Genomic DNA, 52,195 nt, shown 5'->3' with positions numbered 1-52,195 from the left:
GTTCCCATGGTTTAGTCCCCCGTCTCCTAATTATACGGGTGGACCACTTCAAGGGGGGTGGACCAGAAATCTCGGAGGTTAATATCCGCTCCACCATTCGGAGGTTAATATCCGCTCCACCATAGAGGCCCTGTCCGGCTTTATCAACCGCTACTACACCACCTCAACAGGTGTCGATGGGGCTGAGTGGATCAGGGATAAATGGCAGGCGTTGACCAGTGCGCGCAGTGATATCTCGGTGCAGCTCTATAGCCACAGCTGGGCGCAGCCTTCCGTGATTCTTACCATTCACGGTCAGGTTGACCCCGAAGGGATTGTGGTGCTTGGGGCGCACCTGGATTCCACGGTTGGCTTTGGTACTGGGGAGGGGACCCGGGCTCCCGGTGCCGATGACGACGCCTCGGGTATTGCAGCACTGACAGAAGTCATTCACGTCAAAGCGACTACGGGCTACAAACCGGATAAAACTCTGGCGTTTATGGGATATGCAGCAGAGGAAGTCGGTTTGCGCGGATCCGGAGATATTGCCAGTGATTACCAAAGCCAAAACAAGGATGTGGTCGGTGTTTTGCAGCTGGATATGACCAATTATTTTGGCTCCTACAGCGATATCTATATTGTCGACGATTATACCAACAGCGCCCAGAATACGTTCCTCAGGGATCTTGCCCAAACCTACCAGAGCGAACTGAGTGTTGGCAGCACTTCTTGTGGTTACGCTTGTTCAGATCATGCATCCTGGCACAATCGGGGCTATGTGGCGTCCTTCCCGTTTGAAGCCGGTTTTGGTGGCTACAACCCCTATATTCATACCTTGAACGACACGCTTGCCAATAGTGGTGGAAATGCAAACCATGCCGTGAAGTTTGGCAAGCTGGCTGCAGCTTATGTCGCGGAACTGGCCAAGGGTACGATCGGCGATGGTCCGGGTCCCGACCCCGACCCGGAGGAGCAGACCGAGAATTTCTCCGGTAGCGTGGTGCGGGGAGCGAGGAGCATTTCGGGCCATTCAGTGCGGTGCCAGGTACGGGCTTTATCGCGGACATGACAGGAACCAATGACGCCGATCTCTATGTGCGTTTCGGAGCGGCGCCCACTGCGCGCGACTATGACTGCCGACCGTACCAGGATGGGTCCTCCGAAAACTGTACGTTATCGGTGCCCGGTGAAAAGCGTACAGTTTATGTGCTGGTGCGGGGTTACAGCCCCAGGAATTCCATTTTTGAGCTGCAAGTCACCTATACGCCAGAATGATGATGAGTAATGAAACGGGTTCAACTTGAGAAAATGGTGAAGCTTTTATTTTCTGATGTTGATGCGTAAGGATTGGCACACTTGTCATTTCAAGTCTATCGACAAGTGTACCAAATTTTGACATAAATCAATCGCTAGGCCATGATTTGCGATCTGAGGGCCTTGCTGTTCACTCCGGTGGGGGATAACCTCACCAAATACAGCGCTCTTGGCGCCGAACAGAATTTTTAGCAATTGGGATTGGCTGGTCGTATCCCACAGGAAATTAAGGTGCTTTTTTTAAAGAATTTCTGAGGTGTTTGCGCGCAAAATTACCTGTTGCGCACCGCGCCCCTGTGGTATCCAGTGGTGTGCTGTTCGAATTAATAATGAAAAAGAGGATGGACAACATGCAAGCCCATTTATTGAAACCTTTGTCGCTGGCGGTCGCTGTCGCGCTTTCCACGTCATTTGGCAGTGCTGTTGCGCAGGAGCGGGAAGCGCAGCCTCCCGAAACTGATAACCGCACCCTGGAGGAGGTCATCACGACCGGTACCCGCAAGGAGGGCGTTTTACCAACAGAAACCCTCTCTCCGGTGGATGTGGTGGGTGGAGCGGATCTGGCCGATCAGGCCAGTTTTGACCTCACGGAATCTCTGGCAAAAATTGCCCCGTCCTTTAACACCCAGCGCTTTCCGATTGCCGATGGCACGGCGTTTATTCGCCCCGTAACCCTGCGTAATCTGTCGCCAGACCAGACGCTGGTTCTGGTCAACGGGACTCGTCGGCACCGCTCTGCCCTGGTCAATTTACAGCTGGCTCCACTGGGTACTGTGAATCAAGGAGCCCAAGCAGTGGATTTTGCTGCGCTGCCTGCCATGGCGATTGAACGAGTGGAAGTATTGCGCGATGGTGCCTCGGCCCAATATGGTTCCGATGCCATCGCAGGTGTTGTCAATGTGATTTTGAAAGAGGATGCGGAGGGTTTCAGCCTCTCCGCCCAAACCGGTGAGTACTTTGAGGGGGACGGCACCCGAACCAGTCTGGCGGCCAACACGGGACTGAATCTGTGGGATCAGGGCTTTGTGAATGCCTCCGTGGAGATATCCTCTGCGGATAAGACCTGGCGCGGTGCCGCCCATCCCGATGCCGTCTTTGTAGGAAGCATTGTTGGCGAAGACCAGGTGCCACTGGATGGCCTTGGCCAGCGCTGGGGTGATCCGGAGGTTGAAGCACTCAAATTCTTTGTCAACAGTGGGTTGGATATCAGTGACAGCATTGAGCTGTTCGGACAATTTGGCTATTCGGGCAATGATACTATTTCCGATTTTTTCTACCGCGGCCCGGTGCTAGACTCGGAGCATAAGTTCACCGCCCGTGGTACCCTGCAGGTAGATACCCCCAACGACCCCGACGATCCCGACAGTGTCGACTATCTTCCGGACCCGGCGCCCCAGTCGTTGATTGATTATATTGAGGGACAGGGGTTGAATCCGGCCGACTATCTGGTGGCCGACGCCTCCAGCCTCAGCGGCTATGTGTTGCGCAACCCCATCTACACCCAGTTCCCCGGTGGCTACAACCCGCAATTCGGTGCGGAGATTCGCGATATCTCCGCGGTTGCCGGCGCTCGCGGTGTACTGGATAACGGTCTGTCCTGGGATGTGCGCGCGCGGGTTGCGGAAAACGAGGTGGCCTATGTGCTGAAAGACTCCATCAATCCCAGTCTCGGCCGGCTGTCGCCCACCAGCTTCAAACCAGGTACACTGACCCAGGAGGAGTCCAGCCTGAACGCGGATTTCGTACAATCCATGGAGATCACGGGACTCTTTTCGCCACTGAACCTGGCTTTTGGTGCCGAGTGGCGTGAGGAGACCTACTCCATTGAGGCAGGGGATGCCGCCTCCATCGCGGTGGGACCTACCGCGGCGCAATTTGGCGTTGGCTCAGATGGTTTCCAGGGCTTCCCCGTGGAGGCGGCGGGTAGTTTCAGTAGCGAGAGTATCGCGGCCTATGTTGATCTGGAAGCGGAGGTTACCGAAGCGCTGACACTGGGTGCCGCTCTGCGCTTTGAGGAGTTCGATGTGTTTGGCTCCACTTCGGACTGGAAGCTCTCCGCCCGCTACGATGTCAATGAGCGCTTCGCCCTGCGTGGAACCGTTAATACCGGGTTCCGCGCACCCACCCCCGGCCAGGTCAATACCCTGAACGTCACCACCACGGCGGATTCCAGTGGCAACCTGATTCCCAATGGTACCTATCCGGTCAGTCACCCGGTGGCGGTGGCCCTTGGTGCGGTTGAACTGAACCCCGAGGAGTCTAAAAGCTATACCCTGGGTGCGGTTTTTTCACCGTTTGACAGCACCAGTGTCACTGTCGATTACTACCATATCGAAATCGAGGATCGCCTCGCCCTGCGCAATAATGCTATCGGAGATGCGGAGGTGGCGTTGCTGGAAGCGGCCGGGGTGGAAAATGCGGTGTTGCTAAACGGCAGTAATGCCAATTATTTTGCCAATGCTTATGATTCAAAGGTATCCGGGATCGATCTGGCTATCACCAGTGACTTTGAAGTAGCTGGCAATCTGTTAGTCGTGGATCTGCGTCACAATCACAATCGCCAGAATGTGAGCAAAGTTGTGCAGAACACGATTGATGCATCGAGGGTGTTCGACCTGGAAAACCAGGTGCCCAGTGATCGCACGACCCTGACCTTCGATTTTGAAACCGGTGGAATGTTCAGCAGTTATTTGCGCCTCAACCGCTACAGTAGCTGGGAGTCCACTGGCGGTCTTTTTGGGCCTGGAGATGCCACGGATACTTACAGCTATGGCGGTGAGCTGTTGGTAGATGTTGAAGCGACCTTTACCCTTTATGAGAATTACAAACTCTCAGTCGGCGGTGAAAATATTTTTGATGTACAACCGGATAATGAACAGGATCCCACTTTGCAATTTTTGGGAGTGCGTCAGGCGCTCACATCGCCGTTTGGTTTTAATGGCGGTTTCTGGTACTTACGCGCCAGTGCGGATTTTTAACTGCATTAGTTGCGCAACATATGGGGCCTTGCTTACGGTGGCTGGATGGTGCCTCAAAAGCCAGCTGCCGTGACTTGCCCTGGAAAAATTAACCCGGCATATTTGCCGGGTTAATTTTTGCTGTAACCCGCGTATTTCTCCCGATTACCCTGTGGTCCCGCCTGCGGCTATGCGTGCATTGAAATCCAAAACCAGTTGTGGCTCGTCGGTAAATACGCCATCCACCCCCTGTGCGGCCAGTAACACCAGGTCATCGGGGGTATTGACGGTAAACACGTAGTGTTTAAGGCCACGCCGTTTGATATCGGCGATCAGGTCCGTATTGATAAAATCGACATTGCTATGCAGGGAATAGGCTCGCAGGGGAGCCGCGCAGGCGGCGAGGTCCAGCGGAATGCCACTGAGCAAAACACCACGGCGCACTTCCGGTAGCAGCCGCAGGCATTCGTACAGTTGGCGGTGATCAAAGGAGGAAACGATATAGGGATCAAAGTTGGTGCCTTTATCCTGAACGAAAGAGCGCATTTCCTCGACAAAGAGCGCGGCACAGTTGGGCCCCTTAAGCTCGATATTCAGTTGCACACTATCGCCCACCAGTTCCAGAACCTCCCGGAGAGAGGGAATAGTGCCGCCACAGGGCAGCGGTCTCTCGCGCAGTGTCTCCGGGCGCATATCCGTGATCAATTCACTGCCGGCAATCAATCGCCCAAGGCGCCGGTCGTGTTTTACCAACAGTTGGCCGCCGATATTCCAGACATCCACTTCGATGCCTCCTACAGCCATTTCCAGCGCATGGCCGATCGCCTGCAGGGTATTTTCGCTGGCCCGCTGCTGGTAACCGCGGTGGGCGAAGCAGAAGAGGGTGCCTGTTGACATGGATAGTAGAGTCCGCTCAGAGAGTTTGCACCAGCCTGCCATCGGCATATTGCGATGGAGTGACAGTTACTAGCCAAGTTTATTCATTCTGATAGTCAACCGGCATAAAAACAGGTATCAGAGGTATTTGGAAGGCACTACAATGCTTCGGGTTTGAAGTTCCCTATGGATGTGCCTGCAGACGGAATTCAGTCTCCAGCCAGGGCCCGGTAGCGGCCGCGGTGGAAGACCAATGGTTCGCCACCAAAAGCGGTAAACTCCAGCACGGTCCCCAGCAGGATCGTATGGTCACCACCCTCAATACACTGAGCCCGACCGCAGTGGAAGTAAGCTGCGCACTCCTCCAGGCGGGGAATGCCATTGGGCCCTTCATACCAGTGTATCTGACCGAACTTATTGCTTCCGCGCCCGGCAAACAGGTTGGAAACATGTTGTTGGTCGGCGCGCAGCACATGTACGGCAAAATGGTCGCGGGTGGTAAATGCCTCGTAGCCGAGTGACTGTTTATCGATGCTCCAGAGTACCAGGGCCGGGTCGAGAGAGACGGAGTTGAAGCTGTTTACGGTCATGCCTGCCGGCTGACCGTTGATATCTCGCGTGGTAATCACCGTGACGCCGGTTGCGAACTGACCCAGCGTATCGCGCAACCGGCGGCTTTGCTGGGCAGATGGGGTGGGAACTGGGTTTCTATCTGTCGTCATGTGGGGGGTTGCTTGTACCAAACCTGTGCGAGGACGCCATTTTAGGTCAAAAGTGTCTACATTGCGCGTTTTGCCTCGAATAGCAGCAAAAGAAGTCTGGTAGTCGGTTGTGCTAAGGTCCCCTCATTATGGGTTGACACTCTCTGCTGAGAGGTTCCCGTCGAGTGATTGCTGCTCCTGTCAGGGCAAATCCCAGCAGCTGTCCTGTGTCACTGCGGAATTCTGCACAGACCCCTGTAGCATCGCAATCAATCTGCCAATGACCCCTGGCGTCCGGATGGGGCGGGCATACGGTGGTGGGGCGCAGAGTGGTTTTGACCGCGACCGGTATCGAGGCGTAATGCACGGCGGTAGGCTGGTTGCTGAGTGTCTTTGCCAGTGCGCGTGCGCAGGCCATCAGTGGCGCGACAAAGAAAAGCAGATGGCCGTCCACTTCAGCGCAATCGCCGAGGGCGTAAATGTGTGGGTCGCTGGTTTGCAACTGCCGGTCAACGGTGATGCCGTGATGGACTGCCAGCCCCGCGGCTTTTGCCAGCGCGGTGTTTGCCTGCAGCCCCAGGGCGGCGAGCACGATGTCTGCCTCGATGGTCTGGCCATTGTCGAGCTGGGCCAGAAGGCCACGGTGGCGACACAGTAGTTTCCGTACCGAACGGTCGCAGTGGAAGCGCACTCCGTAGCTCTCCAGGGCGCTTTGCAAGTCGCGTCCAGCTGCCTCTGGCAGCAGGGAGGCCAGCGGCCAAGTCAGAGTGTCTACCAGATCTACAGAAAAGCCAGCTTGCACCAGATCGTTGGCAAATTCACAACCGATCAGGCCCGCCCCAATGACAAGTACCCGTTTGCGCCCCACCAGTGCTGTGCGAAAACGGTGATAGTCTCTCAGGCTGTTGATACGGAACAGGTTGGCGTGGGCGTCACCCTCAATACGAGGCAAGGGACGGCAGTGGGCCCCGATTGCCAGTACCAATCGGTCGTAATGGATTTCCGCACTGTGGTCTGCCGATTCCTGTTGCAGCGCTAATGCTCTGGTGCTCGGGTCGAACCCAGTCACGCGGGTATGCACCAGGATTTCGGCTGCCAGTTCACGGGCCATGTCCTCAGCACTGCTGGTGCCCAGCTGCTGCGCAGTTTGGCCATGGGAAAGGGAGGCGGACAGGAGTGGCTTCGAGTAGAAGGTACCGTCATCACTGGTGATTATCAGCAAGGGGGTATTTCTGTCGAGTTTGCGAAACTCCTTCGCCAGGCTGTAGCCGGCGAGGCCGGTACCGAGGATAACCAGTGGATCGCCACTTGGCTGTTTCTCTGTGGTGCCGGGTTTTGCCTGCGATGCTCTGGTTACCAGCACCATGTCAAACGCCTCTTTACTGGCGCCGCACTGGGGGCAGCGCCAATCCTCCGATATCTGTTCCCAGCGGGTACTGGCGGCTATAGCTTGGTCGGGGCAGCCTTTGGCTTCGTCGTAAACCCATCCGCATACCATGCATTCCCAGATGCGGGTTGCAGTAGCGGCTTTGGGTGGGCTGGCGGGAGGGGTTGGGGGTTGTGGGGTATTGTTGCGCTTCACCTCAAGCATGGTGAAGTCCCGCTTGCTGGCACCGCACTGAGGGCAGCACCAGTCCTCGGGAATATCTTCCCAGCGGGTCCCTGGTGCTATGCTGTCCTCGGGCCAACCCCTGGCCTCATCGTAGATCCAGCCACAGTTCTGGCATTCCCACACTCGGTACTCGACCATAGTCGCTCTCCTTTCAAGCCACAGAGCCGCTGCCGCCACAGGGTAGTCGGGGGCCGGGCCCATTGTATGGCCAAAGGCGAGTGGGGGTTAAGCGTGGATGTCGTTATTCTGTATTGCGCTGGGCAATGTTGGTCAGGGCATTCTGATAGGTATCGGAAATTTCACCGGGATGACTGACAGAGACTCCCAGATCGTGGACCAGACCATCCTTGAGACCATAGACCCAACCGTTCACAGAGAGCTGTTGCCCCGAGCGCCAGGCGTCGTGCACTATAGTGGTCTGGCAGACGTGAATCACCTGCTCAAGCACATTGAGTTCGCATAACAGATCGGTGCGTTGATGTTGCTGGAACAGATTGATAAGGGTGTAGTGCTTGTCACGGATATCCTGAATATGGCGTAGCCAGTTATCGATCAGTCCAAGCTGCTCATTGTGCAGGGCAGCCTGAACACCGCCGCAGCCGTAGTGGCCGCACACGATAATGTGCTTTATACGGAGGATTTCAACGGCATATTGCAGTACCGACAGGCAGTTCAGATCGGTGTGCACCACCAGATTGGCGACATTGCGGTGGACGAACAATTCTCCCGGCAGCAGATTTACGATTTGATTGGCGGGTACTCGGCTGTCCGCGCAGCCGATCCAAAGATATTCTGGAGTCTGTTGTTCCGACAGTTTAAGGAAGAAATCGGGATTTTCCTTCCGAGTTGCCAGAGACCATTGTCGGTTTTTTTTGAGTAGATGATCGAGTGGGTGCAATGGGGTTATATCCTGAGATGATCAATTGGTCTCAGGATAGCGGCTTTGTCCGTGCAGGCCAAGCGTGTCTGGGCCGGCAGGGCTATTAAACGAATGCCGCTTCACTGTCGTGTATTGAATCAATCCGGTAACCTGTTGGAGTGCCGGATCAAAAAGCAATCGCGAAGAAAAAAAGAAAACTGCTTTTATCATCGAAGAGACACAAGACGTACGGCAAAGTCCGAAGACTCCTAGAAGAACCAGAGATGTATCTATGGCATTAGCTACCCCGGAGGTTGTCTCCGCAATCACTATCGCCCTGGCGGCATACACAGACAGTCGCCATGCTGCAGATATGCTCGCGCTTATGGATGAATACTCCCGCCACCCCTTTGGCGGTGGGGTACCTCTGCCGGATCGATGCCGGGCCGAGTTGCCGGCAAAACTGGCTGCTTTCCCCGGTGCTTTCAGTGTGCTCGCCTACAGCGGCGATCAAGCGGTGGGTCTGGTCAACTGCTTTACCGGTTTTTCTACTTTTGCTTGCCAGCCCCTGGTCAATATCCACGATGTAATCGTTAGTGAGCGCCTGCGTGGCAAGGGGCTCTGTGCAGAGATGCTGGATTTAGTCGCTCGAGAGGCGAAAAGGCGGGGTTGCTGCAAGATGACAATGGAGGTCTTGGAAAAAAACCACACCGCGCAGCATGCCTATCGCAAAGCCGGTTTTAAACCCTACACCCTGGATGAAGAATTTGGGCAGGCAGAATTCTGGCAGCGCTACCTTTGAGGTGGGTGAAACCCGCAGAGGGAGAGGCGGATGGTCGGTTTGGGCCTAGAGGTGTGCGCCTTTGGGCACAGAGGTACTCTGTCTGCAGCTGCACCGGTAATCGAAGGGCAGGTGTGGTCGCGGTTATTGGAATACTTTACAGAGATTCAGTAATCGTATTGGGTCCGCTTCAGTACTTTTTTCCCTTTTGGTACAAGCGCAATCACAGCACAGATGGCGATCAGGCAGACACTGGCCAGCAATCCCATGAGCGGCTGCTGCGGTTGCTGTGCATAGAGCCACCCACCAATGCTGAATCCGATGGTATAACCAGCGGTATGGAGCAGTGACAGCAGTCCAAATAGCCTGCCGCCCCGTTGCCGTGGCTGGCTTAAAAGGGCATTGTAGCCCGGTACAAGAAATGCTATGCCCACCACAAAAACCAGCAGCCCAATGGCTGCGAGGATGCTGCCGAGGGTTGTGGACAGCAATAGAGTACCTGTGCACAGGGATGTCACACCCAGCATAAAACTCAGCTGCGGCGCCTTGAGCCGGCGCACCAGTCCCACCTGCACAAGGAAACCACAGATTGCCGCGACAGCCAGCAGCAGTGCTGTTGTGGAAGAGGCGCTCAGAGCGCTGAGGCCATAGACATCCTGCAGGGCCGGTCCCATCAGTATCTGCAGCTGACCCACGCTGGCGGTGCCCAGTAAAGCAATGGCAAAGAGTGCCAGCACACAGGGGGGCGGTAGGGAATGTTGCACTATGTCCGGCTGCAACATATCCGGTTCGGGCTTTGGCAGCCCCATGGTCAGCAGCAGTGCGCCGAGGGGCAAAAGTATCAACCAGGCCAGCGGCCAGAGACCGCCGACAATCAGGGCTGGCAATGCCAGCAGAGGTCCCAGCCCGCGGCCCAGATTCGCTGCGGCACTGAGTCCGGAGAGTATCGACAATCGCTTTTGCTGTTCGCCCAGCGCCACCGCCCATGCCTGGCAGCAGGGGTAAATGGCTGCAGCATTCAGCCCGTACACAATCCGGCTTGCCGCCAGAGCCAAAAAAGCCGCACGTTCTTCCAGGAAACCCAGCGTCATGGAGACCAGCAGGGCGACGAACAGGCACTGGGCGATCAGGGAGCCAGCCAGCCCCGCCAACAAAACCGGCTTGCGACCGATTCTGTCGCTCAGTGCGCCCCAGAGGGGGCCGGCGATCATCAGGCACAGAGTGCCCAAGGCAACCAGTGCGCCAATACTGGCCAAACCCAGACCGCAGTGCTCAATGATCAGGGGGATTAGGGTGATCAGAATTACCTGGCTGGCGCCCTGGCTAGCCACGATCCCGTTGATCCTGTGAAGATGGGGGTTTAGCACATTCGGAATTCCGTTCGTTCAGATAGTGAAATACAGAGTGGAGCCCAGGCTTCACTCTGTGCGGAGAATCACAGTTAGCCAACTTTCTTATCGGCGCACTTGCAGTGTGGCAAATTTACCTGCATGATATTTTAAATGCAAAATATTCTCATTTGTATTTAATTTAAAAAGATCCATCAGTATGTCCAATGCCCATTCCAGCACGGTTTCGATCGACCGCGTTGCCCATCAGATTGCCAGCAATCATCCGCGTAGATGTACAGATGGCTATTCGGTGGATAAGTCTGCCGAGAGACTATCGGGCAATTGTTTTTTCAATGCGCTGTTGCGTGAAACCGGTTGCGGCGACTGGCACGAGCGAAGTGAGGTATCCCTTCCCGATGGGATCAGGGCACCGGCTGTCCGTATCCCACTTCCGGAGAGCGCTACCGAATTGTGGGTGAATGTTGCCTATCGCAGTGGGTGTGGCAGGCATCAATTTGCGTTGCCTGTAGTATGGCGCAGAGGCGATGGTGCTTGCTCAGTGATTGACCTGGCCCGAACTGCAGATGTGGTTGCGAGTGAGCCGTCATTTTTTCCCGGTGCGAGCAGGGCGTCCCGCGTGCAGTTCGTGCAGCGCGTCACTGCCAGCGTTGAGAATATGGCCCGGGCGTTGCGCGCGCGCAAGGCCGATACAGAGCGTTTGTTCACGCATCCCCTGACTTTCTCCGAGGCAGAGCAGGGGCTTTTGTGCGGTCATTCCATCCACCCGACACCCAAGAGCCGCGACCCGTTCACTGATCGGGATGCCGAACGCTTTGCGCCGGAGTTTGGCAACAGTTTTTTTCTGCTGTGGCTGGGAGTGGACCCAAAATTTTTGTGTGGCGCCAGCGGTGCCGAATTCAGCGAGAGGCAATTTGCCGCTCTGGTACGCGAGCGTGACCGCGGGCCCCGAGTGCCGCGTAAATGGATTCCTGTACCGGCGCACCCCTGGCAGTGGCAGCGTCTGCGCCGCGAACCACGGGTAGCCGGGCTGCTTGAAAATGGAAATATTGTGGAGCTGGGTAGCGGCCTGGTGCCCTGGCGTGCGACTTCCTCACTGCGTGCTGTTTACAGTACACAGAGCCCCTATATGCTCAAATTTTCTCTCAGTCTGCGTCTCACCAACTCGATACGTACGCTGCAGCCTAAGGAGATGGCGCGTGGTCTGGAAGTTCTGAAGGTGCGCGATACCCCCGTAGGGCGCGAATTTTCCAACCGTTATCCCCATTTTCAGGTACTGGCGGAGCCGGCCTATCTGATGCTGAAAGACGGTGGAGGTGCCCCGATTATCGAGAGTCTGGTGATGTTCCGCGAGAACCCATTTCGCGGGCAAAATGCCTCAAATACCTGTCTACTTGCGACTTTGACCCAGGATCACCCCGGAGGGGCTCCCTGTCGTGCGGCGCGGTTAATTTTTCAACTGGCGGAGCAGGAAAAAATGTCCGCTGCAGTCGCCTCCCGGCGTTGGTTTACTGCTTTTCTGGATACGGTGATAGAGCCGCTGCTGATCGCCCAGGCCGATTTCGGTATTTTGTTTGGTGCTCACCAGCAAAACCTGATTCTGTCTTTTGAAGGCAATCTGCCTGTAGCGGGTTACTTCCGAGATTGCCAGGGCAGTGGTTACAGCCAACTGGGAGAAAAACTGTTGAAACCCCACTTGCCCGATCTGGCCCGCAAGAGCGGGAATGTCATTGATGAACAAATGGCAAATCGCCTCTTTGTTTATTACCTTATTATCAACAGCTGCTTCGGTCTTATTTCTGCGCTTGCCGCTGCAGGACTATTGACCGAGCGGGAATTACTCGGCCAATTGCGCAACCGATTGCAACTGCTCCATGACGGGCAGCGGCGGGATCGCAGCTGTCTGGATTATCTATTGCGTGCCCCAGTGCTTTGGTCCAAAGGCAATTTCCAGTGCGCAGTTATCGGTATGAATGAAACCACCAGTGATGACCCCCTTTCCATTTATCACACCATGGAGAATCCATTGATCCATATCACCCGGCGCGATTCCGCGCAGGGTTGAGGGCCTGGATCGGAGAAAACACAAGGAAAACTGTATGACCAGCCCCGCGGTTATGGCCGGGTTTCCCACAGGGCATAGTGGCTCATTGGCCGATGGGCGCCTTTGGTGTGCGCTTGAGACGGGATATCGCTGTGAGCTTTGCACAGGTAGATTCGCGCAGGTGGTATATATTGCCGGAGACGAATGCGCCGGGATCAGCATTCCGACAGGCGATGTGCCTGTACCGGATCTGAATCCCTGGTTTGACTGGCTCTTTTCCCTGAACCCGGCCCTGCAGAGGATTGAGGTGCTTGTAGACGGTAAAGTGCTATTCGCTGCGGACAGTGAAATTACCCGCGTGGATTTCTACCAGTGTGCGGCACTTTGGTATCGCGGTAACAACGGTGGAAGATTTCCGCTACAGTGGGTGGAGAATCACGAGGGTCTGCGCCACCCACTGCGCCCAGAACCCGTTGATGGAGAGGTGTATCGCAGGCACTTTTACTCTCTGGGTAAGGACTTCAGTTTGCGATCTTTGCACCCGGAACGTGATTTGTCGCTTTTTACCGGATGGATGAATCAGCGTCGAGTAGCCCGATTCTGGCAAGAGGAGGGGGGTACTGACAAGCAACAGCGCTATATCGAATCGGTGATTCAGGATCCGCACAAATATCCCCTGATTGCCAGCTTTGACGATATGCCTTTTGGATACTTTGAAGTCTACTGGGCTTATGAGGATCGTATTGCGCCGCATTGTGGTGCGCAGCTCTTTGATCGCGGTGCCCATTTGCTGGTGGGAGACCGGCGTTTTCTGGGCAGCCACTTTACTCGCGCCTGGTTCAATGGTGTTTCCCACTTTCTGTTTCTGGATGACAGCCGCACACAGGCGCTGGTGGGCGAGCCCAGGGCCGACCACGTTGCGATGCTGAGATATTTCGACGGCATGTTTGGCTGGCAAAAGATCAGGGAATTTGATTTTCCCCACAAACGCGCGGCATTGGTGCTGTGTAAGAGGGGGATGTTTTTTCAGAGTATGGGGGGCGTATGAAGGGTAGGGACGCTTACTGGAAAAAGGCCAATCGCGCTCTGCTGGTAAAGTCACTGGCGGAGTTGTGCTACGAGCAGGCACTGGTGGCAGAGCCCCTGCCTGAGGGTAGATACAGTGTCCAATTGATCTCAGGGGTGCAATACCACTTCCAGGCCTGTTTGACCATCTGGGACTGGCTCCTGATCGAGTGTGAAAGTATCGAGCGCGAGTACAATGGCCAGCGCGCGCCCGCCGAAGATGCAGCCCAGTTCTTTATCGATGCTGCCGGGGACCTGGAGGCCACACCCAGTACCCTAGGTAACTTACTGCAAGAGTTGGCCAATACCCTGGTGGCCGATGTCGCCCTGTTGGAAAAGCGTGAAGGCCTCAGGGCGGAAACGCTGGCGCATCTACCCGATGAGCAGTTGCAGTGCCTGCTGGATGGCCATCCCAAGGCCATGGTCAATAAAGGGCGGATTGGTTGGGGCGCGCAGGAATTCAATCTCTACGCTACCGAGTCCGCGAAAGGCGTGCGTCTTCTGTGGCTGGCAGTCAGGCGTGCGCAGGCGATCGCTGACAGCAGCCAGGCCTGGGGCTGGCTGCAGTTGCTGGCCGAGAGTTTGAATACAGAGCAGCTCCAGTCCCTGGAGGCCACAAGGCGGGATAAAGGCATTGACTGGCAGGCGTTTTTACCTCTGCCGGTACACCCCTGGCAGTGGCAACATCATATCCGCCAGCACTATGCCCACCTCATCAGCTGTGGTGATCTGGTGTTGCTGGGAGCATTCGGTGATGAATACCTGCCCCAGGTATCGCTGCGTACTCTGTCGAACCTGTCGCGCCCACAGGCGCTGCACATCAAGCTGCCGCTGACCGTGTTGAACACCTCCTGTTTTCGCGGTATTTCCGGTAAATACATGCATTGTGGGCCGGCACTCAGCGAATGGATGCAGCGGCTTTGCGAGCGCGATACAACACTGCGCACGCGCGGTACCGGTATTTTGCAGGAAGTGGCGGGGCTGCATGTACCACACATGCACCACGAGCAGATCGCAGGTACGCCCTACCGCTACCGCGAACTGTTGGGTGTGACCTGGAGGCAGAGCCCGGCGGGTCTGTGCGAGCGGGGTGAGCGCCACCTGCTGATGGCCGCCCTGTTACAGAAAGATGGCAGCGGCAACTCTGTGGCGGTCGCTCTCATTGAAGCGTCCGGACTGCCGGTGCAGGCGTGGCTGGCGCAGCTCTTTGATGCCACGGTAGTGCCGCTCTACCATCTGCTCAGCCGCTATGGAATTGGTCTGGTGGCGCATGCGCAAAACCTCACACTTGTACTCCGCGACAATCGAGTCATGCGGGTTCTGTTAAAGGATTTTCAGGGTGATTTGCGCCTGGCAAAGGGCGACTTTCCCGATCGCCGGGAGCTACCTGCGCAGGCTGGGGCAGTGCTCGATCAACTGCCCCCGAGTCATATTGTGCACGACCTCTTCACCGGACATTTTGTGACGGTACTGCGCTATTTGTCGGCACAATTGGCAGTGGAGGTCGGTTTGTGCGAGCGGGATTTCTATGGAGTGCTGGCCCGGGTTCTGCGTCGCTATCAAAAATCCGCCGTGAAAAGTGCACCGCAAATGGCCGAGCGCTTTTCTCAGTTTAATCTCTTCCGTCAGCGGTTTGAACGCGTCTGTATCAACCGCGTGCGCCTGCGCCAGGGCTATGGTGACAGCGCAGAGCGTCCGGTACCCATTGTCGGTGGCGACCTGCACAACCCCCTGTGGCTGGCAGAACAGCAGCCCGGGCAAATCGAACCCCAATCAGAAACCCTTTCCTCTGAAGAGGCTTAATTATGAGCGATGTTCTCGATCTCGCCGGTATTGGTGCCGGCCCATTTAACCTCGCTGTTGCCGCTCTGATACGGGAAAAATCACTGGCGCACCGCTTCTTTGAAGCCAAGGTAGAGTTTTCCTGGCACCCCGGGCTGATGCTGCCGGGGGTGATGATGCAGACCTCTTTTTTAAAGGACCTGGTGACCCCGGTGGACCCCACCAATCCCTGCAGTTTTCTCGCGTATCTGGTGGAAAAAAAGCGCTTTTACGATTTTCTCCACGCTGAGCAACGCACTGTGAGTCGTCGGGAATTCGCCGACTACCTCAGCTGGGCTGCACGCCGCCTGGATTCGGTGCAAATGAGCAGTCGGGTGCAGAGTGTCCTCGACCGCGGCGCATTTTTTGAGCTGGATGTACACGGCCCTCACGGCCGGGAGCGGGTGCGTGCGAGGAACCTGTGTGTGGCCGCGGGAAAAACCCCCAATATTCCGCAGTGTTGCCGACCTCTTCTATCGGACAACTGCTTCCACGCCCTGGAAATTGCCCTGCGCAATCCCGATGTGAGCGACAAGCGTGTTGCGGTGGTCGGTGGCGGTCAGACCGGTGCCGAAGTGGTGATTAATCTGCTGGGTGGACACTGGGGTTGCCCGCGGCAGGTGGTCTGGGCATCCCGCCGCAGCAATTACCTGCCACTGGATGAAACGCCATTTACCAACGACTGGTTTACCCCCGAATATGTGGATGTTTTCCGCCAGCTCAGCCCGCGCCGCCGCGAGGAAATCATTGCGGACCAGAAACTGGCTTCGGACGGCATTTCTCCGGCAACGCTCACAGAGCTCTATCGATTGTTCTACCGTCTGGCGCATATCGAAGGGGATTTGGGGCGCGTGGCACTGTTGCCCAACCGGGCACTTGTGGGCCTCTCCTGCCGCGGCGATTACCAGTTGCAATTGGAAAATAACCTGTTGGGGGAGGCCGACGGTAGCGAGTGGCTCAATGCGGATATTGTGATTTTATGCACTGGCCTGCGTGAAGCCCTGCCGCCGTGTCTGGCCCCCCTGCAGGAGCGCATCCCCCGGGATGAGGCGAGGCACATCTTGCTGGACGATGCTTTTGCGGCAAAGCTCATTGGGGATTCCAGCGAGCGCCGCCTGTATTTTCTGGGTACCGGACGAACCAGTCACGGCATTGCAGAGCCCCAATTGAGCTTGTCTGCCTGGCGTGGTGCGCTGGTTGTCAATGACCTGCTCGGCAGTGAAGTCTATGATCTCCGCCAGAGTGGCAACTTTATGAAATGGGTCACCCACCGGGCAACCCAGGTGGCTGTGGCCTGATATTGCGCCTGTGTATCCGGGCAATCCAACGGGTCTTTTCCAACGCTTCGGCCGGTATTTTCTAATCGCGGGACACCGGTGCGGGATTGCCGGTATCTCAAAACCCCTGTTAGCAATACCGGCGGCGGACCCAGGGTGCCTGAATCCAGCGATGACACTTGCCGGGTAAATCCCTGCCCACTCACCATCCCGCTCGGGCAGTCGCAGCGGGAGCGTCTTTGCCAGAGGGATAACACTTTCGTTTAAATTAGCGCCAAACCCGGCCTGATTTCCCGTCCATGTGTAATACTTTTTGATAGTGAACCACCGGTCCGGTGTTTTCTGTGTGCGGGGAGGAAATCTGCATGCGCTTGAACGCTACCCTTGCCCAGGGGCGCTATCACTACAGTTGTGACGGGCGCGAAATGCCTGTTCAGGACAGTTGGCAGCTGGGACATGATGCTGAGGGTCGGCGATCTCTGGTCAGTCGTCGCCTGGTGGGTGAACAGGGATTCGGGATCGAGGTGTTTGCACTTTTTAGTGGCGGGCTGGTGAGCGAGTGTCATGTGTACTGGCGCGACGAAGTAGATGAAGTCAGTGCCCACTACCGGCTCTGCTGCCCCGAGGGGTGTGCTCCCCGTCTGGGCGATGCCATAGAGGCCAGTTGGGTCGGCCCCAATGGCCCACAACAGTCCCGTGTCGAGGGGGGCAGCCGCCTGCTTTTTCCACTGATGCGGGTCTTTATGGGGCCCCTCCTGAAAACCCTGGTTCAGCACGAGCGGGGACTGGAGGTGGTTTCACCGGATATTGTGGACCCCTCCCAGCGGGGTAAACTATTGTCTCCCAGGGTCAGCCACCGGTCGGCGCGGGGTATGGCAGGAGATGTTGCCAGCCAGCGGGCCCAGGATTTGGGACCGGATATCAGTGGCTTTATTTACCAGGGCGATGAAGGGGAACGGGATGCCCACTGCTATGTGGACAGCCGCAGCCTGCTGGTGGGGTATGACTGGCCTTCCAGCACCGGGCGTTTGTGGCAGGTACGCTTGCGGGGCCTGGAATGGTCGCCGGATCTGGTCAGCCTGGCCTCCTGAGGGTATCGCACTTCAAATCCTTCAATTTGCACTCCTTAAGTGCCCAAGGGTGCGCAGCACCGCTTGATTACCTCCTGCACCTCAGCCTGCTGAATGAAAGCCTGGTGAGCGTCTCGACACAGCCACGGCTTCGCAGGTTGTTGCAGCTTTCCCTGAATTTCTGTGCACTGGTCGCGGGGCAGGATTTTTCCGGTGCATCGGTGTAAAATTACGCCACTCAAGCAGTGCGCCGATGGGGGTACCTTTTGTTCTGCGCTAGATCCAATACCCGCAATCCCCTCCGGTGGATTATTTCCCTGCTTTTGATGGCTCAGTTGCCACTCAACACTGCACTGGCCAATGATGTTGAGGTCCGCGAAGCGGAATCCCAGATGCGGGAGCAGCACTTGTACGGAGAGTGCCTGCTCGCACAACTGCTGGTCTCTTCCGCCGATAGTACTCTGGGGGAAATACGCCAGCTCTGTGCCTATAGAGTGCGCACCCGTCTGGGCCTGCAAACGGGGGCAATGGAGCCGGAGCCAGTACTGGAAGCGTACCTGGACAAAATACCCAGGGATGCGGTGCTGCTGGGCAGTCGTGCCGAGGCAATCCGGGAGGCGGCCGACAACTCCTTCACGCTGGCCTCCCACAAAGCGAACTACCTGCTGCCCATCGTCTACAACCCGTCTCCGCAGACCGGTGGCCTGGCCGGGATCGAGGACGGGACCAAGGGTGCCGACCTGGAAAATATTGAGGTGCAGTTCCAGCTTTCGGTACAGGTCCCTATCTGGCGTGGTTTTCTCGGCAGTGCCTCGTTTATGAGCGTGGCCTATACCAATCGCAGCTTTTGGCAGGCGTATAACTCCGGTGACTCCTCCCCGTTTCGCGAGACCAATCACGAGCCCGAGCTGATACTGACCTGGCTCAATGACTGGACTGTGTTCGGCTGGCACAACGTGGCCAACCAGATTGCCTTCAACCACCAATCGAACGGTCGTAGTGAACCCTATTCGCGCAGTTGGAACCGGATGTATGCCAATTTTATTTTCGAGCGGGACAACTTCTCCATCGGCTTCAAGCCTTGGTACCGGATACCGGAGAGCCGCGAGGATGACGACAATCCCGATATTGAGCACTATCTGGGCCATTTTGAGCTGAGCGGTCGGTATCGCGATGGCAACCACACAGTGGCCATGGTATTGCGCAACAACCTGCGCAGTGACAACCGCGGTGCCGTCGAATTGACCTGGAGTTTTCCCTTGGGCAGCCGGGTGGATGGCTATCTCCGCTATTTCAATGGCTACGGGGAAAGCCTGATCGACTACGATGAGTCAGTACAGACACTGGGTTTCGGTTTTACCCTGGCCCAGGGGTTCTAACCGGATCGGGCCCACCCCCGGCCGGCTTCTGGAGGGGATCGATGGGATTTGAAGACTGTTACCGCCTCAGTGCACACGCGGTGATTACCAACGACTCGGGCGAGGTACTGCAACTGTTGGCCACCTATGCCAACCGCAGTTGGGGGCTGCCCGGCGGTGCCCTGGACCCCGGTGAAACTGTTCACGAAGCCCTGCGGCGGGAATGCCGTGAAGAGCTGGGTCGGGATGTATATATCGACTACCTGAGTGGCGTGTACTATCACCGAGTGTACAATGCCCATGTGTTTATTTTTCGTGCCCGCCTCGCCGGACAGGGACCCATCGTTCTCTCCCATGAGCACTCCGAGATGGCGTATTTTCCGCTGGAGCAACTCTCCGCAGTACAGGTGCGCAGGGTCAGGGACTGCCTGGAATTCGATGGCCGAGTGCACAGCGCGAAGTTCTAACTTTTCCATCTTTCCTGGCGATAGATCTGGCTGATCAGCATGTATTTGGCAATTTTCGCCAAATACCGGTGCACTGAGGAATTCCCGCGCCGCCTCCTTTAGTATTTGCCCTCTGGCTTTGAAGCCGCACAATTCCCGGTCCTCCGCCGCTCTCGGAGTACCCATAAAAGTAAATAAAATCAATTAGTTAAAAAGATAAAGCAACAGCCCTGAGCAATGCGCGGGCTATGCTGATGGAAGAGATCATGGGTTTGGAAATGAAAATGCCTGCACCGGGCAACCTGAGTGATGACGCGCTGAAGCTGGAGTGTTACGTGGCTCTGGTCAGTGCCGACAGCAAACTGGCAGGGGATTGGATCCGAGCACTGAATGGCACCGCTGCCCGGCACGACAATCCTTTTGGCCTGGTCTTTAAGGCGGTTGCACCAGCGGATATCGAGGTTATGGCACGGGAGACGGATCGTCTGCAGGCTGTTATTGTAGATGGTGGCAGCGATACCCTTGGACTGGAGGCTGCCGATGCACTTGCCGAGCGCATTCACGCGCTCCGCTCGCAACTGAATATTTTCCTGGTGGCACACGGTGGGATTGCCGGTGCCGCCCCCCTGGCAGGCGAACCCGCTGATAGGGTTCTGGCTAGCCTGCACCGGCGTTTTGACGAGCTGTTCGATCGCCGTGAGGGCAACTTCAATCATATGTTCCGCCTGGTACAGGCGTTTATTGCCCGCCGCGCTTCGACCCCCTTTGCCGACACCCTGAAAGAGTATGTATTTTCCGCGCGGGATGCCTGGCACACCCCCGGGCACTCCGGTGGTGACAGCCTGCGCAACAGTCCCTGGGTGGGGGATTTTTACCGCTTTATGGGCGAACATGTGTTTAATACCGACCTTTCCGTGTCGGTACAGGTGCTGGACAGCCTGCTGGAACCCCACTCGGTGATTCAGGAGGCCCAGGACCTGGCCGCCCAGGCATTCGGGGCACGCCATACCTTTTTCCTCACCAACGGCACCTCTACCGCCAACAAGGTAGTGATTCAGCAGATCCTCGGTGGCGGCGGCAAGATTATCGTCGATCAGGCGTGTCACAAATCGGTACACCACGCAATTGTGATGAACCGCTGTGAGCCGGTTTACCTGAAGTCGGTGTTGCACCCGGAGTTCGGTATCTACGGCCCGGTGAAACGTGCCGATATCGAAGCGGCCCTGGATAAACACAGTGACGCGCGCCTGTTGGTGATTACTTCCTGTACTTACGATGGCCTGCGCTACGATCTGAAACCGATAATCGACTACGCCCACCAGCGCGGGGTCAAGGTGCTGGTGGACGAAGCATGGTTTGCCCATGGCTTCTTCCACCCGGAGTTGCGTCCCACCGCTCTGGAGTGCGGTGCCGACTATGTCACCCAGAGCACCCACAAGATGCTGTCGGCGTTCTCCCAGGCCAGCATGATCCACGTGCAGGATCCGGATTTCGACGAGTTTCGCTTCCGCGAAAACCTGAATATGCACGCCTCCACCAGCCCGCAGTACGCCATGATCGCCAGCCTTGATGTGGCGCGCAAACAGATGGCGATGGAGGGGTACGGCCGCCTCAGGCAGTGCCTGCAAATGGTGGAGACCCTGCGCCGCGCGGTCAACGAAACCGGAGTATTTCGCGCCCTGACCCTCGACGACCTGATCGCCGAGCCCCTGGCCGGTGACAATATCCGCCTGGACCCTACCAAGGTGACCATCGATATTTCCCGCAGTGGCTATTCCGGCAATGAAATGCAGATCAAACTGTTTGACCAGTACGGCATCCAGGTGGAGAAGACCACCTACAATACCATCACGGTGCTGGTCACCCTGGGCAGCACTGAGAGCAAGCTGCTGCGCCTGATACACGCCTTCAAGCAGTTGGCTGGAAACACCCACCGGCGGCGTATCCATGTAGGCACACCGCGGCGCCTGCCGGAGTTTACCCGCTTCACCTGCCTGCCGGCGGATGCCTATTTCGCCGAGACCGAGGAATTGCCGCTGATGGACAATGGCACAGAGGTCACACAAAACCTGATTGGCCGCACCAGTGCCGATGAGATTGTGCCCTATCCGCCGGGCATTCCCGTGCTGGTGCCGGGCCAGGAGATCTCCGCGCAGATAGTGCAGTTCCTGCAGCAGTTGTTACAGGGGCAGAACACCACGGAGATCCACGGCCTGATTTTCCGCTCCGACGAACCCATGCTGCGGGTGGTCAGGGCAGTATCGGCTGGTGAGGATGCGAAAGACAAAAAATCCACTGCCGGCAAGGCGGGCAGGTAAGCACAGGATTAAATCCGGCAGGGAGGCCGGTATGTTTGAGCAACCCAGAACCGTGTTGTTGGCGGGTGCCGGCGGCGGTATTGCAAAGGCCATCGGTGCCGAACTGGCCCGGCGCTCTGCCGGTATTACCCTGCTGACAGTGAGCCGCGACAAAGGAGAGCGGGTGCCCGGCCACACCGGCAAACGCCATCACCTGTCTGCTTCTCTCGATCAGGCCGATGCCATCGCTAGCATTGAACATTTTTTATGTGAATGTTCCACCCCCCCCAACTGGGTGATCAACTGCTGCGGGCTGCTGCACGACAAAACCCACGGGCCGGAAAAATCCCTCGACCAGTGCGACGATAACTGGCTGATGCAGTCCATACGCATCAATCTGCTTACCCATCTGCACCTGGCCCAGGCCCTGAACCGGCAACTCCAGCGCAGGCAGCCACTGTTGTGGGCCTCCCTGTCTGCCAGGGTGGGCAGTATCGGCGACAACCGTTTGGGTGGTTGGTATAGCTACCGCATCAGTAAGGCAGGATTGAATATGCTGATCAGGAATCTGTCTATTGAGTGGGGGCGCCGGTTGGAAAACAGCTGTGTGGTGGCGATTCACCCGGGCACAACCGATACACCGCTCTCCAAACCTTTTCAGACTAATCTTGCCCCCGGCAAGCTCTATAGCGCAGCATTGAGTGCGCGGCGCATGGTGGATGTGCTGGAACAACTTGGCCCCGCGGATAGCGGACAATTGCTGTTTTGGGATGGCAGCCAACTACCCTGGTGAAGAGGAGCGTATTCCTGCCCCTGTCTCTAAAAATACCACGCAAGTAACCGTGCACATGTCTGCCCCGGTAGCCTGCCTATAGTCTTTCTGGGTATGACCGGATTTCTGTCTGCCTATTCTGAGGTGGGCATTTTTGTTTTCCGAAAGGGCATTTGGACAGTGCCTGGCGGCTGTCGTGGTCAGTGGGTATTGAATATACAATAAGTCGGGTTGTCGCTATGGTATCTGTACGGGGGAAGTATCCCGGGCGGTTATTCTTCGGCCCGCCGGTTTAAATGGTAAGAACAAGATGGTGGATCATGGGGATATCACCCGGCTGGCTCGACAGCTGGGTGTGGCGTTGGAAAAACGCCGCTGGCGGGTAACTACGGCGGAATCCTGCACGGGGGGGGCGGTTGCTGCGGCAATCACATCGGTGGCGGGAGCCTCCAACTGGTTCGACGGAGCGATTGTCAGTTACGCTAATCGTATCAAGCACAGTGTACTGGGCGTGGATGCCAGGGATCTGAAGTTATTTGGCGCTGTCAGTGAGCCGGTGGCTCGGCAGATGGCCTGTGGAGTGCTGGCGATGATGGATGCCAATCTGGCTGTTGCGGTCAGTGGTATCGCCGGCCCCGATGGTGGCACCGAAGAGAAACCCGTGGGCACGGTTTGGATTGCCTGGGCCCACGCAGAGGGACAGGAGCCGGTTCAGATCGATGCCAGCTGTTTCCACTTCCGGGGAGATCGCTCTGCCGTACAGGCGCAGACAGTGGTAGAGGCGATCAGGGGTATGCTGTCCGTACTGGATGAGCACCTGTACCCAGGATGTCTCTAAAGCCAATCCGAATAGCCGGCTGTAGGTGTCTGCGCCCTTGAAAAACCCCCTCCACAGAATAATCGCTGGACCAGGTCATTGGGCAAAGACTGGTTGCCTATACAGTAATCCTTCGTTAAGCTTGCCACCAATCAACACGGTTCGAAATACGGGAATGATCATGGATTCCAACAAAGACAAGGCTTTGAGGGCGGCGCTGTCGCAGATCGAACGCCAGTTTGGCAAGGGCACAGTGATGCGCATGGGGGACAAGGAGCGGGAGCGCATTCCGGCGATCTCCACCGGCTCCCTCGGCCTGGACGTAGCCCTGGGCATTGGCGGCCTGCCGCGCGGTCGTATTGTGGAAATCTATGGCCCGGAGTCCTCCGGTAAAACCACCCTGACGCTGCAGGTGATTGCCGAAGCCCAGCGCGGTGGGGGCACCTGTGCGTTTGTGGATGCGGAACACGCCCTTGATCCCATCTATGCTGAGAAACTCGGCGTCAATGTCGATGAGTTGATTGTGTCCCAGCCGGATACCGGTGAACAGGCTCTGGAAGTGGCGGATATGCTCGTGCGCTCCGGTGCTGTGGATGTATTGGTGGTGGACTCTGTGGCGGCCCTGACGCCACGCGCCGAGATCGAAGGCGAAATGGGGGATGCACACGTTGGCCTGCAGGCCCGCCTGATGTCCCAGGCCCTGCGCAAGCTCACCGCCAATATCAAGAACACCAACACCCTGTGTGTTTTTATTAACCAGATCCGCATGAAGATCGGCGTGATGTTCGGTTCCCCGGAAACCACCACCGGGGGCAACGCGCTCAAGTTCTACTCCTCTGTGCGGCTGGATATCCGCCGCATCGGCTCTGTAAAAGACGGCGATGAAGTGGTGGGTAACGAAACCCGTGTGAAGGTGGTGAAGAACAAGGTGGCGCCGCCGTTCAAGCAGACCGAGTTTCAGATTCTGTACGGCGAAGGCATTAACCTGATTGGCGAGATAGTCGATTACGGCGTTAAGCTGGGCCTGGTGGACAAGGCAGGTGCCTGGTACAGCTATAAGGGCGACAAAATTGGCCAGGGCAAGGCCAATGCCTCCCGATTCCTGCGCGAGAATCCGGACATCCGCCGTGAGATCGAAGAGCAGTTGCGCGCACAACTGCTGGGCGATCTGATCCCAGCCGGCGCTGAAGAGACTGCGGAACTTCCGCAGGAGTAAATGCCGTATTCCAAACAGGGGGTTTCCGCCAATTTTCCGCAAGCATTGCTCGATGCGGCGCTTGCCCTATTGGCCCGCCGCGAGTATTCCCGCCTGGAATTGCGGCGGAAGCTGACGGGTCGATTTCCCGATGCCGATTTCGATGCACTGTTCGAATACCTGCAAAGGCACAATTACCAGTCGGACCGGCGTTTCGCTCAGGTCTTTGTCCGGTCGTGGGTCCAGCGCGGCCAGGGGCCCCTGCGCATTAGCCGGGAACTGCAACAGCGTGGCATTGCGGGGGATCTGGCGTCCGGTGCCCTGGCGCAGGCCGAGGTGGACTGGTTTGCGTTCGCACAGGAACAGCTGCAGCGAAAATATTCCGTCCACATCGGTGCGATGCCGCCGGACCAGCGGGCGAAGGAGTATGCACGGCGCCAGCGTTATCTGGCCTATCGCGGTTTTCCGGCAGAGGTGATTCATTGGGTGCTGGGTGATCAATAACCACACAGTTTTCCTGTTGCCCGATATATAACCAGCGCGATCCTTTTCCCCCGGTCAATGTCCTTCGGTTTGCTGCAACAGTTGTGCTGCAAGATTTAACCAAATCTTCATTGAGTAGCTGTCGCCCCAGCGTCTTTGCAGGGATGGGGACACATTCAAGCCCGCTGTATTGCCAGCGACCCCTTGCACAGGGTTTGAGAGAGTGTATGGTTGGTTTGCCAAGTGGAATCACTTGGGTATTGGCTATGCGGTGTCTTTCTCTGTGCACTTCGATTCATGCACCAGAAAGGAATATAACTACCGGGTTGGAAGGAAAGCAGATCCTGCTCCCTGCACGCGCGTGTCGGCACCCATGCCTCATACGGTTCTGGGAGCGAGGTAGGCTTCCCTCCTGCCTGACTAGTGACGTCACCTGAAATCAAAAAAACATGTCGCAAAGTCCAGGTTCATACGTCTTTGCCTTATAGCAGCAGGCACAGGGATAAGACTGCTCTTTATGTCAGATAGGTTACCGAAGTCACGTGAAGATAAATCAACCAGGCGCTGCCAACAAAAGCGTCTTTCTGGCGTTATCAGAAGAAAGACCCAAGATATTAAATTTCATCAGAAAACGAGTTCGCAACACACAGGAAACGGAAGATATTTATCAGGAGGCCGTAACCCGGTTAACCCAGCAGATCAGCAACAATGAACAACTCGACAATCCCATAGGTTATTTGTACCGCGTCGTTATCAATCTCATCAATGACAGTATGCGGCGGGGAAATGCCTATACGATGGAAGTACTGAGCGACGATATTACCAGTCAGGACCCACAGCCTGAGGAGAGAGTGGATAACCAGCAGCGCCTCGCCATGTTTATCAAGCTGCTCAACAGGCTACCGGTAACAACTCGAAATATTATTGTTATGCGTAAATTGTACGGAAAGAGCAATATCGAAATCGCTGAACAGATGGATATCTCCGTAAAGGCTGTGGAAAAAAAACTCAATCGGGCGCTTAAGATGATTGAGCAGAATATAGCGCAACATTTTTAACCTTCAAGAATTTGATCAACGTTGTGGACGGTTAAATTGTGAAGATAAGATCACTATGAACAAAGAAATTCCAATCAGCCCACAGGAAGAACAAGCAATATTTTCCTGGTTTATCCACGGTGCTAAGGAACAAGCGAGCCCACAAAAAGTCAAGGATTTTGAAGTCTGGCTGCACGAGAGCCCAGTGAGAAGGGCACTGGCTCAAAGAATAGAGCGTATTTGGAATCATCAGAGTTTTGCGCAGGCACTTCTGAAAATCGAGCAAGCCAGTCACAGGGAACGGTTAACTTCCAGAAAGACACCCATGCGCCCATGGTATCTGGCAATTGCCGCAAGTCTAGTTTTAGTGATAACAACCACCATTATGTATAACTCAAATACACAAAGAACAATCAAACGTATATATCAGACGGAACCGAAACAGGTGAGTAGGCAAAAACTCACAGATGGCAGTATCCTGGACCTCAGTGCCACAACCAAGGTGGCAGTGAGTTATAACGAACGAAAAAGGCGCATTCGTCTTTTTAACGGCGAAGCCCAGTTCTCTGTTGCCAAGGACCCAAGCCGTCCATTTGTCGTAGAATCCCGCCAGGCATCCATACGTGCCCTGGGGACTATCTTTAACGTGGATCAGCGATATGGATTTACCGAGTTAACCGTTCTTGAAGGTGAAGTCGTCGTTAATCCACTTGAGCAGACAAGAAAACGCTTCGTAGTGGCTGCTGGAGAAATGCTGAGGATCACCGAGCACAGTACTGGTGCCATAAAGACTTTCGACCTGGCCAACTATAAAAGCTGGATAGATGGATATATCCAGGTGAAGAATCAGCGGCTCTCGGATCTCCTGGTAGAATTTAACCGCTTTACCGATACCCCCCTAACCACCAAAGGACACGAGATTGGAAGCCTGCTGGTCAGTGGGAGTTTCGATCTGAAAAAAATCGATACCAATATCCAGATTTTAGCCAAGCTGCACAACCTAAAAATTCAACACCAGGGGTCGCATACGGTATTGGAAAGCTCAGAGGAGCAAACTCCTTAAACGGTATAACAGGAATCAGAAATCTGCAGAGATACGCAGCCGAAATTTTCGGTTTTCTTTATAGCCCATAAAAAGTTGGCCCGCTTGCTTGTAGCGGTGTTCGTCCTGAAGAAGGTTTTCTACAGAGATAACCCCATGGAGATTGGGCATAAAGCGCAGGGAATAACTCAGAGAAAGATTATTGGAGCTGTTCCGATATACATGGGGCACATCGCGGGTGTCACTGACAATAAACAGCTCGCGCCCAGAGTGCTTATACCTTAAGGAGAGACGCTGTTCACTTGGCAGGTGGTTGTACTGCAGGTGCAGATTCACCAAGTGTTTCGGCTGTCCTTGCAGAGGTCTCTTGCCGGTCTGAGTCTCTAAGTCTTCGGGAATCTCCACTTTGGAATACATATGGGAATAACTGGCTCCCAAAGTGAACTGATGGGTGTTGCCCATAACCCTGGAGTAATCCATCTCCAACTCGCAACCGTAAAGCTTTGCAGCGCGGGTATTTATATAACTGTAGACATTAAATACGGCATCTGCTCTGCGCACAGGGTCAAAAAAAACACCTTCAATCGCATTGTCAATATCTTTGTGGAAGGCCAGGAAATTCACCTCGAAATCCCGGTCGCGGTTATTATAGGTCCAGCGCAGATCCCAATTCCTGACCTGTGCAATCTGCAAATATGGATTGCCCGTCACATGGATACGCAAATCAACATCTTCATACCGTTTCGGCATCAGCTCGTTAACGCTGGGCCAAACCACGGTTTCACTGTATCCTAAACGCAGGTTGTGCAAGCCAGAGGGAATATAATTGAGTGCTGCGGAATATAGGTTGTGCCCCTCGTCAAGCAAGGGTACCCAGCCTTGCGGGGCACGATCCCAGAAATCCGCCTTTACCGTTTCTCGCTCGCGCCGCACTCCCAGTAAAAACGCCCAGTGTTCATTCCAATAGCTGTTCGCCAGCAAGTAGTGGGCACGATTTCTGCGTTTGGCCCAGTAAAAGTTACCATCTAATGCTGCAGGATTCACATTAATGTGTATGGGATCATTCAAGAGGAAACCATTGGTACCGGGTTTGCCAATAATATTTCCGGGCGTGAGTATCTCTGCGGGATCATTCCGCTCCAACAGCTTCCAGCTTGAATCTATATCTCCCTTGGGGGTAAAAATATATTCCAGTAAGTAGCCGTCTTGAAGACCGTTCAACAATTCATACCCCACCTTGATATCGCCAGACAGAGTATCCAGAGACCAGTCCCGCACAGCACTGATGCCACTACTAAAACTCTCCTCCTGCATCTGCTCCCAGCTCACCTGAAAACCACTGCTGCTGGTGTCGAAGTGGTAGGATAGGGAGGGCGCTGGACGCAGATACTGAAAGTCAACCTCATAAGGGCGCAGGTAGCGGGAACTCGCCGAGGTTAAATGCCACTGTAGATCCCAGAGCGCACTGGAGTCAATCAGGTGGCTGCCATAAAACTGCCCCAGCCATACCTGCTTACCCGTCCAGTGGTGCAGGCTGCGCAGGCGCTCCGGTTCAGCATAAAAATAGCTCGAACCGGGCTTCTGGGTTTTAATCTGCTCGCTGTAAAGGGAGCTTTGCCTCAGCAACAGATAATTGGCTCCAATATGCTGTGTGTCTCGCCAGCTATAGGCGAATGCCACCAGGGTATTGGCATTGATCTGGTTATCCAGCCTGCGGTGTTGTGAAGTTTCGCTAGCCAGGTATACCTCTTTGAGTTCATCGTTGGCTGAAACAAGATTGCGCCGGCTCATGACCCGGGATTGCTGGTCCACTTGCCGCCAGCGGTTTTCATACCCCAGAGAGGCACTCACGCCCCAGTGATGGTCCCCCTGCTGCCAGTGATAGGTACCACTCAGGCTCAGCAGTCCATCCACTCCTGCGGTACCTTTGGTGAGCGCATAGTGGGTGGGTATTGATTCTCCCGCCGCCTCCCGCTCGGCTTCCGGCCAATGATCCAGGTTTCCATAGTGAGCGTCCCCGGCAATGGCCGTTGGCAGTTTACGCTGCGGGTCCAGTGACCCCAGCCAATCCCGATCACCGGTATAGCCGCGCAAAACCGCCTGGCCGGTGGTGCCGCCCGTATAGGCGCTGCCGGCAATCAGGTTCAGAGTGTTCTCGGTGGAAATGCCCCGGGTTTCAATATTGACAACGCCGGCACTGGCATTGCCCGGCGCATCGGCAAACACCGATTTGTATAAATCCACATGGCTTAAAATCTCCACCGGAAAGATATCCATCGGTACCCGCTGGCTGGAGGGTTCCAAACTGGGCAGCACCGCCCCATTGAGACGGACGGATTGATAGCGCCCGCGCAAGCCACGTATTACCGCGTAGCGGTTCTGTTCCATTTTAACGCCGGAGATCAACTCAAATGCAGAAGCGAGATCGGTAATCCCCTGGGAGCGCATTTCCCTGAAATTGATACTGGCGTCCGCTCCGCCCATATAACGCTCACCGCCATAGCCCAGGCTGTCAGCCTGAGTCGGTGCCAACGCCCGAGCATTGACCTCTACTTCCGCAATCGCCCCGGAATACCCGGAGTAGGGGTGGGGCTCATCCTTCCGGGGTATGGCCGCTTTTTCTCGATACACCACCAGAGTGCGCTCGATCAAATCATAGCGCAGCCCAAAGGGGCTGAGCAGGGCGCCCAGACGCGACTCCATAGTGGTACCCCGCGCAGGTACCGGTACCTGCTGAGCCCGTACCAGTAATGGATCGGTCACCAGTTGATAGTGATATTCCTCCGCCAGGTTTTGCAGCACGGTCAATAACGGCAGCGGCTTACCTGGCTCGAAAGTACCAGAGGGTTGTGCTGCGGCTATAACATGGGGCACCGGCAGTGCCAAAATCCCTAGGGAGAGAAGGAGACCCCAGGCAGCCAGTAATTGACCAAGTCGTCGCAATAACCCGCATTCTTGAACAGAAATGGTATTCAGACAGTACCCCGGCAAGCGCTTAATCAACATTCTTGATTTTTAGCTTGCCGATGCTCTCAGAGGGTTATTACCATTGTATGACAAGGCGGGCCCGCAGCTCAGCAAAGTCCACTGTACCGTTACAGGCCTTGGCGCCCGGACCACTGCGGTAGCGCAAATAACCCGGCCTGCCTCTCTTGTTGTGCGGGTGGTGGCGGGTCAAAAAAGGCACAGGATAAACCTGCCAGATGTAGAGCAAAACTTGTTGGGACTCTTCATTACTCATACCTAGGGGGAGGGGTATTCCAGAAGGAGGCAATGCTAAAACCTGTAGCTGAAGCAGAAGGCGGCAGCGTTATATAGCTGGTGTTATCGATAATGCGGGTGCAATCGTACTCCATGGTATTGAAGACATTGCCGGTATAGGCAGTAGAGCTGCTACCAATAGCACTGAAGGTATCGTTACAAGCTTGCCCGATATAGCCGAGAATCTCCTTATTTTCAAAGTAGGCATCGGTGCCTTCCTTGAGCTTCAGGGGAGCATCGGTAAAGCCGGGGGTATGACCCGCAAAGCCAACGGTGACGTTGGTAACAACGCCACGCGCCGTTTGGTTACCGGGCCAAAAAATCCTCGACCCACTGGCCAGTTCGAAGGCGTGATCAGTACCATCACCCTGAGCGATAAAGACATTAGAAAGAGATCCTTGGAAACCTTCTTCCCAATCCACACTATCATCGCGATTACAAGTCAGCCACAGGTTCTCGACAGCGGCATCCCCCCAAAGAGCTGAATACCACCATCCTTATTATTGTGAATATGCACATTATTAATTGTGGTGCTGTTATTCACACTGTAGAGCGTCAGGCCATTAATTTCGCCTTCAAGAGCGACTTCATGGCCCCCCTCGGCAATCACCACATACTCCAAGATACCGCTGCTCATAGTTTCGTCCAGGTACCTTCCACCACCATAGTAATAGGGAGTAGTTAGACCTTCCATTTCGCAAGTGTCCTGCCCATTAGCTCTGGGACACCCATTGCTTTCAGCTAAACCTGCCAAGATCAAACCGCCCCACTCACTGGTGTCCGCCATATCATCATCAATAGAGGAGAATACGATGGGGTCACTAGGGGTGCCCCGGGCATCAATCTGCGCACCGCGGCTAATAACCAGTGCGGAGTTGCCGTCTACCGCACCAACGATCTGAGCATCTGGTTATATTTTCTGTACTGTTTTATCCACCGTAATGGGGTTAGCGTTCTGGAGATGGCCATTACCCACCATAACAATACCGGGCAGTGTCTATACAATCGCAAAGAAGGGTGGTCCACTACTATTTTTGGCAAGCACGATTATATCGTTTATTGCTATAGGCGTCGGCAAATCGCAGTGCAAATAATATGTGTTATTGAAGGTTCTAATACCTTTGAAGGTGCCACTAGAGTTGCAAAATACATCAAGACCCAAATTTGTACCCGCATACGCAACTGAAGCTAAAGCCATCAGAACAACAGAAGCCAGTAGCTTTTTCATTACAACCTCCACAGGTTTACTAAACAGAGTACAATAAAAAATTCCAGCAGCATAACTGCTAGGTGTATTTAACCAACGCAAACGGTTATTGCGTCTCGATCATTGTCTGGATCGGATACTTCGCCCCAAGAGTAAACAGTAAATCCCGCCAGAAAATCGGGGGATTGTCGTTGCCGGGGTGTCTTTGCATAAGACGCAAGGAAAAGCCGGCAGGTGCCGGCTTTTCTCAAATTTACAAAACATGCCATCTAATTGACAGAAGCAAATCTCAAAAACCTGAGTTTTTAATCACAATTAGGAGCATTCCAGAAGGAGGCAGCGCTAAAACCCGTAGCTGAGGTAGAGGCCGGCAGTGTCATATAGCTGGTGTTATCAATGATTCGGTTGCAATCGTACTCCATGGTATTGAAGGCATCGCCGGTATAGGCGGTAGAGCTGCTGCCAATAGCACTGGAAGTATCGTTACAAGCCTGCCCGGCATAGCCGAGAATCTCCACATTTTCAAAGTAGGCATCGGTGCCTTCCTTGAGCTTCAGGGGAACATCGGTAGAGCCGGCAGTGCTGCCCACAAAGCCAACGGTGACGTTGGTAACAACACCGCGCGCAATGGGAGCGGCAGTTATGGAGTCCGGGTTGTTGGCCAGTTCGAAGGCGTGGTCGGCATTGTCTCCCTGGACAATACTCACCCTGTTAAGAGATCCGCGGTATCCTTCGTCCCAATCCACGCTGTCATCCTGATTACAAGTCAGCCACAGGTCCTCAACTCCGGCATCGCCACCAAAAAACTCAATACCGTCGTCCTGGTTATTGTGAATATGCACATTCTTAATACTGGTGCTGCTATTCACGCTGTAGAGCGTCAGGCCATTGATTTCACTGGCTATAGCCACTTCATGGCCACCCTCGGCGATCACCACATACTCCAGGGTGCCGCTGCTCATGGTTTCGTCCAGATACTTTCCACCACCGTAGTAATAGGCTGAAGCAACACCTTCCATTTCACACAGGTCTTGCCCGTTGGCACTGGGGCAGGCATTGCTTTCACCATACCCTGCCAGCACCAAACCGCCCCACTCACCGGAACCTGTTATATCGTTATCGATAGAGGAGAATACGATGGGATCACTACTGCTACCCTGGGCATCAATCTGCGCACCGCGGGTAATGACCAACGCAGAGTTGCTGTCTGCCGCACCGGCGATCTGTGCACCCGCTTCAATCTTCAGTACGGTCTTATCCACCGTGCTGGGGTTGGCGTTCTGGAGGTGGCCATTTCCCACCAAAACAATACCGGGCAGTGCCCATACAATCGGTAAGGGTGATAGAGTGCTGTTTTTGGCAAGCACGACCGTATCGTTTACCGCTATAGAGGCCGGCAGATCACAGCGCAAATAATTCGTACCATTGAAGATTACTGTACCTTGAAAGGTACCATTAGAGTTGCAAAATGCATCGAGACCCAAATCTATATCCGCATAAGAAACTGAAGCCAAAGCCATCAGCGCAACGGAAGTCATTACCTTTTTCATCACAAGTTCCACCTACTGGACATTAAATTGTAACTTGATAAATACCGTTTTGTTTACCACTCCCGGCTGTTACCACTCTGCCAGGCCATAACAATTTAACCGCGCCATATGTCAGTCAATCATAATATCTAGATTCTTTTTTTATTTTAACAAAAAAAGAAGAACAAAAAAGAATAAAAAGAAATCCAGAGACGGGAAAAATCTCTGTTGGCGACATTAAATTTTTATAACATAAAGCGGGTGGGTAATGACTAAAGTGTTACAAATAATCGGCTGAAATTACCACAATCGGATAAAACTCTATGGCTGCCCCGCAAGCAAAAAGCAGGCCGGCAATTGCCGGCCTGCTTGGGGAATCCTTGTTAAGAAGGTGCCACTAATCTTCCCCAGGAATTTTCTCTCCGGCATTGATGGGAATAAAATAGTCACTGGCACCAAAGAAGGGGCTGTCTGTCAAGAAATTCATATCAGCAGATTCTGATTCGGAATAGTCGGGATCGGCCTTACCCAGATTGATCAAATTGGTTGCCGGATAGAGACGGCGCCACTCGCTAAACGAGTTGACGCCGTTGATCTCATCAAAAGAAAAATCTCCATAAAAACCAAACACCCAGTCAGAATAATAAATATCACTATTCGCCTGGCTCGGCAACGGAATAGTGGAGGCGTTACTTACAATACCAGTTTGGTTATTGACATCTTGAGTCCGAAAGTGATTGTCAATCTGGTTCGCCAGGTTTGGATCCTGGGACACCTCCTTACAGGCAAAGGCCACCTGATCAAAAATAATACTCTCCCCCAGTAGCGATGCAACGCCCTCGCCAAAAGAGAGGCATTGGTCAACTAACAGTGGAGGGCCACCAAACAAGCCCGGAAGATAAATATCATTCGCTCTGTCAGCACCAACATTACTATTGTGTAAAAACAAGCCGCTCCCACTGACCAGTTCCAGCGCCGTGGTTGTAACATCGGGGGCCGTGGGGTTAAAAAGCATGAGCGAATCCGCTCTGTGTAGGGAAAGATTGGCTATAGTGGGCATGGAGCGCGGCAGTGCATCTGAATCGCCACTGTGCCCGGAAATCGTGGGATAATCATACCACTCCCCCGCTTTTTGGATAAGAGTGCTGACAAATTCTTCTTGAGAAGAACCGAAGGGATTGGCAAATCCGCTATCCTCAATAAAAACCGATTGCATAGTGCCCCGGTATCCATGATTCCAGCGAAGGCTATTACCTGGTACTGGATCAGCAATCTGGACGTTACGCAGATTTACCACACCGCCATTAATATCGATCGCCGCGCGGCCAACGTTCTCACTACCCCAGGCCGCGGGCGTACGTGGAGTCTGATTTATATCCCCCCCCAGACCAAAGTACAGGTTCTCAATCTTACCGCCGCGGCCGACGCTGTTCAGGCGCAGCGAGCCCTGTAGCAGGTGCAGGTTTTCAATATTCACATTGCCGTGGTTGTCATCATAACCGCCATGGTAGCCATACTCCCCCTGAATATTACAGACACGGCTGCCGGGCTCCGCCATGGCCTTCGGGCACTGGTTGTTGCGCGCAAAACCATCAATGATCAGACCAGCCCAGGTGCGCACTTTCGTATTTAAGGGGTAGCCTGCAGAAAAACTAGGGCTGGCGTTAGCAATTAATCCCACCAAATTCACTGGCCCAGCGGCATCCCCATCGCGCTCCATATTGTTCAGGCTTACATCGCCAATCACTTCCAGGGCGCCGCCGCGGGTAATATGCAGGCCGCCGCCCTTGGCAACCATCACGATGCTGGAGGTTTCCATTCCCAGGGTTACCGGATCGGCCTTCATCGCCGCCACCTGGGCAGTATCGGTAATGGCCAGATGCCCTTCACCGACCCTAACCAGACCGTTTATCAGCCACAGGGTGGGCGCCGGGTCACGCTCCAGAAAATACCCCGGATAGACTTCTTCATTCACCTGGTGCCCGCTTTCGATAGCCACCCGGTCTTCTCCGGTAAAGGCATTCAGGATAAAGTCTTCGGTAATCGTGCCGCGCAGCCCGCAGACCTTAAAGTAGGAAAAAAACTTCTTATCTTCTACGCTTACGCTACCCGCTCTCTCATTTTTGTAAACGTAATCCTTCTCCAGCACGCCTTTATAGTCACATTCGGCGGCCAGCAATACCGCCACAGAATCGCTCCAGCCCTGGTACCAATCGTCTAGGGAGTCTTGTACAGAACCCATATAGCCCACGTTGGCGTTCAGGTAGCGGGCGGCGTCGCCGGCCAGGGTGAGATCAATCCCGGTGTTGATGCCGGGAATATCGTCACCGGTAGCGACAAAGTTGCTGTCTAGTACCGCAGCCACTTCGTACACGCCGCTGAGTCCCTGGGTGGCGGTGGCAAAATCGTGCCCGTCGTCTTCGTTTTCATCTGGAACGGTACGGCCACAATCCAGCACCACATTGTTGAAATAGATTTCCAGCGGGTCGCTGAACTGCAGGTCCGAGGTGGCCTGGTCATCGATATCCAGGCAGGTGGCAAACTCGGTCACCACGGAGTTGTAGAGCAACAGGCCGGAGCCGTCTTCCAGCAAAATGGCGCTATCCGAACTCTCCGCGCCTTGCAGGGTGATATTAGCCATAACCGGGCGCGAGCGTGGTGTGGCGTTGTGGTCTGTGGGATTATTGCGGCCCAGCAGGGCATGGCCGCTGGACATGTCTCCCGGCTGTAAAATGGCATATTGTACCGTGCCGCGATAGCCGTTTGCCCAGCTGACCAGGTTGTCTTTCACGTCCGAAACCAGGAGCCAATCGATATTCGCTGCACCGCCATCCAGGGCCAGGCCATCGGTCTGGGAGTTGGCAATATCCAGGTGGTTGAGCTCAGCTCCGGCACCCACATGCTGGAGTTTGAGGGCGGGCTGGCCATTACCTGCATTCAGCAAACGCAGGTATTGGATATTGACCCGGGGCTGGGCAGCCAGGACACAGGCCGCTTTACTGGCACACTGGTTGTCCAGGCCGTGGATGCTCATCCCGGCCCAGTGCACTTCGGCATCCCGGGCTGCCAGCGTTACCGGGTCATCTGCACTGCCCCGCACACTCAGGGTAACATCTCCATGAAAGGTCAGTGAAGAAGTGGCATCCAGCAGCAGTTTGGAGTCTCCATCCAAAATCACTTTTTTCGGCTGCTGCAAGTGGGCTATCTGCTCTTCATCACTCAGGGCAGCCAGTGCATTGCCAAAGGTTACCGGCCCTTTCAGGCGCCAGGCCACAAGCGCATCATTGATATCGTCATCAAAATACAGGCCGCTGTTTACCTGGCCCTGCAATTCGCAAATGCTGTAGATGTTCGGCCCGATATCGACGGTTTCATCGAGGGGCGTGCCCACACCAAAGCAGGGTTCGTACAGCAGGCGGAAATCGTAATGTTTTAACACGGCTAATGTTGATGAACTTCTGAGCCGTGCATTCGCAATCCCCTGAATAGCTGTGTTATCCAGTGCCAGATCAGACTTTAAATCCGGATTCAGGGTATAGTTATTCTCCCCCTGGGAGAGCAGTGGCTCGGCATAGTCGGGCTCACCTTCCACCGCCCGGCTGGCTTTATCGCAGTACAACACACTGTTGCCGAGGGCCACCTGGGTTGTCGGGTCGGCAATACTCAAGCAGGTATTAAACCCCTGTACCACAAAGTGCTCTATAGCAATATCCCCGCCCCCGGAAACTTCGAGGGCCTTGGCTGCGGTCAGGGCTTTATCCACCACTGTCAGCCGATCAATTTGAACGCCAGGTTCCTCTTCCATTGCCGGGCTGCTGGCTTCTCCCTTCAGGGCCACTGTGTCACTATCGTGATAAATAATGCGATCATTGCCTATCAGGCCGCCAAATCCACTGTGCCAGTGAATCGCATGCTCCTGGTTGCCCATTGCATAAATGCTCGCCCGCAAGGCGCCGCCATTAAGTTCCAGGCCCGTATTCGCGCTGTACAGAATGCCTTGTGGCGATTGGGTTTGCGTGAAGTGTGGCGCATTGATGGTAATGGCGGCCTCCAGTGGGAGGTTATTCTTTGTGGCCCCCCCGGCCTCGGCCACATAGCCAAGAAAACCAGTTCGAATGGTGTCACCACCGATAGCATTGCCGGTCAGCACTGCAGGCCCATACCGGGTGTCGGATCGGGACAAGCCGCCGTAGTAACCCCAGGGTCCTTGAATATTGCAGAAGTTTTCGCTACTTGTATTGTCTCCGCAGTCTGGATGATCACCAATACTGTTCACTACAACACCGCCCCATTCGCCACCACCGGAACGGTTGTCATCAATAGACTCAATATTAATATTGAGGCGGGCATTGCGATGAACCACGACCACGCTGCCCTCCCGTGCATAGACAGGCGATCCTGACCCTGAAACATCAACAACCTCGTCGGCCTGTATCTCTTCCAGCGTTGCATAGGGTTTGCTCTGGCCTATGTCGTAAACGCCATCCAGTATCCAGGCCAGGGGTTCATACTGGTGGCTGGTTTTCAGTTTAATTTTCCCCGACTGGCCAAAGTCCACATTCAGCAGGCAGGCCTGGGTTTCAACACCGTCAACCATTATCGGATCGATGGGGGTACCCACCACCCCGCCCTGTGCCAGCTCACACTGTTGCAGGGATAAATCCAATGGCTGCTCCTGTGCAATTTCATCGGAGGACTCGCCGCTACAAGCCGTCAACAGCAGGGCGCTCCCCAATAATATCAAGCGCTTGTGTAAGTAAGCTCTCAATCGATCGACAATCTGTTTGCGAATAGTATCAATAGCGCAATCATTTCTCTTAGACATAATTCCATCCAAGTGGTCTTTTGGAAATTGGTAAGTGGCGCAGCTACACTCGCTCGCCAGTTATATCAATTCAGCGTAAATTTCTGTCTCTTTAATAGCTATAGCTGGCCTTCAGTTTGAATTTGCGGCCGCTGGAATAGTTTAAATAGGGCGTTTTATAACCGTCGTACACCATTTGGTGCTCTTCATCTAGCAGGTTGTCTATGGAGGCAGACAAAGACAATCCGTTTAAGAAATTTTTCTTGTAAATAAGGCGCAGATCATTGTAGGGCAGCTCATAGACATCGGATGGCACTGTTTCCAAACCCGGGTTTGCAATGGCCAGTTCTCTGCCCTTGCGGCTAAAGACAAGGGTAACTTCCTGGCCGCTATCAATATGGTCATAGCCCAGCTGCAGGTTGGTGACATAGTCAGGCTGCCCCTGCAACCCACGTTTTATCAACACCGGAAATAAATCAGGCCCACCGGTTGTCTTCACCTCTGAATGAATGCCGGCATAATTAAACTGCACAAAGACTTCGTGCCCCTGGTCCCGCCCCAGGGTGAACTCCCGGCGCAGATCCAGCTCCCATCCATAGGCTTCTGCCTTTTCCGCATTGTCGAAAGTATAGAAATCAAACACATCACCGCTCTTGGCAAAGCGGTTTTCGATTGCATTAATCATATCCTTGGTAAAATAGGCCAGGGTGATGGATTCCGACTCCGAGGGATACCATTCAAGGCGTATATCAATATTGTCAATATCCGCGGGTTTTAACTCCGGGTTCCCTGAATATCGCTCCAGGGTTTCTATATCATAGAAGACGCGGGGCATTATCTCGTAAATCTCGGGCCAACTGACTGTTTCGGAGTAAGCGGTACGCAGTTGCCACTGGTCATTCAATAGATAGGTAACACTCACCGAAGGGAAGGTGCGCTCTTTATCCAATAGCTCCACCAGAGGCTCGGGAGTATAGGCATATTGCTCCGCAAGAAATCGGTACTTTTCTTTGCGTACCCCAACATTTACTTTGAATCTCTCCTGGATATCCATTTCAATAAGGCCATAGGCGGCATCAATTTCCTGTTCGGCGATATAGCTATCTCCGGAGAACCCAACGTCCTTTTCGCCAATTATCCGGCCAATACTCAAATAAAAACCATGGCTACCTGGACTGCCGGCAATATTTTCTGGAGCGTACACTTGAGTTGGGTCCGGGTTTTGATAAATTTCCGGAGGCAGAGTTGAGCCATTCTTAAGTTGGTAATGGTGATAGGCTCCGTCCCGGTCCCTCTGCATCGTTAAAAGCCCACCTTTGAGTACCAATGAGGCCCAGCTAAAACCCTCTATCGGCAGGGCAATGTCCAATTTATTTCCAGATAAGTCCTCTTCCATTTCTTCCCAGAAATTGTACTGGGAAAAATTTGCTGTATTGAGTGAATAGCTAGATCCATTCACGCGCCTGTAGGAGTATTGGGTCGCATTCGGACGATCGTATTCACTAGTGGCTTCCATCAATTGCCACTGGACTTCAAGATCACCCAGATAATTCATCCAGCCACTGCGCGATGGCAAGGAGAAGCTGTGTTCCCCCCAGAGTTGGTGACTCAAAAGCTGTTCTTCAATCCAGTCCACATTCTGGTACAAGAATTTTTCAAGGTCTAAATTGGCTTTGATTTCCTCAATTTGACTTTCGGATAGGGCCCCCTTTAAAGACGACGGCGCAGCGTGATGTATTGATATTTCAGCGGAATTGGTGGTGTGGCGCAATGCAATATTATTCAGCCCCAGGCGGTGCTGATCGCTGATATTCCACTCCAGATTTAACATAGCGCTCAGGTCAATTACATTGTTGGTATCATGGGTCTCCACAATAGAATCAATATCCAGTTCCTCGTTGAATTTAGCGTAGCGGGTATTCTGCTTGGTATTGTTACTCCATTTGCTCGAGTAGCGCACCGCACTGATAAAGCCAAAATTCTGCTCGCCGATATCCCAGCTGTTACCGCCGCTAAAGCTGATGCTGGAGTCAATTTGTGCCTCACCTTTTTCAATCCTATTGTGGGGGATACTGCGCGCTATTCTCTGTATATCCTCTTCAGTAAACTCGCCGACACTATCCGGATCTTGCTTTACATTCAGGTACAAAAACAGCGTTTGTCCCAACTCATCCGGTAGCTCACGCGTGCCATCATCCATACCGAGCCAGTCCCGGTCCCCCTCGGTGCCGGACATCAAAAGGCCATCCCCGTGCATATCGCCGTGGCTTGCCGAGTAAGAAGTCTGAAAGAACCCCTCCTGTGGCGCTTCTTTGGTACGCATGGAGATATGCCCCGCGGTTGCACTGGAGGGCACATCAGCCGAGGCGCTTTTTTGCAAACTCAGGCCCTGCATAATGCCAGCGGGAAAGATATCCAGGGGGAGGTCGCGCCGCGCCGGGTCGGTACTGGGAAGAAACGCCCCATTAAAATCCGTGGATTGGTAGCGGCTTTTCATACCGCGCACAATGGGGAATCGATCCTCCTCAAGGGTTACGCCAACCACACGCTTGAGCGCGCTGCTTACCATGGAGTCATCGAAACGGGCTATTTGCGTGAAATCTATGCTGTCCACAACCGACGAAGACACCCGCTCAATTTCAATGGGATTGCCCGGTAGGTAGCGGCCCAGAACCTGTACCTCTTCCAGCGTATCCCCCCCTTCACCGGCAAAAACATCGGCAGTGGAAAGCTGCACATCCAGGGCCAGGTTGATTTTTGACAGTACCCGGAGCGCGTTCAGTTGGGCAGTCTGGTAATCGGGGTGTTCCAGTTGCAGCTGGTAGTTGCCGGGGGCGAGTTGTAATTCAAAATTACCATAGCGGTCTGTAACTGTTTGCTCACTGCTGCCGACAACCGTAACCGTCACATTGCGCAGTGGCTGCTCTCCATCAAGCGTGCTCACCGTGCCCTGAATAACCCCTGGCGCCAGATTTTCAGACGGGAAGGTTTCCGGTGAAAAACCGTGCTCATCCACGGCTGAAAGCGCCATCTTCTGAATGGATTTTACACTGCGTCCGGTCTCGGAGTCGGTGTTGATGGTAACCAGGGCTGCCTCATCTTCTGTCACGGTAAAGGCGTAAGATTCTGATTCTTTTTCAAGGCCCAATTGCAGCCGGTGTCGGCCGGACGGAATGGCGTCACTCCAAAAGGAACCCCTGACGTCAGTGGAGCCTAGATGCTCACCATTCAGCAATATCTCGATTTGTCCGGCGGGCTCAGCATCAACATATAAATCCAGCTTCAGCCCCGCAGCCTGCAGTTGGCCAGTAACAGCCATGCCAATAGCGGCACATAGCAACCTTTTGGAAACGTTTAATCTCATATCACACCCCTACTCACGAATAGAAAATCCTGATAGCACACCTGTAATTCCCGCACCGTTCAAACAGCTATTACCAAACACCCGCTTTAGAGCAGAGGCCAGGCATTGAATAAACAACCAACCCCTGCAAAGACGCCAAATATTCAACTGGGCGACAATCTAAAAATGAAGTTTTGGTTAAAATTTTGCAGCATCACAAGTGAAAAATACTCTGGCTGACAGGCAAGTAAATCATTTGGAATGGAAAGCAGAAAAATCAATCGACGAGATGGAAGATACGTAAACACACATATGTTACAGATTGCTTACAAAGGCGCTTTAAAGCATTAAATCAGTGCCATTTTTTTGGTGGGTAAAAACATCGGCTAGCTGCCTGAAAATCTGCTAACTCGAATATTGGAAAGACAGTGCAAACAGAGCGCAAGGTAAAATTCAAGAGTACTGCTGAGGCAGGCCAGCGGGATAGTGGAGATGCCGTAAAACCGACAATCACAACGTGGTTTTTGGAGCCAAAAGGTGCCCTCTTGTCCGGTGGTTATGGGGTTGCCTCCAAGCAAGAGGGCACAGCTTGGCGGGCACAGGCAGGGAACTTGAATCGATGATTTCGCTGTTGAGCCTGGTTGGCAGTCTGCGAGCATCTTTACTATTGATACCCGTTCTACTTCCTTTAAATTATTGCCGGGTTGGATGATTCACAGGGACGGGGGCTCGAAGGTGAGGCCGCTCTCTTTAAAGAATCCGTCTCTCAACGCGTTCCATTGCCTGCCTTCCGTTCCCTTTCGGTGCGCATATAAACTTCTTCACGGTGGACAGGGAGGGATTTGGGGGCGTGGACTCCTATCCTTACCTGATTCCACCTCACCTCCAATACTATGACTGAAACATTTGTCCCAATTCTTAGATTTTCGCCAGTTCGGCGCTTCAAAGTCAACATGTCGTGATGGGGAAGCTCGGAAAGCCACGTTTCAAGGGGGTGCGGGGCGGGGCGTGGGAACGGTAGGCATAGAATAGGAAAAGGCGGGCGCAACGCTACCCGCGCCTGGGGAACTGCTCCAACCTGCTGAAAATACTCCACTTTATTGAAGGCAAGCAAGTATCTAGCGTATTATCCATATAGCCATTTTGATAGGTATGTTATTAAGTTAGTTAGCTGGCCCCTGGTGTTGGCCCACCTTGGGTTAGCGCCTTTGCTCTACTCTTATGTCACGCTGCCGTTTTCCTGTTGAGGGAATGAATTTTGAAAGTTCTGGGTCTCTTATAAAGCACTGGCTTTGCAGCAGCCTGTTTCGCCGTAGCCCGCAATACTGAAAGAGGGCTGTCGATTTTACGTAGCTTTGACACGGGAAAAACTGAATAAAATCCAATAGGATAATTTGCGCGCCTATATTTCTCGATGCATGCGATTAAAAAAAAGCGCAATTATCGATTGACCAGGCCGGCCAAGACCGCAACCTGACAGTACAGATATCACGCCTCGGCTGCTGGCAACGCTTTTCAATAAAAGTAACCCTTAAACAAACCGGTGATCTGCGGTACCTGAATGGCCTCAACCGCAAGTTCAGGGGATACGGCGGTTTTTCCGAATCCGCAATAACATGCGATCACTGGTTTGCGGTTAAGCCTTTAGTAGGTATTTTGCATAACTACAGAAACCGTTTCTGGGCAGAGACTGGGTATTCTCCAGTGCACACCCGGGCTGGGAAGCTGCGCAAATAGGCCGCGACGTTGTAACCGGGCTGTCCGCGCCTGCCGTTGGATAGAATCGCCCGGTGCTGGACGCCAAGTCATTGGGCTTATATTCTTTTCACGGGGTGGCCGGAGCATGCGCCCTTCATTAAAACGCGCCACGGGATACAGAGCGCCAGCAGAATAATCACGGGGCACGCTATGATCTTATCCATCGACCAGGGCACCACCGGCACAACAGCCTTTGTTTTCGATACCTGCGGAGCCCTGATTGGCCACAGCTATTCGGAGATTTCCAATTACTACCCCAAACCGGGCTGGGTTGAGCAGAACGCCGAAGAGATCTGGCAGGTGACACGGTATGTGTGCAGCGCAGCCTTGGAGCGCGCCGGTATCCGGGCATCGGATATCCAGGCTGTGGGAATTACCAACCAGCGGGAGACCACTATCCTGTGGGACCGGTACACCGGGGAGCCGGTGCATCCGGCGATCGTATGGCAGTGCCGCCGCTCTGCAGAAATCTGCGCGGAGCTTGCTGCAGGGGGAAATGCACATTGGCTGCGTGAACGCAGTGGTCTGCTGCTGGATGCCTATTTTTCGGCGAGCAAGCTGCTGTGGTTGTTTCGTCAGAATCCCGAATTACTGGCCCGTGCCCGCAGTGGTGCGCTTTGTTTCGGTACCGTGGATAGCTGGCTGATCTGGAAAATGAGTGGCGGCCGCGCGCATCTTACCGATCACACCAATGCCAGCCGTACTTTGCTATACAACCTGGCACAAAAACACTGGGACCCTGAACTGCTGGCACTGTTCGACTGCCCGGAATCCATACTTCCGGAAATTCGACCATCCGCCGGCTATTTTACCGATGCCGATCCCGAAGCTTTCCTTGGCACCGATGCGCCCATTTGCGGGGTAGTCGGCGATCAACAGGCGGCGCTGTTTGGCCAGGGCTGTATCCATCCCGGGAATATCAAAAATACTTACGGCACCGGGTGTTTTATGTTGGCGTTTGCCGGCGAGATGCCATCTGCTCTCCCTCAGGGGCTACTGGCAACGGTGGCCTGCGATGTCCATGGTGACCCGGCCTATGCTGTGGAGGGCTCGGTATTTACCGCCGGCTCTGCAGTGCAGTGGCTGCGCGATGAACTGGGCCTGATTCAACAGGCCGCGGAAACTGAGATGATTGCACAAAGTGTTCCCGATACCCGCGGTGTCTATCTGGTGCCCGCCTTCAGTGGACTCGGTGCGCCCCACTGGAACCCTTTGGCGCGGGGCACCATCTGTGGATTGAGTCGCGGTAGCGGTCGTGCGGAACTGGTGCGCGCTACGCTTGAATCCATTGCCTATCAGAGCGATGAATTGGTGTGCCTGATGAGTGCAGCTCTCGGGCTGCCCATCAGCCATATGCGCGTGGATGGTGGGGCCAGTGCGAATAACTTTCTGATGCAGTTTCAAGCGGATATCTCCGCAATGCGAGTAGAGCGCCCCAGGCAGAACGAGTCTACCGCGATCGGTGCCGCGCTCCTGGCGGGCATTGGCAGTGGACTCTGGCAGTCCCAGCGATTGCCGGAATGCCTGCAGGAGATAGAGCGGGACTTCCGGCCCGCGATGGCCACACCCAAACGGACGTCTTTGCTGGCCGGCTGGAAGCGGGCGGTCTCCGCCTGTCAGGCATTTTAAGGGGAATAGCGTGTTTTTATACCGCGGGAGCTATCCAAATGACGCTTCAGAGTGAATTGCAGGCGACCATTGCCGAATTGGTTGATGGCCAACGGGGCATTCTCGCTGCGGACGAAAGTGGCGGCACCATCGCCAAGCGTTTCGCGTCAGTGGGAGTGGAGTCAACGGAACAGAGCCGTCGCAGTTATCGTTCGGCTCTGCTCACAAGCGAGGAACTGGGGGAGTATGTCAGCGGGGTGATTCTGTTTGAGGAAACCCTTGGTCAGTGCGATGACCAGGGTATTCCCTTGGCACAGAGGGCGGCGGCACAGAAAATCCTGCCCGGTATCAAGGTCGACAGAGGCAAGGGGCCACTGCCCGGGGCCCTTGGGGATATGATCACTTTTGGGCTGGACGGCCTCGGGGAGCGGTTGCGGGGGTACAAAAAGTTGGGTGCACGCTTTGCCAAGTGGCGGGAAGTGTATCCGCTGGGTCCGGAAAACCCCACCGAACTGGGATTGCATGCCAATGCCGAGGTGCTCGCCCGGTATGCCGCTGTCTGCCAGTGTGAGGGTGTTGTACCCATCGTAGAGCCGGAGGTACTGATGGATGGTAACCACAGTATTGAGCGGAGTGCGGCAGTCAATGAGCAGGTCTGGCACTCGGTCTTTCACGCCCTGCATCGCCACGGCGTCATATTGGAACTGATGCTGCTCAAGCCCAGTATGATAACGCCGGGGTCGGAGTGTGCCCGCGCCGAGCCGAAACAGGTTGCGGAGTACACCCTGCGCAGTCTGCGGCGCGCAGTACCTGCTGCGGTGCCCAGTATTCACTTTCTCTCCGGCGGGCAGAGTCCCGAGGAGGCCACAGCCAATCTCAATGCCCTGAACCGACTTGGCAATGCGCCCTGGCAACTGAGCTTCTCCTATGGCCGGGCCCTGCAGCAGCCGGCACTGGCGGCTTGGCGTGGTCGGGAGGAGCATATTTGTGCTGCGCAGGGCGCCCTGGTGCGGCGGGCGCGTTTGAACCACCTCGCCATGTTGGGTCAATACCGCGATAGCCTGGAACGCGCGGAGTAATCCTGGCTGCAGGCAGGCAATGCAATAATGAGAAAGACTGTAAGAGGGGAGGGGGGATGGAATTTTTGACGAGGGATATACGTTTGCACTACCGGCGTTGGTGGGTGGAGCGCGCGCTGGGCATCGTGGTGATTTCCCACGGCCTGGGTGAGCACAGCGGCCGCTATGCCGCCCTGGCCAGGCACCTCAACCGGGCGGGCTTCAGTGTCTATGCACTGGACCACTACGGTCACGGCTTGTCCGCAGGCAAAAGGGGACATATCGATGATTTCTCTCTGTATTGCGAGGATCTGTACGCATTGATAAGCCTGATCAAACAGGCTAGCCCCGATATCAGCCTGCACCTCCTGGGACACAGTATGGGAGCGGTGGTGGCTTGTGGCAGCGCTATCCGCTACGACGTTGCAGACAGTGTGATCCTGTCTGCACCGGGTTTTTCCGGCAGGCGGGAGCCCGCGGGCCTGGAGCTGTGGCTGGTGCTCACTCTGGCAAAGCTGGTTCCGGGACTAGTGCTCTCCAACAGGATTGATGACCAATGGTTATGTCGCGATACCGCAGTTGTCGAGGCCTACCGGAGTGATGCGTTGACACATCGGGGTGTGTCCTTGCGCTGGTTTGAAACCTTCCTGCGGGAGCGGACGTTCCTCTCCGCCAACCTCGGGTGCCTGCAGGCGCCCTGCCTGATGTTACTGCCGGAGTCAGACCAACTGGTGGACACGGGAATCAGCCGGAACTGGTTTAAACGTATTGGCTCAGAGTATAAAAAACTGCACTGTTTTCCCGATGCCTACCACGAAGTGTTTAATGAGGTGGAAGAGGGGCGTTTGGCACGGGAGTTGTTGTTGGAACATTTGCATTCCCTGCTGCCCGCACCCAGGGCTGTCGCCTTAGGGTAAAAATTGGGTAAGGCAGCAGAGTATACCGGCAGAAACCGTGGCAAATACCGTGAAAAACCCCTTGAAGCCATGTATGATACGCGGTCATTTTTGACCCCGGAAGTTGTGGTGGGGGAAATAGTGGGTGAAACATGGACAAAAAGTTACTGAGCCTGTTGGTGTGCCCTGTGAGTAAAGCGCCACTCGAGTATCGCGAGGACACCCAGGAACTGGTGTGCAAGGCCAGTGGTCTGGCCTACCCGGTCCGGGATGGGATACCGGTGATGCTGGAGTCTGAAGCGCGACAGCTGACCGCCGAGGAAAAGCTGGAAAAATAAACCAATGGGTGAATCCAGCGTATTTAGTCGAATTATTTCAGGCGATATCCCGGCCGAGAAAGTCTACGAAGACGACCTTTGCGTCGTTATTGAGGATCGAGCGCCACAAGCGCCAACCCATCTGCTTATTATCCCGCGAAAGCCCCTGGTCAACTTGTCAGACGCCAAAAGCGAAGACAAAGCTTTACTCGGTCATTTAATGTGGGTGGCTGCCGAACTGGGCCGACGATTAGGCCTCGAAGGGTTTCGGTTGGTGGTCAATAATGGTCGCAGTGCCGGGCAGACCGTATTCCATTTGCATGTTCACCTGCTGGCTCAGAAAAAAATGCCTGAGCACAGCCTTGCACAATAAATGGGGCAGAAATGACATCTCGTCGTCGATGGTGTCGTTCAACTTACTTTCAACAAACGAAGTGGAATGACGCTGGATGAAAAGCGCACAGATTCGCGAAGCCTTTCTGAATTACTTTGCGGGACAGGGCCATACCATTGTGCCATCGAGCTCTCTGATTCCGGGCAACGATCCGACCCTGCTGTTCACCAATGCCGGCATGGTACAGTTCAAGGATACCTTTCTCGGTCATCAGTCACGCCCCTACAGGCGCGCAGCCAGCGCGCAGCGCTGTGTGCGCGCCGGCGGCAAGCACAACGATCTGGAGAACGTCGGCTATACTGCGCGACACCATACCTTTTTTGAAATGCTGGGCAATTTCAGCTTTGGCGATTACTTTAAGCGCGAGGCTATCCGTTTTGCCTGGGATTTTCTCACCAAAGTTCTGGGCCTGCCTGAAGAGCGCCTGTGGATTACCGTACATATCAGTGACGATGAGGCCGCCGATATCTGGTTGAAAGAGATCGGTGTCAGTGTCGACCGTTTCTCCCGCCTGGATGAGGACAATTTCTGGCAAATGGGTGACACCGGTCCCTGTGGGCCCAGCTCAGAGATTTTCTATGACCACGGTGAAGCGGTAGCCGGAGGCCCGCCCGGTTCAGACAATGATGAGCTGGACCGCTATATCGAGATCTGGAATCTGGTGTTTATGCAGTACGAGCGCACAGCAGAGGGAGGCTTGCATCCGCTGCCCAAGCCGTCGGTGGATACTGGAATGGGCCTGGAGCGTATAGCTGCCGTGATGCAGGGCGTACACTCCAACTACGAAATCGATCTGTTCCAGGCACTGTTAAAAGCTGCCGGTACCATTGTTGGCTGTGACAATCTGGAAGAGAAATCCCTGCGGGTGATCGCAGATCATATCCGCTCTTGCGCTTTCCTGATAGCCGATGGTGTTATGCCCTCCAATGAGGGGCGCGGCTTTGTCCTCCGCCGCATTATCCGCCGCGCTGTGCGCCATGGGCACAAGCTGGGGCACAAGGCGGTCTTTTTTTTCCAGTTGGTGGAGGCCCTGGTCGAGCAGATGGGCGAAGCCTATCCTGAATTGCGTGAGAAACAGCAAACCATTGAACAGGTTCTGCGTAAAGAAGAGGAGCAATTCGCCAAGACCCTGGATAAAGGGATGGCCCTGCTGGAAGACGCCCTCGCCTTCCTGGAAGACAGTGAAATTCCTGGCGCGCTGGTATTCACCTTGCATGACACCTATGGTTTTCCTACCGACCTGACCCAGGATATCGCCCGCGAGCGTGGCTTGTACCTGGATATGGCCGGTTATGAAGCGGCGATGCAAGCCCAGCGCGAGCGCGCCCGTGCGGCGGGCAAGTTTAAGCAGGGCTACACCGAAGTGCTGGGCCTGGGGGGGGCAACTGAGTTTCTGGGTTATGACGCAACGGAAGTTGAGGGCATCGTCGTCGCTATCGTCAAAGAGAGTGGGCGGGTGAGGCGCCTGGAAGAGGGTGAAGAGGGCGCTGTGATACTGGATCGCACCTCCTTTTATGCGGAGTCCGGTGGCCAGGTTGGCGATTGCGGTTACCTGAACGCGAGAGCCGGCTGCTTCGAAGTGCGCGACTGTACCAAACAGGGAGGCCACCATCTGCACAGTGGCAAGGTGCTTCGGGGCGCTATTGCGGTTGGTGACCAGGTCGCAGCCAAAGTGTCTGCGGATGTGCGCTGGGCAACTGCCCTCAACCACTCTGCCACCCATCTGTTGCATGCAGCGTTGCGCAAAGTGTTGGGCGAGCATGTAACCCAGAAGGGTTCCCTGGTGGATTCCGAGCGCTTGCGCTTTGATTTTTCCCACCCTGAGGCGGTAACCCTCAAGCAGATAAGTGCCATTGAGTCCCTGGTGAATGCCCAGATTCGCGCCAATACGCTGGTGGAAACCCTTGAAACTGATATCGACTCCGCTAAAGCAATGGGTGCTTTGGCGTTGTTTGGCGAAAAATACGGCCACACCGTGCGTGTGCTCTCCATGGGCGTGGCCGAGCGGGGCGCCTTTTCTGTGGAGTTGTGTGGTGGTACTCATGTCGAACGCACCGGTGATATTGGCCTGCTGCGCATTGTCGGCGAGAGCGGCATTGCTTCGGGGCAGCGCCGTATCGAAGCGGTGACCGGTGCCCATGCACTGTCGCTGTTCGACCAGACCCAGCAGCACCTTGAACATATCGCCGCGCTCCTCAAGGCGCGCCCGGATACCCTGGCGGATAAGGTGGAGCAGCTACTGCGCACGAATCGCAGGCTGGAGAAGGAGGTTGCACAGCTGAAAGCCAAACTTGCCTCGGGTGTTGGTGGCGATCTCTCCGCCCAGGCAGTGGATATAGCCGGTTTTAAGCTGCTGGCAACCTCCGTGGAGGGTGCGGACCCCAAGTCCTTGCGGGATCTGGCAGATCAGGTGAAGAACAAGCTCGGCAGTGGTGTTGTATTACTCGCCGCACCGGGTGAAGGCAAGGTGGCCCTGGTGGCTGTCGTAACCCAGGACCTTACCGACCGTCTCTCGGCCGGTGACCTGATGCGCTTCGCCGCTGGCAGACTTGGTGGCAAGGGTGGTGGTCGCCGCGACATGGCCCAGGGGGGTGGAACAGATCTTTCTGCACTGGCGGGGATGTTACAGGCGGTACCGGCGTGGGTTGAGGATTCCCTCAGCGCGTAATGTCGGTCAATTTGACGCAAGAGAAGGGTGTCAAGTTGATTTCGTCGAAGTTTGATGATTAAGTGCGCGCCTGCGCCAGCTGGAAGGGTGCGTGTGCTTGGCCATGAGCAGGGAAAACACAGAAAGTTATGAGTTTGTTCGTGCAGAAATACGGTGGGACCTCTGTGGGCTCGATTGAGCGCATAGAGGCTGTCGCCGACAAGGTGGCTGCATTTCGCGCCCAGGGGCATGATCTGATTGTGGTGCTTTCCGCTATGAGCGGGGAGACCAACCGCTTGATTGATCTCGCGTATCAGGTTCAGGAAAAACCCGATCCCCGAGAACTGGATGTACTGGTTTCCACCGGAGAGCAGGTCACTATTGCGCTGTTGAGCATGGCCCTGAAAAAGCGTGGCTACGATGCCTGCTCCTATACCGGTGGGCAGGTCAAGATCCTCACGGACAACGCGCATACCAAAGCGCGCATTCAGCGCATTGATGTCGAACGAATGCGCGGGGCTCTGGATGCAGGCAAAGTGGTTGTGGTTGCGGGCTTTCAGGGTGTGGATGATTACGGAAATATCACCACTTTAGGGCGTGGTGGTTCGGATACCACAGGCGTGGCCCTGGCGGCGGCACTGGGTGCGATGGAGTGCCAGATCTATACGGATGTCGATGGGGTTTATACCACTGACCCTCGGGTGGTGGACAGTGCCTGCCGCCTGGACCGTATCACGTTCGAGGAGATGTTGGAGATGGCCAGTCTCGGTTCCAAGGTCTTGCAGATCCGCGCTGTGGAGTTTGCCGGTAAATACAAGGTTCCCCTGCGTGTGCTCTCCACGTTTGAGGATGGCAACGGAACCCTGATTAGCCTGGATGAGGAAGATAACGAAATGGAGCAACCTGTTGTATCTGGTATCGCGTTCAACCGTGATGAGGCCAAGTTAACAATTCGCGGTGTGCCGGATACCCCGGGAGTTGCCTGCCGAATTCTGGCACCGGTTGGCGGTGAAAATATTGAAGTGGACGTCATTGTGCAGAACATCAGTGCTGTCGATGGCACCACAGACTTTACTTTCACCGTGCACCGCAATGATCTGGGCAAAGCGCGTGATGTGCTGGAACGTGTCGCGGCGGAACTTGGTGCGCGAGAAGTGATCTCAGACGACAAGATTGCCAAGGTGTCTATTGTCGGTGTGGGCATGCGATCCCATGCAAACGTGGCCAGTCGCATGTTTAGCGCGCTCGGTGAAGACAATATCAACATCCAGATGATCACCACATCTGAGATCAAGATATCGGTGATTATCGATGAGCGCTACCTTGAACTCGCTGTGCGGGCCTTGCACAGTGAGTTTGAACTCTCTGATAAGCAGAGATGTAAAACACAATAACCAGAGTTAAGGCGGTGTGAGCCTTTCATTTCGATTTGGCTTCTTGGCACAAAATTCAACCTGTTGAGATTTTGTTCGGCTGGTCAATACTGAATAGTACGATGGGCCCCTTTTTGGCCTTTTTGCACCGCCATCCGGTTATGATGCCAAATAAGAGCAGCTTTAGGGGAATACCGGCCGCTCTTTATCACAGGATGATCAAGGAGAAGTAGGTAATGTTGATTTTAACCCGCCGAATTGGTGAAACGCTGATGGTCGGCGACAATGTGACGGTTACCGTGCTGGGGGTGAAGGGCAATCAGGTACGCATTGGGGTCAATGCGCCAAAAGAAGTCGCCGTCCACCGCGAAGAAATCTATCAGCGTATCCAGCGCGAAAGACAGTCCTCTGAGGAGGGGGGTAGCGAATAGTTGCGTGGTTTGCGGAAAATGGCCGGATCCCCGGCCTTTTTTATTTGCATCAACCTCAATTTTACCTGACGCGTTGGCGGAGAAGTCTTTTATTGAATCTGTAGACCAGTTTGTGCCCGATAGAATAAAAAAGAGCAAAATGTTACTGATTTCCCATTGATTTTTGTCAGGCCATTGGTATGATCCCGCCCACTTTGATGTAAGCACCCGCCCGACGGCTATTCTCCGGAAAGTCCCCTTAATGCGGGTGTTTAGACATGAGTGAATGGTGAGATGGCCGAGTGGCTGAAGGCGCGCCCCTGCTAAGGGCGTATGGGTTAACGCCCATCGAGGGTTCGAATCCCTCTCTCACCGCCATATATCGGCTTTGTCGTTGAAAGTCTGGGACTCTACAGAGATTTGTGGTGGAGGTGCGTT

At 54.7% G+C, this 52,195-nt stretch carries 39 protein-coding genes and 1 tRNA gene; 27 read left to right on the top strand and 13 right to left on the bottom strand.

What is annotated here, in order from left to right; all coding sequences use genetic code 11:
• Positions 1 to 211 precede the first annotated feature (211 nt).
• The 3 genes from Q5Y71_RS10670 (at position 212) to Q5Y71_RS10660 (ending at position 4,271) form a co-directional block, all read left to right on the top strand.
• Positions 212 to 1,048: a M28 family peptidase gene (locus tag Q5Y71_RS10670; protein ID WP_306042154.1), complete on the top strand. Its 837-nt coding sequence runs from the start codon at positions 212 to 214 to the stop codon at positions 1,046 to 1,048.
• Positions 1,045 to 1,254, top strand: a complete 210-nt coding sequence (locus Q5Y71_RS10665) for a PPC domain-containing protein (protein ID WP_306042153.1) — start codon at positions 1,045 to 1,047, stop codon at positions 1,252 to 1,254. Before Q5Y71_RS10670 ends, Q5Y71_RS10665 begins: the two co-directional genes overlap by 4 nt.
• A 380-nt stretch (positions 1,255 to 1,634) precedes the next feature.
• Positions 1,635 to 4,271: a TonB-dependent siderophore receptor gene (locus tag Q5Y71_RS10660; protein WP_306042152.1), complete on the top strand. Its 2,637-nt coding sequence runs from the start codon at positions 1,635 to 1,637 to the stop codon at positions 4,269 to 4,271.
• Positions 4,272 to 4,415: 144 nt separating this feature from the next.
• Here Q5Y71_RS10660 and Q5Y71_RS10655 read toward each other — a convergent pair whose 3' ends face one another.
• The 4 genes from Q5Y71_RS10655 to can all read right to left on the bottom strand — a co-directional run bounded on the left by Q5Y71_RS10655 (position 4,416) and on the right by can (position 8,337).
• The gene (locus Q5Y71_RS10655) at positions 4,416 to 5,147 is read right to left on the bottom strand and encodes a glycerophosphodiester phosphodiesterase (protein ID WP_306042151.1); all 732 of its coding nucleotides are present in this window, start codon (positions 5,145 to 5,147) and stop codon (positions 4,416 to 4,418) included.
• A gap of 188 nt (positions 5,148 to 5,335) precedes the next feature.
• A complete protein-coding gene (locus Q5Y71_RS10650) occupies positions 5,336 to 5,848 on the bottom strand; it encodes a flavin reductase family protein (protein WP_306042150.1) in 513 nt (170 codons plus the stop codon).
• Between the two features lie 112 nt (positions 5,849 to 5,960).
• Positions 5,961 to 7,577: an FAD-dependent oxidoreductase gene (locus Q5Y71_RS10645; protein WP_306042149.1), complete on the bottom strand. Its 1,617-nt coding sequence runs from the start codon at positions 7,575 to 7,577 to the stop codon at positions 5,961 to 5,963.
• Positions 7,578 to 7,680: 103 nt separating this feature from the next.
• Positions 7,681 to 8,337, bottom strand: a complete 657-nt coding sequence (can, locus tag Q5Y71_RS10640; RefSeq protein WP_306042148.1) for a carbonate dehydratase — start codon at positions 8,335 to 8,337, stop codon at positions 7,681 to 7,683.
• A gap of 253 nt (positions 8,338 to 8,590) precedes the next feature.
• Here can and Q5Y71_RS10635 point away from each other — a divergent pair, with 253 nt between their 5' ends.
• Positions 8,591 to 9,100, top strand: coding sequence for a GNAT family N-acetyltransferase (locus Q5Y71_RS10635; RefSeq protein WP_306042147.1), 510 nt, complete (start codon positions 8,591 to 8,593; stop codon positions 9,098 to 9,100).
• A 146-nt stretch (positions 9,101 to 9,246) separates the two neighbouring features.
• Here Q5Y71_RS10635 and Q5Y71_RS10630 read toward each other — a convergent pair whose 3' ends face one another.
• A complete protein-coding gene (locus Q5Y71_RS10630; RefSeq protein WP_306042146.1) occupies positions 9,247 to 10,410 on the bottom strand; it encodes an MFS transporter in 1,164 nt (387 codons plus the stop codon).
• Between the two features lie 217 nt (positions 10,411 to 10,627).
• Between Q5Y71_RS10630 and Q5Y71_RS10625 the strand changes: the two genes are divergently transcribed.
• The 14 genes from Q5Y71_RS10625 (at position 10,628) to Q5Y71_RS10560 (ending at position 27,173) form a co-directional block, all read left to right on the top strand.
• Complete coding sequence (locus Q5Y71_RS10625) at positions 10,628 to 12,493, top strand: IucA/IucC family siderophore biosynthesis protein (RefSeq protein WP_306042145.1); 1,866 nt, start codon at positions 10,628 to 10,630, stop codon at positions 12,491 to 12,493.
• Positions 12,494 to 12,527: 34 nt separating this feature from the next.
• Entirely contained in the window at positions 12,528 to 13,520 is a 993-nt protein-coding gene (locus Q5Y71_RS10620; RefSeq protein WP_306042144.1) for a GNAT family N-acetyltransferase, read from the top strand.
• Positions 13,517 to 15,340: an IucA/IucC family siderophore biosynthesis protein gene (locus Q5Y71_RS10615; protein WP_306042143.1), complete on the top strand. Its 1,824-nt coding sequence runs from the start codon at positions 13,517 to 13,519 to the stop codon at positions 15,338 to 15,340. The genes Q5Y71_RS10620 and Q5Y71_RS10615 overlap by 4 nt, the downstream gene beginning before the upstream one ends.
• Before the next feature lie 2 nt (positions 15,341 to 15,342).
• Positions 15,343 to 16,656, top strand: coding sequence for a lysine N(6)-hydroxylase/L-ornithine N(5)-oxygenase family protein (locus Q5Y71_RS10610; RefSeq protein ID WP_306042142.1), 1,314 nt, complete (start codon positions 15,343 to 15,345; stop codon positions 16,654 to 16,656).
• Positions 16,657 to 17,000: 344 nt separating this feature from the next.
• Positions 17,001 to 17,726 carry a hypothetical protein gene (locus Q5Y71_RS10605; RefSeq protein ID WP_306042141.1) on the top strand — a complete coding sequence of 242 codons (726 nt, stop codon included), beginning with the start codon at positions 17,001 to 17,003 and terminating at the stop codon, positions 17,724 to 17,726.
• 314 nt (positions 17,727 to 18,040) lie between these two features.
• The gene (locus Q5Y71_RS10600; protein ID WP_306042140.1) at positions 18,041 to 19,084 is read left to right on the top strand and encodes a phospholipase A; all 1,044 of its coding nucleotides are present in this window, start codon (positions 18,041 to 18,043) and stop codon (positions 19,082 to 19,084) included.
• A gap of 41 nt (positions 19,085 to 19,125) precedes the next feature.
• Positions 19,126 to 19,530: an NUDIX hydrolase gene (locus tag Q5Y71_RS10595; protein ID WP_301414460.1), complete on the top strand. Its 405-nt coding sequence runs from the start codon at positions 19,126 to 19,128 to the stop codon at positions 19,528 to 19,530.
• A 233-nt stretch (positions 19,531 to 19,763) separates the two neighbouring features.
• The gene (locus Q5Y71_RS10590) at positions 19,764 to 21,827 is read left to right on the top strand and encodes an aminotransferase class I/II-fold pyridoxal phosphate-dependent enzyme (RefSeq protein WP_306042139.1); all 2,064 of its coding nucleotides are present in this window, start codon (positions 19,764 to 19,766) and stop codon (positions 21,825 to 21,827) included.
• 31 nt (positions 21,828 to 21,858) lie between these two features.
• Positions 21,859 to 22,599, top strand: coding sequence for an SDR family NAD(P)-dependent oxidoreductase (locus tag Q5Y71_RS10585; RefSeq protein ID WP_306042138.1), 741 nt, complete (start codon positions 21,859 to 21,861; stop codon positions 22,597 to 22,599).
• A gap of 289 nt (positions 22,600 to 22,888) precedes the next feature.
• Positions 22,889 to 23,416 carry a CinA family protein gene (locus Q5Y71_RS10580; RefSeq protein WP_306042137.1) on the top strand — a complete coding sequence of 176 codons (528 nt, stop codon included), beginning with the start codon at positions 22,889 to 22,891 and terminating at the stop codon, positions 23,414 to 23,416.
• Between the two features lie 160 nt (positions 23,417 to 23,576).
• The gene (gene recA, locus Q5Y71_RS10575; RefSeq protein ID WP_306042136.1) at positions 23,577 to 24,611 is read left to right on the top strand and encodes a recombinase RecA; all 1,035 of its coding nucleotides are present in this window, start codon (positions 23,577 to 23,579) and stop codon (positions 24,609 to 24,611) included.
• Positions 24,612 to 25,094 (top strand): regulatory protein RecX, encoded by a 483-nt coding sequence (locus Q5Y71_RS10570; RefSeq protein ID WP_306042135.1) that lies wholly within the window; start codon positions 24,612 to 24,614, stop codon positions 25,092 to 25,094. It abuts the gene before it with no gap.
• A 521-nt stretch (positions 25,095 to 25,615) separates the two neighbouring features.
• Positions 25,616 to 26,131 (top strand): RNA polymerase sigma factor, encoded by a 516-nt coding sequence (locus Q5Y71_RS10565; RefSeq protein WP_306042134.1) that lies wholly within the window; start codon positions 25,616 to 25,618, stop codon positions 26,129 to 26,131.
• 55 nt (positions 26,132 to 26,186) lie between these two features.
• Entirely contained in the window at positions 26,187 to 27,173 is a 987-nt protein-coding gene (locus Q5Y71_RS10560; protein WP_306042133.1) for a FecR family protein, read from the top strand.
• A gap of 15 nt (positions 27,174 to 27,188) precedes the next feature.
• On the opposite strand, the gene Q5Y71_RS10555 is transcribed toward Q5Y71_RS10560, so the two are convergent.
• From Q5Y71_RS10555 to csrA (Q5Y71_RS10520), 8 genes are all read right to left on the bottom strand, one after another.
• Positions 27,189 to 30,095 carry a TonB-dependent receptor plug domain-containing protein gene (locus Q5Y71_RS10555; RefSeq protein WP_306042132.1) on the bottom strand — a complete coding sequence of 969 codons (2,907 nt, stop codon included), beginning with the start codon at positions 30,093 to 30,095 and terminating at the stop codon, positions 27,189 to 27,191.
• A 290-nt stretch (positions 30,096 to 30,385) separates the two neighbouring features.
• Entirely contained in the window at positions 30,386 to 30,835 is a 450-nt protein-coding gene (locus tag Q5Y71_RS10550; RefSeq protein WP_306042131.1) for a hypothetical protein, read from the bottom strand.
• Positions 30,836 to 30,855: 20 nt separating this feature from the next.
• Complete coding sequence (locus Q5Y71_RS10545; RefSeq protein WP_306042130.1) at positions 30,856 to 31,107, bottom strand: hypothetical protein; 252 nt, start codon at positions 31,105 to 31,107, stop codon at positions 30,856 to 30,858.
• A 303-nt stretch (positions 31,108 to 31,410) separates the two neighbouring features.
• On the bottom strand, positions 31,411 to 31,641 hold the full coding sequence (locus Q5Y71_RS10540; RefSeq protein WP_306042129.1) for a hypothetical protein: 231 nt from the start codon (positions 31,639 to 31,641) through the stop codon (positions 31,411 to 31,413).
• Between the two features lie 284 nt (positions 31,642 to 31,925).
• A complete protein-coding gene (locus tag Q5Y71_RS10535) occupies positions 31,926 to 33,170 on the bottom strand; it encodes a hypothetical protein (RefSeq protein ID WP_306042128.1) in 1,245 nt (414 codons plus the stop codon).
• A 376-nt stretch (positions 33,171 to 33,546) separates the two neighbouring features.
• Complete coding sequence (locus tag Q5Y71_RS10530) at positions 33,547 to 37,974, bottom strand: hypothetical protein (RefSeq protein WP_306042127.1); 4,428 nt, start codon at positions 37,972 to 37,974, stop codon at positions 33,547 to 33,549.
• 91 nt (positions 37,975 to 38,065) lie between these two features.
• The gene (locus tag Q5Y71_RS10525; protein ID WP_306042126.1) at positions 38,066 to 41,317 is read right to left on the bottom strand and encodes a TonB-dependent receptor; all 3,252 of its coding nucleotides are present in this window, start codon (positions 41,315 to 41,317) and stop codon (positions 38,066 to 38,068) included.
• 745 nt (positions 41,318 to 42,062) lie between these two features.
• On the bottom strand, positions 42,063 to 42,251 hold the full coding sequence (gene csrA, locus Q5Y71_RS10520; RefSeq protein WP_306042125.1) for a carbon storage regulator CsrA: 189 nt from the start codon (positions 42,249 to 42,251) through the stop codon (positions 42,063 to 42,065).
• 953 nt (positions 42,252 to 43,204) lie between these two features.
• On the opposite strand from csrA (Q5Y71_RS10520), the gene glpK reads away from it, so the two are divergent.
• From glpK to Q5Y71_RS10475, 9 genes are all read left to right on the top strand, one after another.
• Entirely contained in the window at positions 43,205 to 44,683 is a 1,479-nt protein-coding gene (gene glpK / locus Q5Y71_RS10515; RefSeq protein WP_306042124.1) for a glycerol kinase GlpK, read from the top strand.
• A 38-nt stretch (positions 44,684 to 44,721) separates the two neighbouring features.
• Positions 44,722 to 45,741, top strand: a complete 1,020-nt coding sequence (locus tag Q5Y71_RS10510) for a class I fructose-bisphosphate aldolase (RefSeq protein WP_306042123.1) — start codon at positions 44,722 to 44,724, stop codon at positions 45,739 to 45,741.
• Positions 45,742 to 45,797: 56 nt separating this feature from the next.
• Entirely contained in the window at positions 45,798 to 46,637 is an 840-nt protein-coding gene (locus Q5Y71_RS10505) for an alpha/beta hydrolase (RefSeq protein WP_306042122.1), read from the top strand.
• A 131-nt stretch (positions 46,638 to 46,768) separates the two neighbouring features.
• Positions 46,769 to 46,954 (top strand): Trm112 family protein, encoded by a 186-nt coding sequence (locus tag Q5Y71_RS10500; RefSeq protein ID WP_108734085.1) that lies wholly within the window; start codon positions 46,769 to 46,771, stop codon positions 46,952 to 46,954.
• A gap of 4 nt (positions 46,955 to 46,958) precedes the next feature.
• On the top strand, positions 46,959 to 47,306 hold the full coding sequence (locus tag Q5Y71_RS10495; protein WP_301414442.1) for a histidine triad nucleotide-binding protein: 348 nt from the start codon (positions 46,959 to 46,961) through the stop codon (positions 47,304 to 47,306).
• 76 nt (positions 47,307 to 47,382) lie between these two features.
• On the top strand, positions 47,383 to 49,995 hold the full coding sequence (gene alaS / locus Q5Y71_RS10490) for an alanine--tRNA ligase (RefSeq protein WP_306042121.1): 2,613 nt from the start codon (positions 47,383 to 47,385) through the stop codon (positions 49,993 to 49,995).
• A 128-nt stretch (positions 49,996 to 50,123) separates the two neighbouring features.
• Positions 50,124 to 51,368, top strand: a complete 1,245-nt coding sequence (locus Q5Y71_RS10485) for an aspartate kinase (RefSeq protein WP_306042120.1) — start codon at positions 50,124 to 50,126, stop codon at positions 51,366 to 51,368.
• 215 nt (positions 51,369 to 51,583) lie between these two features.
• Positions 51,584 to 51,778, top strand: coding sequence for a carbon storage regulator CsrA (gene csrA, locus Q5Y71_RS10480; RefSeq protein WP_299943075.1), 195 nt, complete (start codon positions 51,584 to 51,586; stop codon positions 51,776 to 51,778).
• 267 nt (positions 51,779 to 52,045) lie between these two features.
• Positions 52,046 to 52,135 (top strand) — tRNA-Ser (locus Q5Y71_RS10475).
• Positions 52,136 to 52,195 lie beyond the last annotated feature (60 nt).

The sequence above is a fragment of the Microbulbifer sp. 2205BS26-8 genome (assembly GCF_030731025.1).
GTDB lineage: Bacteria > Pseudomonadota > Gammaproteobacteria > Pseudomonadales > Cellvibrionaceae > Microbulbifer > Microbulbifer spongiae.
The sequence above is the reverse complement of the archived record's forward strand: the minus strand, read 5'-3'. Positions and strand labels throughout refer to the sequence as shown.

What these genes read in the sequence shown, in the direction of transcription:
- Q5Y71_RS10665 (WP_306042153.1), top strand. Translation starts at nt 1,045, where the DNA reads ATGACAGGAACCAATGACGCCGATCTCTATGTGCGTTTCGGAGCGGCG.
- Q5Y71_RS10660 (WP_306042152.1), top strand. Translation starts at nt 1,635, where the DNA reads ATGGACAACATGCAAGCCCATTTATTGAAACCTTTGTCGCTGGCGGTC.
- Q5Y71_RS10655 (WP_306042151.1), bottom strand. Translation starts at nt 5,147, where the DNA reads ATGTCAACAGGCACCCTCTTCTGCTTCGCCCACCGCGGTTACCAGCAG.
- Q5Y71_RS10650 (WP_306042150.1), bottom strand. Translation starts at nt 5,848, where the DNA reads ATGACGACAGATAGAAACCCAGTTCCCACCCCATCTGCCCAGCAAAGC.
- Q5Y71_RS10645 (WP_306042149.1), bottom strand. Translation starts at nt 7,577, where the DNA reads ATGGTCGAGTACCGAGTGTGGGAATGCCAGAACTGTGGCTGGATCTAC.
- Q5Y71_RS10635 (WP_306042147.1), top strand. Translation starts at nt 8,591, where the DNA reads ATGGCATTAGCTACCCCGGAGGTTGTCTCCGCAATCACTATCGCCCTG.
- Q5Y71_RS10625 (WP_306042145.1), top strand. Translation starts at nt 10,628, where the DNA reads ATGTCCAATGCCCATTCCAGCACGGTTTCGATCGACCGCGTTGCCCAT.
- Q5Y71_RS10620 (WP_306042144.1), top strand. Translation starts at nt 12,528, where the DNA reads ATGACCAGCCCCGCGGTTATGGCCGGGTTTCCCACAGGGCATAGTGGC.
- Q5Y71_RS10615 (WP_306042143.1), top strand. Translation starts at nt 13,517, where the DNA reads ATGAAGGGTAGGGACGCTTACTGGAAAAAGGCCAATCGCGCTCTGCTG.
- Q5Y71_RS10610 (WP_306042142.1), top strand. Translation starts at nt 15,343, where the DNA reads ATGAGCGATGTTCTCGATCTCGCCGGTATTGGTGCCGGCCCATTTAAC.
- Q5Y71_RS10605 (WP_306042141.1), top strand. Translation starts at nt 17,001, where the DNA reads ATGCGCTTGAACGCTACCCTTGCCCAGGGGCGCTATCACTACAGTTGT.
- Q5Y71_RS10595 (WP_301414460.1), top strand. Translation starts at nt 19,126, where the DNA reads ATGGGATTTGAAGACTGTTACCGCCTCAGTGCACACGCGGTGATTACC.
- Q5Y71_RS10590 (WP_306042139.1), top strand. Translation starts at nt 19,764, where the DNA reads ATGGAAGAGATCATGGGTTTGGAAATGAAAATGCCTGCACCGGGCAAC.
- Q5Y71_RS10585 (WP_306042138.1), top strand. Translation starts at nt 21,859, where the DNA reads ATGTTTGAGCAACCCAGAACCGTGTTGTTGGCGGGTGCCGGCGGCGGT.
- Q5Y71_RS10580 (WP_306042137.1), top strand. Translation starts at nt 22,889, where the DNA reads ATGGTGGATCATGGGGATATCACCCGGCTGGCTCGACAGCTGGGTGTG.
- recA (WP_306042136.1), top strand. Translation starts at nt 23,577, where the DNA reads ATGGATTCCAACAAAGACAAGGCTTTGAGGGCGGCGCTGTCGCAGATC.
- Q5Y71_RS10570 (WP_306042135.1), top strand. Translation starts at nt 24,612, where the DNA reads ATGCCGTATTCCAAACAGGGGGTTTCCGCCAATTTTCCGCAAGCATTG.
- Q5Y71_RS10560 (WP_306042133.1), top strand. Translation starts at nt 26,187, where the DNA reads ATGAACAAAGAAATTCCAATCAGCCCACAGGAAGAACAAGCAATATTT.
- Q5Y71_RS10545 (WP_306042130.1), bottom strand. Translation starts at nt 31,107, where the DNA reads ATGGAAGGTCTAACTACTCCCTATTACTATGGTGGTGGAAGGTACCTG.
- Q5Y71_RS10540 (WP_306042129.1), bottom strand. Translation starts at nt 31,641, where the DNA reads ATGAAAAAGCTACTGGCTTCTGTTGTTCTGATGGCTTTAGCTTCAGTT.
- Q5Y71_RS10535 (WP_306042128.1), bottom strand. Translation starts at nt 33,170, where the DNA reads ATGAAAAAGGTAATGACTTCCGTTGCGCTGATGGCTTTGGCTTCAGTT.
- Q5Y71_RS10530 (WP_306042127.1), bottom strand. Translation starts at nt 37,974, where the DNA reads ATGTCTAAGAGAAATGATTGCGCTATTGATACTATTCGCAAACAGATT.
- Q5Y71_RS10525 (WP_306042126.1), bottom strand. Translation starts at nt 41,317, where the DNA reads ATGAGATTAAACGTTTCCAAAAGGTTGCTATGTGCCGCTATTGGCATG.
- csrA (WP_306042125.1), bottom strand. Translation starts at nt 42,251, where the DNA reads ATGTTGACTTTGAAGCGCCGAACTGGCGAAAATCTAAGAATTGGGACA.
- glpK (WP_306042124.1), top strand. Translation starts at nt 43,205, where the DNA reads ATGATCTTATCCATCGACCAGGGCACCACCGGCACAACAGCCTTTGTT.
- Q5Y71_RS10510 (WP_306042123.1), top strand. Translation starts at nt 44,722, where the DNA reads ATGACGCTTCAGAGTGAATTGCAGGCGACCATTGCCGAATTGGTTGAT.
- Q5Y71_RS10505 (WP_306042122.1), top strand. Translation starts at nt 45,798, where the DNA reads ATGGAATTTTTGACGAGGGATATACGTTTGCACTACCGGCGTTGGTGG.
- Q5Y71_RS10500 (WP_108734085.1), top strand. Translation starts at nt 46,769, where the DNA reads ATGGACAAAAAGTTACTGAGCCTGTTGGTGTGCCCTGTGAGTAAAGCG.
- Q5Y71_RS10495 (WP_301414442.1), top strand. Translation starts at nt 46,959, where the DNA reads ATGGGTGAATCCAGCGTATTTAGTCGAATTATTTCAGGCGATATCCCG.
- alaS (WP_306042121.1), top strand. Translation starts at nt 47,383, where the DNA reads ATGAAAAGCGCACAGATTCGCGAAGCCTTTCTGAATTACTTTGCGGGA.
- Q5Y71_RS10485 (WP_306042120.1), top strand. Translation starts at nt 50,124, where the DNA reads ATGAGTTTGTTCGTGCAGAAATACGGTGGGACCTCTGTGGGCTCGATT.
- csrA (WP_299943075.1), top strand. Translation starts at nt 51,584, where the DNA reads ATGTTGATTTTAACCCGCCGAATTGGTGAAACGCTGATGGTCGGCGAC.